Origin of the sequence: Mesorhizobium sp. CA13 (genome assembly GCF_020165235.1) — a bacterium.
GTDB lineage: Bacteria > Pseudomonadota > Alphaproteobacteria > Rhizobiales > Rhizobiaceae > Mesorhizobium.
This window is the reverse complement of the sequence record NZ_JAIUHS010000001.1, coordinates 727733-784367: the sequence shown is the minus strand read 5'-3', so window position 1 is coordinate 784367 and position 56635 is coordinate 727733. Positions and strand designations below refer to the sequence as shown.

Genomic DNA, 56635 nt, shown 5'->3' with positions numbered 1-56635 from the left:
CCAATATCGCCGGCGTGCCGTGGGATTTCCAGCCGGTCCAGCGCTCGATGACCATGAAGATCGGCGAGACGGTGCAGGCGCACTATCAGGCGACCAACAAGTTCGATCGCCCCATCACCGGCCGCGCCACCTTCAATGTCCAGCCTGAACTGGCGGGTCCCTACTTCAACAAGGTCGAATGCTTCTGCTTCACCGACACGACGCTGAAGCCTGGCGAAACGCTTGACATGCCGGTCCTGTTCTACGTGGACCCCGATATCGTCAACGTGCCGGAACTGAAGGACGTGAAGACGATCACCCTGTCCTACACGATGTTTCCGGTCGAGAAGAACAAGCCGGTCGCATCGTCGGAGCCGGTCCAGGGCAACAGCAAGACAATTTCGAATACCGAAGGAAATCTCGGGGGTTGATATGGCAGACGCGCACGCAAAACATCACGACTATCATCTCGTCGACCCGAGCCCGTGGCCTTTCCTGGGATCGATAGGGGCGCTCGTCACCGCCTTTGGCGGCGTTTGCCTCATGGAATACCTGAAGGGCGGCTCATTCCCGATCTTCGGCTTCAACATCGCCAATCCGTGGCTGTTCTTCATCGGCCTCGCGATCGTCCTCTACACCATGTTCGCCTGGTGGTCGGACACGATCAAGGAAGCGCATGAGGGCCATCACACGCGGGTCGTGTCGTTGCATCTGCGCTATGGCATGATCATGTTCATCGCCTCCGAGGTGATGTTCTTCGTCGCCTGGTTCTGGGCCTATTTCGACGCCAGCCTATTTCCTGGCGAAGCCCACCAATATGCCCGCACCGCGTTCACCGGCGGCGTCTGGCCGCCGAAGGGCATGGAGGTTCTCGATCCTTTCCATTTGCCGCTCTACAACACCGTGATCCTGCTGTTGTCGGGCACCACGGTCACCTGGGCGCACCACTCCCTTATCCACGGCGATCGCAAGGGGCTGATCAATGGCCTGGTGCTGACCGTCGGCCTCGGCATGCTGTTCACCATGGTGCAGGCCTACGAGTACATGCACGCTCCGTTCGCCTTCAAGGATTCCATCTACGGCGCCACCTTCTTCATGGCGACCGGATTCCACGGCTTCCATGTCATCATCGGCACCATCTTTTTGCTGGTTTGCCTGATCCGGGCCATGAAGGGCGACTTCACGCCCAAGCAGCATTTCGGTTTCGAGGCTGCCGCCTGGTACTGGCATTTCGTCGACGTGGTCTGGCTGTTCCTGTTCGCCTCGATCTACGTCTGGGGATCGGTCGGCGCGGTGATCGAAGCCCACTGATACCGGTCTGATGACTTTGAAGGGGCGGCTGCGGCAACGTGGCCGCCTTCTTCTTTTCGGCGCAATGCAATCCGGTCGGTTGCGAAGGCGCGCAGCGTCGACGCCGGCGGCATGATTATGATCCACGGCAGCCCAACGGATTCGGCGGCTGCTTCAATTGGTCGGCTGGACCGATGGCGGCATTGCCGTTACGGACTCCGGCATGGACGAAGCCTGCGCAGTGGTGGTCGATGGGAGACCCATCGGAATTGAGCGGTAAGCGATGAGCGACGACGCTTCGAGGAGTGAAGATAGGGCGATCTGGCCTCCGATCGACCCGATTTCGGCGGGCCTGCATGGACGCTGCCCGCGCTGCGGCGAGGGGCGGCTGTTTTCCGGCTTTCTCACCGTAGGCAAACGCTGCACCAGTTGCGGCCTCGATTATTCCTATGCCGATGCCGGCGACGGGCCCGCGGTTTTCGTCATCCTGATCATCGGCTTCATCATCGTCGGCCTGGCGCTCTGGGTCGAAGTGACGCTGAGCCCGCCGCTCTGGCTGCATCTGCTGGTCTGGATCCCGCTGGCGCTGGTGCTGTGCCTGACGGCGCTCCGGCTGATCAAGGGGGTGCTGCTCACGCTGCAGTACCGCAACAAGGCGGCCGAGGGCCGGCTGGATCGCGGCGAATGACCGACATGTCCACCAAAGACGGCGGTCGTTCGCGGCCAGGATCGGTATTGCTGCTCGGCATTGGCCTCGTCCTGCTCCTGATCCTGCTGGCGCTCGGCACCTGGCAGGTCCAGCGCCTGCACTGGAAGGAGGGTCTTCTCCAGACCATCGACCAGCGCACCCACTCGCCGCCGCTCCCGCTGGCCGAGGTGGAGAAACAATTCGCCTCGACTGGGGACGTCGACTACACTCCGGTGACGGTGACCGGCACGTTCCTGCATTCGGGCGAGCGGCATTTCTACGCGACATGGGAAGGCGAAGCCGGCTTCAACGTCTACACGCCGCTGGCCCTCGACGATGGCCGCTTCGTCCTGATCAATCGCGGTTTCGTGCCATACGATCTGAAGGATGCCGCCAAGCGCGCCAAGGGACAGGTCGCGGGCAAGGTGACGGTCACCGGTCTCGCTCGCAATCCGCTGCCGGCGAAGCCGTCGATGATGCTTCCCGACAACGATGTTCCGAAGAACATCTTCTACTGGAAGGACCGCGACGCAATGGCGGCGAGCGCTGGCCTGCCGGCGGGTGCCAAGCTGGTGCCAATCTTCATCGACGCCGACAAGACGCCCAATCCGGGCGGTTTGCCCATCGGTGGCGTCACCATCATCGACCTGCCGAACAGCCATCTGCAATATGCCGTGACCTGGTATGGGCTTGCCGCCGCACTTGCCGCCGTTCTCATCCTGCGGCTTTGCAGGCCAGCGAAAGAGGAATGAGCGCGACCGACCTGCTTGAAGGGCCATCGCCCTTGACAGGACAGGGGCAGGCACCTCATTTCGGCTCTGATCAAACGGCCCGGATTCATGCTTCAGACCACCACAAAGCCTCCTCTGACGATCCGCCTCTGCCAGCCGCGCGGTTTTTGCGCCGGCGTCGACCGTGCTATCCAGATCGTCGTGCTGGCGCTGAAGAAATATGGCGCGCCGGTGTATGTCCGCCACGAGATCGTGCACAACCGCTATGTCGTTGAAGGGCTGCAAAGCCTTGGCGCCGTGTTTATCGAGGAACTTTCCGAGATTCCGGCCGAACATCGGCAGTCGCCCGTCGTCTTTTCTGCGCATGGCGTGCCGAAGTCGGTACCGGCGGATGCCCAGGCGCGCAATTTGTTCTATCTCGACGCCACCTGCCCATTGGTCTCGAAGGTCCACAAGCAGGCGATGCGCCACCAGCGGCTCGGCCGCCACGTGCTCCTGATCGGCCATGCCGGGCATCCCGAGGTGATCGGCACCATGGGACAATTGCCGGAAGGCGCGGTAACGCTGATCGAGACCGAAGCCGATGCCGCAAGGCTTGCGCCGGCGGACCCGAAGGCGCTCGGCTTCGTCACCCAGACCACCCTTTCGGTCGAAGACACGGCCGGCATCATCCGGGCGCTGCAGGACCGCTTTCCCGACCTGCAGGCGCCGGCGGCGGAATCGATCTGCTATGCCACCACGAACCGCCAGGAAGCGGTCAAGGACACCGCCGCGGGCGCCGATCTCTACCTGATCGTCGGCGCGCCCAATTCGTCCAATTCGCGGCGTCTTGTCGAAGTGGCTGAGCGTGCGGGGGCTGCGATGTCGCTTCTGGTGCAGCGTGCCGCCGAGATTCCGTGGGACGACATCGGCGACATCTCGACGCTCGGTCTGTCGGCGGGGGCGTCGGCGCCGGAGATCATCGTCGACGAGATCATCGATGCGTTCCGCCAGCGCTTCGATGTCACGATCGACCTGGCCATCACGGCCACTGAAACGGAGGATTTTCCCGTCATGCGGGTACTGCGCGATGTCGAACTGACGGCGGCCGACATGGCTTTCGTCAACGGGGCGCCGTAAGGCACATGGCGGTCTACACCGACGTTGCGGAAGGCGAACTCGGCGCATTCCTGAAGCACTATCCGGTCGGCGATCTCCTGTCTTACAAGGGCATCGCGGAGGGCACCGAGAATTCGAATTTTTTGCTGCACACCTCCAGCGGCTCCTACATCCTGACGCTCTATGAAAGACGGGTGGAGAAGGCGGATCTGCCGTTTTTCCTGGGGTTAATGGGCCATCTCGCCAAAAAGGGCGTGTCCTGCCCGCTGCCGGTAACCGCGCATGACGGCAGCGTCATCGGCACGCTGGCGGGCCGGCCGGCCGTCATCATCACTTTCCTCGAGGGTCTCTCGCTCCGGCGACCGACATCCATCCACTGCGCCGAGGTCGGCAAGGCGTTGGCCGCCCTGCACCTGGCCGGAGCCGATTTTCCGATGGCCCGCCCCAATGCGCTCGCCATCGACGGCTGGCGCAAGCTCTGGTCGGCAGCTCGCGACCGTGCCGATGAAGTCGAGCCGGGCCTTGCGGCCGAAGTCGACGCCGACTTCGCCGACTTCGAGCGGAATTGGCCGAAGGGTCTCCCGGAAGGCATCATCCATGCCGATCTTTTCCCGGACAACGTGTTCTTTCTCGGCGAGAAGCTCTCCGGCCTGATTGATTTTTATTTCGCTTGCAACGACCTCTATGCCTATGACGTCGCCACCTGCCTGAACGCCTGGTGCTTCGAGAAGGATTTTTCCTTCAATCTCACCAAGGGCAAGGCATTGCTTGCCGGCTACCAGGGTGTGCGGCCTCTGAGTGATCAGGAAAAGGCAGCACTTCCGATGCTGGCACGGGGCTCGGCGCTGCGTTTCATGCTGACCCGGCTATATGACTGGCTGACCGTTCCCGATGGCGGGCTGGTGATGAAACGCGATCCAACCGAATACATCAGGAGAATGCGGTTTCATCGGACGATCAAATCTGCTTCGGAATACGGGCTGGCATGAGCAAACACGTTGAGATCTTCACCGATGGTGCCTGTTCGGGCAATCCCGGCCCGGGCGGCTGGGGCGCGATCCTGCGCTTCAATGGCGCCACCAAGGAACTATCGGGTGGCGAGGCCGAGACGACCAACAACCGCATGGAATTGCTTGCCGCCATCTCGGCGCTGAACGCGCTCAGGGAACCTTGCACGGTCGATCTTCACACCGACAGCAAATATGTCATGGACGGCATTTCAAAGTGGATCCATGGCTGGAAGAAGAACGGCTGGAAGACCGCCGACAAGAAGCCGGTCAAGAACGGCGAGCTCTGGCAGGCGCTCGATGAGGCAAATCGGCGTCACAAGGTCACCTGGATCTGGGTCAAGGGCCATGCCGGCCATATCGAGAACGAACGCGCGGACGAACTCGCTCGTGAGGGCATGGCGCCGTTCAAGAAGGGCCCGGTCAAGCTTGTTTCTACCCCACCCAAGCCGGTCGCGCAGTCCAAGCAGCCGGCGGTGGCAAAGGCGCGGCGTTCGACCCAAAGCTATTGAATTCCGGGTCGGCACCCTCCCCAGGCTGGGATCTCTATCATGCCGGTCCTGCACCATGTGACGCATCCCCAGGTTTGGACGCCAAGATTCCGGTACCGGGATGGGGCCTGTCCGATGTTGGACGCACGAGAGCGATTGCAATACTGGCTGCTTTAACCAACGCCAGCGGGCGTGCGCATAGAGCCCATAACGTTGCAGTTGCTCCGGGATGGGAGTAATATTTCCTACCAAAGAGCAATGGAGGAAACCGGCGTGGCGAATGTGGAAAAAATGAGCATTGCGGTGACGCCGCAGCAGGCAGCCGTCATGCGAGAGGCGGTGGAAGCGGGCGAGTATGCCACTGCAAGCGAGATTGTGCGGGAAGCAGTGCGAGATTGGCTGGCCAAACGCGAACTGCGGCATGAGGATATCCATCGGCTGAGGCAGCTGTGGGATGAAGGCAAGGCAAGCGGAAGACCCGAGCCTGTGGATTTCGACGAGCTGCGAAAGGAAGCTCGGCGAAAGCTGACGGACATTTCGCCGAATGGCCGTTAGGCTAGTCTGGTCACCCGCAGCTGAGCGGACCTCATCGACATCTACATGATGATCGGCAGCGAAAACATACGGGCAGCCGATCGTTATTATGATCGGCTGGAAGCGCGAGCCATGCAGCTGGCAGACCAGCCGCGCATGGGAATTAGACGACCGGACATTAGGTCGTCCGCACGAATGCTGGTGGAGACGCCGTTTTTACTGCTCTACGAAACAATTCCGGACACCGACGATGGCCCTGTTGAGCAAGTTGAAATCGTCCGGGTTGTGGATGGACGGCGAGATTTGAACCGCTTGTTCTAGCCATTCAGCGGATCAACAGTGCCGTGCCCCAAAGCCCGAGGGCGAACACGGTATGTGAAACCAGGTTGAGCGCCCGTACCTTCATCGGGTTGGGCCGCTTCGATGCTGCCCAGCCCGCGCCCATGCCAGGCGCCAGCAGGAACCAGCCGGCGCCGACGGTGACGATGCCGAGGATGAAAGCAGGCAGGAAGGTCGGCGCGACAAGCCAGCTCGCTCCGGCCACGACAACAAGGATGATGCCGTAGACGATGCCGACGAAGTAATGGAAAGCCCAGCCCAGCGCCTGCTCATGCGCGTACGGCGCAGCCTCGCCGATATCGTCGTGGAAAACCTTGTCGCGGAGGTGCCATACCCAGCGCCCGACCGGTCCCCAGTTCGGCCGCGGCTGGCCGAACGCCTTGTGCAGGAACAGGGCCCAGATATCCATCAGCAGCGTGGCGCCGATGCCAATCGCAACGGCGCGCCAGAAGATGTCAAACATCGTTGGAATCCCCCCACAAGTCCGGCAGTTCCGGGACGCGATCGCTTGTCGGCGAGGCCTGCGGCCGCAGCCCGCCTAACGGCCGCTGAAGCTTACAGCTGTCCCAGAATATGTGCCGCGCCGGATTCATCGACGCCGGGCTTGGTCTCGACATTGAGGGCGGTGACCTTGCCGTCATCGACGATCATCGAAAACCGCTTCGACCGAAGACCCATGCCGCCGCCGGAGAAGTCGGCGTCGAGGCCGATCGCCTTGGCGAAGTCGCCATTGCCGTCGGCGAGGAACAGGATCTTGCCTTCACCGCCGGTGAAGCGCGCCCAGGCGCCCATGACATGGACGTCGTTGACCGAAACAACGGCGATCGTATCGACGCCGCGCGCCAGGATGGCGTCGTGGTTCTCCAGATAGCCGGGCAAATGATTGTTGCTGCAGGTCGGCGTGAAGGCGCCTGGCACGGCAAACAGCACGACCTTCTTTCCTGCAAAAATCTCGGCCGTCGTGATCGGCTTGGGACCGTCGGCGGTCATCGTCTTGAACGTCGTATCGGGCAGTCTGTCGCCAGCGGAAATGGACATGGGTTCCTCGTTTGCGAGAATGGGGAAGGACGTGGCCTTGGGTAGCGAACTATGCGGTTTCCCGCAACCATCGCGGAGGGCTGGATCAAGGGAAAGGCAGAAGCCCTTCGACCGCGCCTGCCGAACTCGTCAGCGTATAGTGTAGTCCGCCATCCGTGGGTGTCGTCGAGGGCCGGTCGAGGATCGGCACGGTGAAGATCAGCTTGCCGTCCTTCTGGCTGCGGGCCGGCGAACCGAACATGTAGTCGCGGTCTCCTGCGACGAAGAAGTCCGCCGCTTCCGGATCGCCGGGAAAGCTCGCCTCCACAACCAGCGTTTCATGGTCGCCCGGCAGCACGTTGATGCCGAAGTCGGATCTTGCCGGCGCGGGCAAGGCGGCGAAGCTCGCCTTGACCAGCTCTGCGTCCTCGGCATTATCCGGGTCGGAGCCGGGGTCGACGGTCAGCCGCGTCTGCACAGGGATGCAGATCGTCTCGCAAATGCCGAGAAAAATGTCGGCGTCGATAACGGACGGATCCTTCGCGGTCGACAGCGTGAACGTCACCGGCAGCGAGACCGGATAGTCGTAGCCCGCCCATTTGCCGTAGCCGTCATCATGACGCTTCGGCGCCGGGAAGGAAAGGCTGGCATCGGAAATGTTGGTGCTGGCCGAGATATCGAGTTGCGGCGGCACGCCCGCGTCGCCCGGGTCGCGCCAATAGGTCTTCCAGCCAGGCTTGAGCGCGATGTCGAGAACGCCCCGAATGCGGCCGGCATCGTCGGGCTTGCCGCTCGTCACCAGCCGTACCTTGCCACCTTCGCTATTGTACCAGGCGGACGAAGAGGCGGCGGCCGGGAGTGTGATTGCCGATCCGATAACGGCGCCGAGCAACAGGATTTTCAAGCTTTGCATGGTGGTGATTTGATCGTCCGTTCATGGCCGTGCAATGATTTCATGGTCTTGCCGGTATCATATTTGCGTGACCTTTGCCGCAGGTAATGATCGGCCGGCGGCATGGGCTTGATCGAAAACCGGCGCGGTACATCTTTTCGGCGCCCGGGAAACGCGTTACGCTCTGATCATGGACTTGTTGCGCCACAAGAAGACGGCCGCCGGCAGCGGCTTTCTCGACGATCAGTTCCTCATTGCCATGCCCGGCATGAAGGACGACCGTTTCACGCGCTCGGTCATTTACATCTGCGCCCACAGCGATGAGGGCGCGATGGGCCTGATCATCAACCAGACGCAGCAGATGCTGTTTCCAGACCTTTTGGTGCAACTCGGCATCATGAACGAGCACGAGGCGATCCGGTTGCCCGCCCGTACCCGTGATTTCGTCGTTCGCAATGGCGGGCCCGTCGACCGCAGCCGCGGCTTCGTGCTGCATACGGGCGACTACCGGGTGGAGTCTTCGCTGACCGTTTCCGACGATGTCTGTCTGACCGCGACCGTCGACATATTGCGCGCTATATCGTCGGGCCGGGGACCCCGTCACGCGCTGATGGCGCTGGGTTATTCGGGCTGGGGCGCCGGCCAACTGGAAACCGAGATAGCCGAAAACGGCTGGCTGACCTGTCCGGCTACTCCGGAGCTTTTGTTCGATACCGACATCGAGCGCAAATATGACCGGATTCTTGCCTCGATCGGCATCGACCTCGCGCATTTGAGTGTGGCGGCCGGCCACGCCTGAGCTCCGGCGGCGTGAAAGCCAATTACGCCTGCGTCAGCGGATACTGTTCCTTCAGCGTCTTCAGCACCTGATCACCGGGCATCGGGGCGCCGAACATGAAGCTCTGCACATATTCGCAGCCCATCTGGCGAAGCTCCAGCGCGTCGCGCTCGTCCGAAATACCTTCGGCGACCACCGACAGGCCCAGCTCATGCGCCATGCTGACCATGGATTTGAGCAGCACGGCGCGTTTGGGCGTGTTGTCGTCGACGAAGCTCTTGTCGATCTTGATCGTGTCGAAGGGAAAGCGCGTCAGATAGGCGAGCGACGAATAGCCGGTGCCGAAATCGTCGAGCGACAGGCCGATGCCGAGCTGCTTCAGCTTGTTCAGCACATGGGCGGTCTGCTCGGGATTGTCCATGACCAGCGATTCCGTGAGCTCGAGCCGGAAGCAGCGCGGCTTCAGATTGGCCCGAGCAATAACGGAGCGAACATCGCTGACCAGGTCGCGGCGGATGAGCTGGCGGCTGGAGAGGTTGACCGACACCGACAGCGGCGCGTCGCCGATCTGCTTCTGCCATGCCGCCAGATCCTCGGCGGCCTGCTGCATGGCGAACAGCCCAAGCTGCACGATCAGCCCGCAGCTTTCGGCGACCGGGATGAAATCGGCAGGCGGGATCATGCCGCGGCGCGGATGGTCCCAGCGCAGCAACGCCTCGAAGCCGGCGACGCTGCCGTCTTCCAGCCGCACGATCGGCTGGTAGGCAAGCGTGAATTCGCGCCGTTCGATGGCGCGGCGCAGGTCGGATTCGAACTGCAGCCGGTCGGTGCCGACGGCGCGGAAGGCCGGACGGAACGGTTCGATCCGGTCGCCGCCGAAGCGCTTGGCCTGGTGCATGGCAAGCTCGGCGTCTTTGACCATGTCCTCGGCCGAGGTCTGCGCCGAGGTCCAGGTGATCAGCCCGATCGAGGCGGTCAGCACGATCTCGCGCTTGGCAAAGGTGATCGGAGCGTTGATGGCATGCTTGATGGCGTCCGCCACCGCGGCGATGCGGGCCGGGTCCTGTTCGGAAAGCAGCATCAGGGCGAACTGGTCGCCGGCGAAGCGTGACAGCGAGTCCTTTGGCTTCAACAGCCGGTGCAGGCGGCGCGCGATGGTGAGCAGGATGGTATCGCCGGCCGAGATGCCGAGCCCGTCATTGACCTGCTTGAAGCGGTCGATATCGATGACGAAGACGGTCGGACGCACTTTCTCTTCGGTCCGTGCGATCGAGATGATCGCCTCGAGCCGGTTCATGAACAATTCGCGATTGGGCAGGCCGGTGAGATTGTCGTGCACCGCGTCGTGCAGCAGCCTCTCCTCGGATTTCTTCTGCTCGGTGACGTCGACCATGGTGCCGACGCAGCGGATGACCTCGCCGTCCGATCCGATCACAGGGCGCGCGCGCAGAGCAAACCAGTGATAGTGGCCGTCGGCGCCGCGCAGCCGGAAGTTCTGCGCCACCTTGCCGCGCCGATGCTCGAGCACCACGTCGAGCGTGGTGCGGAACGTGTCGCGGTCATCGGCATGCAGCACCGGCAGCCAGTTGCGGGCAGCCCCCCCCAGACTGTTGGGGGCGAGGCCGAGCTGGATGCTGACGTCGGGCTTGGTGACGACGCGGTCGCGCAGCACGTCCCAGTCCCACACCGTGTCGCCCGAGCCGGCCACCGCCAGCGCCTGCCGCTCGAGGTCGGAAAACAGTCCCTGGTGCAGCGCGCCGCCGGCAAAGGCATGCTGCATGACGGTGAAGCCGATCAGCAGGATGATAAGGATCAGACCGCCGCCAAGCGCCGGCTGGGCGATGTCGTTGTCGAGCATGCCGGTTATCGCCATCCACGATCCGCATAGCCACAACAGCACCATCACCCAACTGGGCACAAGCATGATCGCGCGATCATAACCGCGTATGCCGAGGAAGATGATCAGGCCGAGCCCGGTCAGCGCGGTAGCGGCGAAGGACAGTCTGGCGATGCCCGCCGCGACCGCCGGGTCGACGATGGCGACGCCAGCGATCAAGAGCAGGCCGAGGATCCAGACCAGCGCCCCATAGCTGAAATGGCCGTGCCATCGGTTGAGATTGAGATAGGCGAACAGGAACACCACGAAGGTAGCCGCCAGCGCCACCTCCGTTCCCGCCCGCCACATCTGCTCGTTGCCGGGCGATATCTCGATGATTTTGTTGAGAAAGCCGAAATCGACGCAGATATAGGCAAGCACGGCCCAGGCGAGTGCCGCGGTCGCGGGGAACATGGAGGTTCCCTTGACCACGAACAGGATGGTCAGGAACAGCGCGAGAAGGCCGGCGATGCCGATCACGATGCCGCGGAACAGCGTGTAGGAATTGACCGAGTCCTTGTAGGATTCCGGATCCCAGAGATAGACCTGCGGCAGCTTGGGCGAGGCGAGTTCGGCGATGAAGGTGATCACCGTTCCCGGGTTCAGCGTCACCCGAAAGACATCGGCGTCGGGGCTGCTCTGGCGGTCGAGAGCGAAGCCTTCGCTGGGCGTGATGGCGGCGATGCGGGTCGAGCCGAGATCCGGCCAGAAGATGCCGGAATTGACCAATCGGAAATGCGGCGCCACGATCAGCCGATCGAGTTGCTGGTCGGTGGTGTTGGCAAGCGCGAACACGGCCCAGTCGCCGGTTGAGCGGGCGTCATTGGCCTCGACCTCGATACGCCGCACGATGCCGTCGGGTCCGGGTGCGGTCGAAACCTGGAAGTTTTCGCCCTGGTTGCGGTAGATTTCCACGGCGCCGGACAGATCGAGCGCGACATCGTCGCGGGCGATCTTGATCGGTTCGACGGCAAAGGCCGAGGACGCAGCGCACAGCGTCAGGATCGTCGCGAGGACAAAGGCGAACAGTGGCCCGTTGCGCAGGAATTTCGTCAAAAATCAGTCCTTCGTTCCAGCGCCTGGCGGATCGTCCGCGATCCGGGCGTAGAGGTAGTGGTCCTGCCAGATGCCATTGATCCTGAGGTAGGATCGCAGAAGTCCTTCGCGCCGGAATCCGGCTTTTTCAAGCACACGGATCGACCTGATATTGTCGGGAATACAGGCCGCTTCGATCCGGTGCAACCTCAGCGTATCGAAGGCGAAGCGGGTCACGACCTTGACGGCGTCGGTCATCAGGCCGCGGCCGCCGAAGCGCTCGCCGATCCAGTAGCCGACATGCCCGCTTTGCGAGACCCCGTGGCGTATGTTGCCGAGTGTAATTCCGCCCGCCAACCTGCCGCTCGACTTCTCGAAGATGAAGAAGGCGATCGCCGTTCCTTGCGCATAGTCCTCGCGGTAGCGGCTGATGCGCAGCCGCCATGCCGCCCGGTCAAGCTCGTCCGGCGCCCAGCGCGGCTCCCATGGTTCGAGGAAGGCCCGGCTTTCGCCGCGCACCGCCGACCACTCCCGGTAGTCATTGGTGAACGGCACGCGCAGCGTCACGCGGTCGCCCTTCAGTGCCGGCAGGTCGCGGCGAAAGAAAGGGAGCGCGAACACGGCGCTTGTGCAGGCTTAGACGGCGAGCTTGCGGGCCGTGGTGTGCGTGCCCGGAAGCGAATCGAGGATCGCTTCGTATGGCGCCAGCGTACCCACGGGCCCGACAGCGGTAAGCGTCGGTTTGGTCGAGAACAGCCGTGACGACAGGTCGGTCAAACGATCGACCGTCAGCGCCGAGAGCCGCTCCATCAGTTCCTCCTTGGCGATCGGCCGGCCGAACAAGAGCAGCTGTCGCGCGATCTGCGAGGCGCGGCTGGCCGGGCTTTCGGCCGACATGATCAGACCGGCGCGGTATTGCGCGCGTGCCCGGTCGAGCTCTTCCTGCAGGATGTTCTCGCCGGCCTTCTGCAACTCCTCGATGATGACAGGCACCAGTTCGGCGATGTCGCTCTGCCCGGTCGCTGCATGGACGCCGAATATGCCGGTATCGGAAAAGCCCCAGTGGAAGGCATAGACCGAATAGCACAGGCCACGCTTTTCGCGGACTTCCTGGAACAGCCTCGACGACATGCCGCCGCCGAGGATCATCGACAGCACCTGCGAGGCGTAGAAATCGCGCACATGGTAGGCACGGCCCTCGAATCCCAGCACGATCTGCGCATCCATCAGGTCGCGGTCCTCGCGGAAATCGCCGCCGACATATTGCGCATATTGCGGGATCGTGTTGTCGGCCTTGGTGCGGAAGCCGCCGAGCTGCTTTTCCACTTCGCGCACGAAATTGTCGTGCTTGATGTCGCCGGCGGCCACGATCACCATGCGCTCGGCGCCGTATTGGCGCTCGATGAAATCGTGCAATTGCTTCGAGGTGAAGGATTTGACGGTTTCCGGCGTGCCCAGAATCGAACGGCCGATGGTCTGGTGGCGAAAGGCAGTCTCGGTGAACCGGTCGAACACGATGTCATCGGGCGTGTCGTGCGCGGCGCCGATTTCCTGCAGGATCACGTGCTGCTCGCGTTCGAGCTCCTGCGGGTCGAATTCCGATTCCTGCAGGATGTCGGCAAGAATGTCGACGGCCAGCGGCACGTCGTCGGAAAGCACCCTGGCATAGTAGGATGTGGTCTCGACGCTGGTGGCGGCGTTGATCTCGCCGCCGACGTCCTCGATTTCCGAGGCGATCTCGAAGGCTGTTCGCCGCTTTGTGCCCTTGAACGCCATGTGCTCGAGCAGATGGGCCATGCCATGCTCTTCGTCACGCTCATTGCGGGCACCCGACTTGACCCAGGCACCCAGGGCAACCGATTCGATGCTTGGAAGGGTTTCGGTGGCGACTGTCAGGCCGTTCGACAGACGGCTTACCTCAACACCCATATGGTTCGTACTCCTTAACGCGCCGCTCGCGCACGGCGGCTGACGTAATCTTCCACCATTTTCAGGTCGGATGGAAGTACCGTGTATTTTTCCTCCGATGTCATCAACCCACCTAGCCATGCGGGCAGTGCGGGCGACACGCCGCTGGCGGCCTCGACGGCGGCCGGGAATTTTGCTGGGTGCGCAGTGCCCAGCACCACCATCGGCACTGCATTCGAAGCCTTGCCGGCCGCGACATGAACGGCGGCCGCGGTATGCGGATCTAGCAGGTAGTTGCTGGCCGCGAGCGTCGAGCGGATCGTGGCGGCGACCTCGTCCATATCGGCGCGGCCGGCATCGAATTCGGCCCGCATCCCTGCGATTTCCGCGGCTTCTATGGTGAAGGCGCCGGATTGTTTGAGCCCGGCCATGTAGCGCCGCACGGTCGCCGGGTCGCGGCCCGATGCCTCGAACAGAAGGCGCTCGAAATTCGACGACACCTGGATGTCCATGGACGGCGAGGTGGTCGCGAACACGCCCTTTGTGCGGTATTCGCCGGTCGCGAAAGTGCGTGCCAGTATGTCGTTGTCGTTGGTGGCGATGACCAGCCGCTCGATCGGCAGCCCCATTTTCTTGGCGGCGTAGCCGGCGAAGATATCGCCGAAATTGCCGGTCGGGACGGTGAAGGAGATCGGGCGATCGGGCCCGCCGAGCGACAGCGCCGAGGAGAAATAATAGACGATCTGGGCCATGATGCGGGCCCAGTTGATCGAATTCACCCCCGAAAGCGAGACCCGGTCGCGGAAGCCGTGGTCGTTGAACATGTCCTTGAGCAGGCCCTGGCAATCGTCGAAATTGCCTTCGATCGCCAGCGCATGCACGTTTTCAGCCTTCGATGTCGTCATTTGCCGTTGCTGCACCGGCGAGACGCGGCCATGCGGGAAAAGAATGAAGATGTCGGTGCGGCTGCGCCCGGCGAAGGCGTCTATCGCTGCTCCGCCGGTGTCGCCCGACGTGGCGCCGACGATGGTGGCATGCTGGCTGCGTTCGGCGAGCACATGGTCCATCAGCCGGGCAAGCAGCTGCATCGCCACGTCCTTGAAAGCCAGCGTAGGTCCATGGAAGAGTTCGAGGACAAAAGTGTTGGGGCCGGTCTGGACCAGCGGGCAGACGGCCTCGTGGCGGAAGGTGGCATAGGCCTCGCGCACCAGGCGCTCGAACACGGGCGCCGGGATTTCGTCGCCAAGGAACGGCGACAGCACACGGATGGCCAGGTCGGGATAAGCCAGGCCTCGCATGGCGCGGATCTCGGCCATCGAGAATTGCGGCCACTGGCGCGGCACATAGAGCCCTCCGTCGCGTGCCAGGCCTGTCAGCACGGCATCGCAAAACCCAAGCGCGGGCGCCTCGCCGCGGGTACTCACATATTGCATCGTCACAATTCCGTTACTGCCTTGGGTTTTCCGCCCACCGCAAGGTGGTTAATTTCTACGCTGGCTCAGTCGCATTTTTGCCGCGCGGTTGATATACGTCACCGGCTTTGCGAGAGGGAAGTGCAGTTTCATGGCGTTTCATACATTCAACGGTCGCTTTTTCGCGGGTCTTGCGCTCACCGGCTTTATGCTTGCCGCCGCCGGCTGCCAATCAGGCGACAACGGTATTCTGAACCTGGGTTTCGGCAAGAAGGACCCGACCGCGCCACCGCCGCCGCAGGACCCCAAGATTCTGGCCAGCCAGTTGAACGCTTATTGCCCGAGGGTGACGCTTCGCGACGGCACGGCATTCTTCAACACCTACGCCAACGAAGCCCGGAAGCCCAGGCCCAAGCTCAAGAAGACCGGCGACGCCGCGCAGGATGCCGCGGCCCAGGCTGAGGCCGACGCTGCCGCTGCTACTCCGCCGGACGATTCGGCGAGGATCATTTATCAGGCCTCGATCAGTGACGTGACCCGCGATTGCAGCCGCGCCGACGGACAGCTGACGATGAAGATCGCGGTCGCCGGCAAGATCGTGCCGGGGCCGAAATTCACGCCCGGAACCATCACCATGCCGATCCGCACCGCCGTGATGCATGGCACCGAGGTGCTTTATTCGCAGATCCACCAATATCAGGTCCAGGTTACCGATCCCTCGGTCGCCACCCAGTTCGTCTTCACCGATTCCAACATCGTCGTGCCGGCGCCGACGGCGCAGGATTATCAGGCCTATGCCGGCTATGACGAAAATGCGCCAAAGGCCGCGACCGACAAACCGAAGAAGGGCAGGAAGAAAGCCGCCGCGACCAACTAAGTCCGCGGCAGCGGTGCTCTTGAAGCCAAGCGGACGCTCACGCGTCCGCCGACCACTCGGATAAAGCGGCCAGCGTGCCGCTCAGTTCCGCCCAGCGGCGGATCACCGTCTCGGCGCCCGCCTCCGTCAGCGCATCGGCATGGCCGGGATAGCTATGGGCGGCGCCGGTGAAGCCGATGACACGCATTCCCGCCGACCTTGCGCCGGTGACGCCGTGCACGGAATCCTCGATGACGAAAGTGTTTGCCGGATTGGCGCGAAGCTTTTCGGCGGCCAACAGGAACACATCCGGAGCCGGTTTGGTTTTTCCGGTCGGCGTCTCCATTGCGGAGAAGATGCGCCCGGCGAAGAATGGCAGCAGATGCACCTTCTCCAGCATGAATTCTATCCGTTCCGAGCGTGAGTTGGAGCAGATGCAACGTTGCGCCGTCACCGAGGCGACCGCTTCGCGCACGCCCTCGATTGCACGAACGTCGCTGCGCAGTTTCCGGTCCACCAGCTCCTCGGCGCGATCGATCAGCGATACCTGGAACGGGATATTGGACTTCTCCTCGACCCGCATCAGGATGTCCTTGAACGTCAGCCCCGCATAGGTCTCGGCGATCTCCTCGGCCGAGATCTCGTATCCGGACAAGGTCAGGAGCTCGGCCTCGACCCGCGCGGCGATGATTTCGGAATCGACGAGCACGCCGTCGCAATCGAAGATGACAAGGTCTGGCTGGGGCATGGTGATCCGGGCAATGAGGGCGGACAGGCTTCAGGCGGCGCGGCATACACCAACGGGCACATCGGTGCAAACCGGCGGCGCCCGATCGTTGCCCTTCACCGAATATTTACGCTGATCGGTAACCATAACCGGGAGTAAACAGTAACGCGTGCCTTGGGTGTAAAAATGTCAGCCGTGCGTCTTGTCGACGAGCTTTCCCATGCTCCCCAGCAATCCGAATGGCTGGACACGATCCTGAAGGGCGACTGCGTCGCGGCGCTCGACCGGCTGCCCGAGAAATCCATCGACGTCATCTTCGCCGATCCGCCCTACAATCTGCAGCTCGACGGCGACCTGCACCGGCCCGACCAGTCCAAGGTCGACGCGGTCGACGACGACTGGGACCGGTTCGAGAGCTTCGAGGCCTACGATGCCTTCACGCGCGCCTGGCTGCTGGCGGCGCGCCGGGTGCTGAAGCCCAACGGCACCATCTGGGTCATCGGCTCCTACCACAACATCTTCCGGGTCGGGGCCAAGATGCAGGACCTCGGCTTCTGGATCCTCAACGACGTCGTCTGGCGCAAGACCAACCCGATGCCGAATTTTCGCGGCCGCCGCTTCCAGAACGCGCATGAGACGATGATCTGGGCGTCTCGCGACCAGAAGGGCAAGGGCTATACCTTCAACTACGAAGCGTTGAAGGCGTCGAACGACGACATACAGATGCGTTCCGACTGGCTGTTCCCGATCTGCACCGGCGCGGAGCGGCTGAAGAACGACAATGGCGACAAGCTGCATCCGACGCAGAAACCGGAAGCGCTGCTCGCCCGTATCATGATGGCCTCGACCAAGCCGGGAGACGTCGTGCTCGATCCTTTCTTCGGCTCCGGCACGACAGGCGCGGTGGCCAAGCGCCTCGGCAGGCATTTTGTCGGCATAGAGCGCGAGCAGGCCTATATCGACGCCGCCAATGAGCGCATCGATGCGGTGCGGCCGCTCGACGGCGCGGACCTGACCGTGCTCACCGGCAAGCGCGCCGAGCCGCGCGTCGCCTTCGTCAGCCTGATCGACACCGGGCTGATGACGCCCGGCGCCACGCTCTACGATGCCAAGAAGCGCTGGGCGGCCAAGGTGCGTGCCGACGGCACGGTGGCGATCGGCGACAGTGCCGGCTCGATCCACAAGATCGGCGCCGAAGTACAGGGTCTTGATGCCTGCAACGGCTGGACCTTCTGGCACTATGAACGCAGCGGCGGCCTGACTCCGATCGACGAACTGCGCCGCATCGCCCGGCTCGGCATGGAAAGGGCAGGGGGCTGACCCTTGTCCGATGCCGCGCCATGGCGTTGATTCAAAGGCTCAACGAAGCGCTGGAAGCGATTCAAATCACGCCTTGATTCCGAGCCGCTCAAGATCTGCCTTAAGCGTCTTGGCATCGGTGAACAGCACCGCCTGCCAGCCGGCCGCCTTCGCGCCGTCGACATTCTTCTGGCTGTCGTCGATGAACAGCGTCGCGGACGGTTCGAGCTCGAACGCGGCGACGTGATGGTCGTAAATGTCGCGATCCGGCTTGATCTTGCCGATCTCGCCCGAAATGGTGACACCGCGCGGACGATTGAGAAAGTCGAAGCGTTGGCGTGCTTCGGCCAGCGTATCGGCGGCGAAGTTGGTCAGCATGGTGACATCGTGCCCGCTGTCGATCAGGCCGACCATGATGGCGACGCTGTCGTCATAGGCATGCGGCACCATGTCGTGCCAATGGCGGCGAAAATTGCGGATGTTTTCCGCATGATCCGGGTAGTCGGCAATCAGCAGCGTTTCCGCCTCTTCCCATGTCCGGCCGCGGTCCTGCTCGATGTTCCAGTCATGCGTGCAGACATTGTCGAAGAACCATTTCCGTTCTGTCTCATCGGGAATAAGCCGGCTGAACGGGATGTTGGGATCGTAGTGTATCAGCACTTTGCCGATATCGAAAACGATGTGACGGATTTCAGTCATGCGGTCCTCGTTCAATGCGGGCGTTGCCTTTTCGTCGCGCCGGGTATTGCAGCCTCGATTGCCTTTTTCATGACAGTGGGCAGCGCTTCGCCCGAAATGTCCGCTGGCAGCGACCAGAAATGGCCGGCGGGCGTCTCACCATTGCTTCGGGCGAGGAACACTTCAAGCTCGAGCGCAAAATGGGTGAAGACATGCGCGATCCGGCCGGCTTGCCGCCAGTCGCCGGGAAAGGGTGCGGCGGCCGCTGTGGTTGCGCCGTCCAGCCGTGCCGTCCAGCCGGTCGTCGGCACCTCGGTCATGCCGCCGAGCAGCCCCTTGTCGGCCCGTTTGCGCAAAAGAATGGCGCCGTCGTTTCGCACGGCGACGAAAGCAGCGCCGCGCCGTAGCGGTTTGCCGGCCTTGGGCAGGCGCACCGGATATTGTTCGGGATCGCCTGAAACGACCGCGGTGCAGTCCTCCCGCAGCGGGCAGAGCATGCAGCGCGGCCGGCGCGGGGTGCAGATCGTGGCGCCCAGATCCATCATCGCCTGCGCGAAATCGCCGGGCCTCATGGCAGGAACCATGTGCTCGACACGGGCGCGGATGTCGGCCTTGGCTTCGCTCAGCGGCGTGGCAATGGAGAACAGGCGGGTTACGACACGCTCGACATTGCCATCGACGACGGCAGCCGGCCGGTCGAAAGCGATCGCCGCGATCGCTGCCGACGTATAGGCGCCGATGCCGGGCAATTCCTGCAAGCCGGCTTCAGTATCCGGAAACCGGCCGCCGCGCCCGGCCACCAGATCGGCGCAGGCCTTGAGATTGCGGGCACGGGAGTAGTAGCCGAGCCCTGCCCAGGCTTTCATCACGTCCTCGACGGGCGCCGCCGCCAGCGCCGCGATATCAGGCCATTTCTCGACAAAGGCGCGAAAATAGGCCTTCACGGCTTCAACCGTGGTCTGCTGCAGCATGACTTCCGATAGCCAGATCCGGTAAGGATCGGGCCGCACGCCACGGGCATGGTCGCGCGGGGTCACGCGCCACGGCAACTCGCGGTGATGCATGTCGTACCATGCGAGCAGGCGGGACGCGATAGACGCAGCGCTGCCGCTGTCGCCGGACGCAGCTTTGCTGCTGTCACTGGACGCAGCTTTCCTGCTGTCACTGGACGCAGCTCTGCTGCTGTCCTCTGATATGGCCTTGCGGGTCTGCTCGTGCGGTGCCATTGATCTCGTGTCGGCCTCGGCCGGGAAGAGTGGAGGTGGGTGGCTGGAGAACGCACATGGCAGGGAAAAAGCCCTTCGGCAATCCCGTTCCGGTGAGCGATCTCGCGACCGCGATCCTCGACCCGGTGCTGCGCAAGCGGGCGGGCATTTCGGTCAGCCTGGTCCAGTCGTGGGAAGAGATTGCCGGTTCGCGCCTGGCCGGCCATTCGCGCCCTGAAAAGATCCAGTGGCCACGGCGGCTGCACGAAGACGATCCGTTCGAACCTGCCGTACTGGTGATCGCCTGCGAAGGCATGGCGGCGCTCCATCTGCAGCACGAGGCCGGCGAGATCATCAATCGCGTCAACGCTTTTCTCGGCTTCACGGCCATAGGCCGTATCAGGATCGTGCAGAAGCCGGTTCTAAGTGAAAAAGCCCGGCCGAAACCGCCGGTCAGGCCTCTCAATGAAGCGGAAAAATCAAGACTGTCGCACATCGTCGGCAAGATAGAAGACGATGGCCTGCGTGCCTCGCTGGAGCGGCTCGGCGCCACTATTCTGGGACAAAGAAAGTCATAGCACCGTCGCCAATCTCGCGATTTCGTGATTATAAGCTTCAAGTTTCACGATTGGATTGGGGACGGCGATGCCTTAATTCGCGCCAACTCTCGCCTTTTCGTGCCTTTGCGTTGCAAAATCCAACCCTTGTCAGGTGATTCGTATGAACCGTCCTCCGTTCGGCAAAAGCTTGTCCCGCAGAAACCTGCTGTCTTCGCTGGCCGCCATTCCGGCGGTGGCCGTGCTCGCGGCATGCAGCGACTCTGGCGAGGAAGCCAAGGCGGCCGATGTGAAGCCTGCCGCTCCCGCCGCGCCAGCGACAGCGGCCACGCCAGCCGCCGTCAAGGCGCCGGAGGCCCAAGGCACGGTCGACATGGCCGAATTGCTTAAGCCCGGCGCATTGCCCGACAAGCAACTCGGCAAGGACGACGCCAAGGTCACGATCGTCGAATACGCCTCGATGACCTGCCCGCATTGCGCGCATTTCGCCGAAACCACCTTCCCGGAATTGAAGAAGAAATACATCGATACCGGCAAGGCACGCTACATTCTGCGCGAATTCCCGTTCGATCCGAGCGCCGAGGCCGGTTTCATGCTGGCGCGATGCGCCAAGGACAACTACTTCCCGATGGTGGATGTTCTGTTCAGGCAGCAGGCGAACTGGGTGGGTGTGTCCAACACCAAGGATGCGCTGCTGCAAATCTCCAAGCTCGCCGGTTTTACACAGGAGTCCTTCGAAGCCTGCTTGACGGACCAGAAACTTCTGGACGATGTGAGGGCGGTCCAGAAGCGCGGCGCCGACGAATTCAAGGTCGACTCGACGCCGACCTTCTTCATCAACGGAAAGACCTACAAAGGGGCGATGTCGATTGAGGAAATGTCGGCCATCATCGACCCTCAGCTCTGACGTCCTGGCAATGCCGAAGCGGCAGCGCTTCGGCATGCGCGGCCCTTTTGCCGTGCCGCGACCGTGCGCCCCGCCGCAAACCCGCGGCGCGGTTTCGCGTTCAGGGCGGCCTGAATGAAGTTTTCACGCCTTCGCCTCCTCGGTTTCAAATCCTTCGTCGAACCAGGCGAGTTCGTGATCGAACGCGGCCTGACGGGCATTGTCGGGCCGAACGGCTGCGGCAAGTCGAACCTCGTCGAGGCGCTGCGCTGGGTGATGGGCGAAAGCTCCTACAAGAACATGCGCGCGTCCGGCATGGACGACGTGATCTTTTCCGGCTCGGGCACGCGTCCGGCCCGCAACACCGCCGAGGTCACGTTGTTCCTCGACAACAGCGATCGCTCGGCGCCGGCAGCCTTCAACGACGCCGACGAATTGCAGGTGTCGCGCCGCATCGAGCGCGAGGCGGGCTCGCTCTACCGCATCAACGGCAAGGAAGCGCGCGCCAAGGACGTGCAGCTTCTGTTCGCCGACCAGTCGACCGGCGCGCGTTCGCCCTCGATGGTCGGCCAGGGCCGCATCGGCGAGCTGATCCAGGCCAAGCCCCAGGCGCGCCGCGCCCTGCTGGAAGAAGCGGCCGGCATTTCCGGCCTGCATACGCGCCGCCACGAGGCCGAACTCAGGCTCAAGGCAGCCGAGCAGAACCTCGAGCGCCTGGACGACGTCGTCGGCGAGCTGGAAAGCCAGATCGAAAGCCTGAAGCGCCAGGCACGCCAGGCCTCCCGCTTCAAGAACCTGTCGGCCGACATCCGCAAGGCCGAGGCGACGCTGCTCCATCTGCGCTGGACGCTGGCCAAGACCCAGGAAGGCGAGGCACGTTCGGCGCTGGCCGTCGCCACCGCCCTGGTCGGCGACCGCGCCGCCGCCCAGATGGCCGCCGCCAGGGAGCAAGGCATCGGCGCGCATCGGTTGCCCGATCTGCGCGATGCCGAAGCTGCGGCGGCCGCGGCCTTCCAGCGTCTGTCGATCGCCAGATCGCAGATCGAGGAAGAAGCCGGCCGCATCCGCGCTCGCCAGGCGGAACTCGAGCGCCGGCTCCAGCAGCTCGACGGTGATATCGCCCGCGAGGAGCGCATGGTGCGCGACAATGCGGATATCCTCGAACGCCTGCGCACCGAGGAAGCAGCGCTCAATTCCGAAAATGCCGGCGCGGCCGAGCGTGAAGCAACCACCCGAGCCGCCTTCGAACAGGTAGCCGCGACGCTCTCGCAGAGCGAAGCCAGGCTTGCAGCGCTAACCGCCGAGCGGGCCGAGGCCGCCGCTTCGCGCAATCAGGTCGAGCGGACGCTGCGCGAGACCGCCGAGCGTCGGGACCGTTTCGCCCGCCAACTCGCCGATGTCGACCGTGAATTGTCCGAAATCCTCTCCAAAGTCGCGGGCTTGCCCGACCCGGCAGAGAAGCGGCTTCTGGTCGAGGATGCACTGGCGCGGCTCGAAGAGAGCGAGGCTGGCGCGATTGCCGCCGAACAGGCGGTCGCAGAGGCGCGCGCGGCCGAAAATGCCGCCCGTCCGCCATTGCAGGACGCCAGGGCCGAACTGGCGCGTATCGAGACCGAGGCCCGCACGCTGGCCAAGATCCTGAACGCCGCCAGCGGCGATCTCTTCCCGTCCGTGCTGGAACAGATCAGCGTCGAGCGCGGCTATGAGACGGCCTTGGGCGCCGCCCTTGGCGAGGATCTCGACGTGCCGCTCGATCGCAGCGCGCCGGTGCATTGGGGCGAGGGCGCGGTCCAGGCCGGCGACGCCGCGCTTCCCGAAGGCATCAAGAACCTGGCCAGCGTGGTACGTGCCCCGCCGCAGCTTGCCCGCCGGCTGGCGCAGATCGGCATTGTCGAGAGCGCCGACGGCCGCCGCCTGCAAGGACTGCTCGCGCCCGGCCAGAGGCTGGTCAGCCGTGAGGGCGCGCTGTGGCGGTGGGACGGGCTGACCGCCAGCGCCGACGCGCCGACCGCAGCCGCGCAGCGCCTGGCGCAAAAAAACCGGCTGGCCGAGCTCGATGCCGAAGCGGTGCAGGCGACGCTTGTACTGCGCGAGGCCGAGGCGGCGCTCGCGCAGGCTGAACAGGCGCTTCGCGAGGCCAGCGAGGCCGAGCGCGCCGCGCGTCAGGCCGGACGCGACGCCCAGCACGGACTGGACGCCGCCCGCAACGCGCTGGCCGAAGCCGAAAAGGCCGGCGGCGAATTGTCGAGCCGGCGCGCCGCCCTGGACGAGGCCCGCGCCCGCATTGTCGACAGTCATGAAGAAACTTCGGCCGCCTTTGCCGAGGCGGAAATGCTGCTGCAGGACGCGCCCGATCTCGGCGACCTGCAGATACAGCTCGAACAGTCCTCGGCCAATGTCGCCCGCGACCGCGCCACGCTCGCCGATGCGCGTGCCGTCCATGAAGGATTGCGGCGGGAGGCCGAGGCGCGTTCGCGTCGGCTCGATGCGATCGGCATCGAGCGCAGCAACTGGCTGGAGCGCGCCGAGAACGCTTCGACGCAGATCGCCTCGCTGGGCGAACGCAAGGCAGAGGCCGAGGCCGAACGCGAGAGATTGGCCGACGCTCCCGACGAGATCGATGCCAAGCGGCGCGCCTTGCTGTCGCAGCTCACGGAGGCCGAGACCTTGCGCAAGACGGCAGCCGACCGTCTGCAGGAAGCGGAGAACAGGCAGGCGGAACTGGACAAGGCGGCCACCGGCGCGATCCAGTCGCTGGCCGAGGCGCGCGAGACCCGTGTCCGCGCCGAGGAGCGCTTGACCGCAGCCGACGAGCGCCGGCTGGAGGTCGAGGCGCGCATCCAGGAGACGCTGAACACTCCGCCGCATCTGGTCATCCGCCATACCGGGCTGGAAGCCGACGATCCGATGCCCGAAATGGCCGAGATCGAGCGCCAGCTCGACAGGCTGAAGATCGAGCGCGAGCGGCTCGGCGCCGTCAACCTGCGCGCCGAGGAAGAGCAGAAGGAGCTTTCGGACCGGCTGGAGACCATCGTCTCGGAGCGCGAGGACATCATCGAGGCGATCCGCAAGCTCCGGCAAGCGATCCAGAGCCTCAACCGCGAAGGCCGCGAGCGGCTTCTCGCCGCCTTCGACGTGGTCAACGGCCATTTCCAGCGGCTGTTCTCGCACCTCTTCGGCGGCGGCACGGCCGAATTGCAGCTCATCGAATCCGAGGATCCGCTCGAGGCAGGGCTTGAAATCCTTGCCCGTCCGCCCGGCAAGAAGCCGCAGACCATGACGCTGCTGTCCGGCGGCGAGCAGGCGCTGACGGCGATGTCGCTGATCTTCGCCGTGTTCCTCACCAACCCGGCGCCGATCTGCGTGCTCGACGAAGTCGATGCGCCGCTCGACGATCACAATGTCGAACGCTTCTGCAATCTGATGGACGAGATGGCCAAGACCACCGAGACGCGCTTCGTCATCATCACTCACAATCCGATCACCATGGCGCGCATGGACCGGCTGTTCGGGGTGACCATGGCCGAGCAGGGCGTCAGCCAGCTCGTTTCGGTGGATCTGCAGGCAGCCGAAGCCATGCGCGAGGCGAGCTGACGCGTCCTCAATGGGCGGATCATTTCAAGTCACTTGGTATTCGATGGATCGTGGAACGGCTCGAAGTCGACGTCACGCGATCCCGCACGGAAAGCCGCTACGCATGTCTCTTGGATGCTCTAACCAGTATGGCCGTGCTTGTGCGGATGATGCCTGGCCGACGACCAGACGAAATACAGCGACCCCAGCTTCAGCACAGGCACCCGACGATCCCGCTCGCGATCACGCAGTTCGCGATAGACCTTCACCTTCAGCGTGCCCCCCGGCAGTCTGATTCGCAGAGCCATGGCGGCCGCAGTATGCGCAGCTTTCCAGGCGGCTGAGAAGGGGCGGTCCAAGTCGGCCCTCTTGGCGCCGGGGCGTTCGGACGGCCGGTCGGGAATCATGTCTGCCCACCCGACGGCGACATATTTGCCATCTGCCAGGCCGGCAACTCGCGCCTGTGCTCGCGGCGCCGCAGCTCATTGACGTTGCTTCACCTTCAACGTGCCGTGCTGAAGCCTGATCTTAAGTGTCGTCGTGTCGTTCGCGCGGTAAGGCAGGCGATTCGACTACTTCTCACCTTGCGCGTTGCACGATCCAGGTCGCACAGATCGCGGCCAGCAGACCGCATGCCATGCCGACGCAATCGGCAACCCAGTCGAGCACGTCGAAATCGCGGCCTATCGCCGTGGTGCCCTGGAGAACTTCTATGGCAGCACCGACAAAAGCAAGGAAGACGATCAGCGCCGGCTTGTGCCGCGGCCAGCCGAGGCTGCCCAGGAAAGCCAGCACGGCGAATGCGCTGGCGTGATTGAGCTTGTCATAGTGGAAACCGATATCGATCCCGAATTGCTTGAGGCGATGTACCGGCAGCAGCGCGAGAACGAGGACGGCCGCGAGCGTGACGACAAAGGCAATCCGCTCGGCGACGGAATAGATTCTCATTCTGCTCCAACAACATGTCTCCGGTATAAACCGTAACCTATGTGTCCGGAACGGACCCTGTGCGCTTGGCTGGGGCGCCAGGATTCGAACCTGGGAATGTCGGTACCAAAAACCGATGCCTTACCACTTGGCGACGCCCCAGCAGCTGACATGCGTCGACTGCGCGCGGCCTTATAGGCTGTGCCGGTGGAAAGCTCAATGCTGGAGATTGCGACATTCCGGTTGATTCACGGTTCCGTTGGCGACGGCCGCACCGGTCGCGCCGCCTATTCTCCCCACACTGCCATCTCGTTTCCGGCCGGATCGGCAAAGTGGAACCGCCTGCCGCCCGGAAACGAAAAGATCGGTTTGACGATCGTGCCGCCGGCATTCTCGACGGCAGCCAGTGTCTCTTCCAGATCCTGGGAGTAAAGCACCGGCAAGGGCTTGGCGGTGGCGTCGCCGCTGTCGGCCTGGAAACCGCCGTCCAGTCCCTCGCTAAAGGCCGAATAGGTCGGGCCATAGTCGGTGAACGACCAGGCGAAGGCGGCGCTGTAGAAGGCCTTCACACTGTCCAGCGTCGCGCCGGTTGCCGGCAGTTCCAGATAGTCGAGTTTTCCGGTGAGCTTCATGAGGCACCTCTTTGTTCCCTGTATGTTCTAGCCTCGTGCCGTTGGAGTAGCAAGTCCTTTTGCCGTAGCTTTTGCTTAATCGATTGTAGCGGCCAAACGGCCTTTCCGACGCCTTGCCTTTCGCATTGCAGCATCATATCGCTCCAAAGTCGGGCATGGCGGGACTTTCCGTTTCGTCAATCTTTCCAATCTCCTGCAACCGGAGAGCAAAGCATGACCAAGTGGGTTTTCACCTTTGGCGATGGTGCGGCCGAAGGCCGGGCCGGTGACAAGAATCTGTTGGGCGGCAAGGGTGCCAATCTGGCCGAGATGTGCAGTCTTGGCCTGCCGGTACCGCCGGGCTTCACCATCACGTCGGAGGTCTGCAACGCCTACTATGCCAACGGCCGTGCCTATCCGGCAGGGCTTGAGGCTGACGTCGCCGTGGCGCTGGACCATATCGGCCGGCTCACCGGCCGCCGTTTTGGCGATCCGTCGAAACTCCTGCTTGTATCGGTCCGCTCCGGGGCCCGCGCCTCGATGCCCGGCATGATGGATACGGTGCTCAATCTCGGCCTCAACGACGAAACCGTCGAGGCGCTGGCCGTCGATTCCGGCGATGCGCGCTTTGCCTATGACAGCTACCGCCGCTTCATCCAGATGTATTCCGATGTCGTCATGGGACTCGACCACGAGGTGTTCGAGGAGATCCTCGAGGACCAGAAGGCCAGCCTCGGCCATGAGCTCGATACCGAACTGACGGCTATCGAGTGGCAGGGCGTCATCGCGCTATACAAGGCCAAGGTCGAAGAGGAACTCGGCAGGCCGTTCCCGCAGGATCCCCACGAACAGCTCTGGGGCGCCATCGGTGCGGTGTTCTCGAGTTGGATGAACAACCGCGCCATCACCTACAGGCGCCTGCACGATATTCCCGAAAGCTGGGGCACGGCGGTCAATGTCCAGGCCATGGTGTTCGGCAATATGGGCGAGACCTCGGCCACCGGCGTCGCCTTCACCCGCAACCCCTCGACCGGCGAAAAGCAGCTTTATGGCGAGTTCCTGGTGAATGCGCAGGGCGAGGACGTCGTCGCCGGCATCCGCACTCCGCAGAACATCACCGAGGCGGCCCGCATCGCCGCCGGCTCCGACAAGCCGTCATTGCAGAAACTGATGCCGGATGCCTTCCAGTCCTTCGTCACCATCTCCGACAGGCTGGAAAAACATTATCGCGACATGCAGGACCTCGAATTCACCATCGAGCGCGGCAAATTGTGGATGTTGCAGACGCGGTCCGGCAAGCGCACCGCCAAGGCGGCGCTGAAGATTGCCGTCGAGATGGCCAGGGACGGCCTGATCTCGAAAGAGGAGGCGGTCGCCCGCATCGATCCCGCATCGCTCGACCAGCTCCTGCACCCCACCATTGATCCGAAGGCCGCGCGCGACGTCATCGGCGTCGGCCTGCCGGCTTCGCCCGGCGCCGCCACCGGCGAAATCGTCTTTTCCTCCGCGGACGCCGAGGATCTCAAGGCGCAAGGGCGCAAGGCTATCCTGGTGCGTGTCGAGACCAGTCCCGAGGACATCCACGGCATGCATGCGGCGGAGGGCATCCTGACCACGCGCGGCGGCATGACCAGCCATGCCGCGGTCGTGGCGCGCGGCATGGGCAAGCCGTGCGTCTCGGGCGCCGGTTCGCTGCGCGTCGACTATAAGGCAGCTACGCTGATGTCGATGGGGCAGACCTTCCGCAAGGGCGACATCATCACCATCGACGGCGGCAACGGGCAGGTGCTCAAGGGCGCTGTGGCGATGCTGCAGCCCGAGCTTTCCGGCGATTTCGCGGCCATCATGGAATGGGCGGATGCGGTGCGGCGCATGAAGGTGCGCACCAATGCCGAAACCCCGCTCGACGCGCGCATGGCGCGCTCCTTCGGCGCCGAAGGCATAGGCTTGTGCCGCACCGAACACATGTTCTTCGATGGTGCCCGCATTGTCGCCATGCGCGAGATGATCCTGGCCGACACCGAAAAGGACCGGCGCGCCGCGCTTGCCAAGCTGCTGCCGATGCAGCGGGCGGATTTCCTGGAACTGTTCGAGATCATGGCCGGGCTGCCGGTGACCATCCGCCTGCTCGATCCGCCTTTGCACGAATTCCTGCCCAAGACCGAGGCTGAGATAGCCGAAGTCGCGGCGGCGATGAATGTTGCGCCGGACAAGCTCAGGCAGCGCACTGAGGCGCTGCACGAATTCAACCCGATGCTCGGCCATCGCGGCTGCCGGCTTGCGGTATCCTATCCCGAGATCGCCGAGATGCAGGCGCGTGCCATTTTCGAGGCCGCCGTCGAGGCCGGCCGCAAGGCCGGCGCGCTGGTGGTACCCGAGATCATGGTGCCGCTGGTCGGGCTTGTGAAGGAACTCGATTACGTCAAGGCGCGCATCGATGCGGTGGCCAAGAGCGTCATGGACGAAAGCGGCGTCAAGATCGATTACCTGACTGGAACCATGATCGAGCTCCCCCGCGCGGCGATCCGGGCCCATGTCATCGCTGAATCGGCCGAATTCTTCTCTTTTGGCACCAACGACCTGACCCAAACGACATTCGGTATCTCGCGTGACGACGCGGCCTCGTTCCTGGAGACCTATCGCCAGAAAGGCATCATCGAACAGGATCCGTTCGTCTCGCTGGACATCCATGGCGTCGGCGAACTAGTGCGCATGGCCGCGGAAAAGGGCAGGGCGACGCGGCCACGGATCAAGCTCGGCATTTGCGGCGAGCATGGCGGCGATCCGGCCTCGATCCGCTTCTGCGAGGAGGTCGGACTGGATTACGTGTCCTGTTCGCCCTACCGCGTGCCGATCGCCAGATTGGCGGCCGCGCAGGCGGCCGTTCAGGCGGCGAAGGCGGGCCGCGGCTGAGCGCTTGCCGCCGGTCGGAACGAGGAACTGCCGCAAGACGGTCAGATTGTCGCGTCTGGTGCTTTTCTGCTATCCAGCTCCCGATTTCCGCCTTCATGCGGGTCTTGGGATGGCCGCTTGAAACGCCGCTTGGAACTGTTTGATGCGCCTGCTGCAAAAAAATCTCTGTATCATGGCCATGTCATTGGCCATGGTATCCAGCGGCCATGCCGCATCGCTGGTCGAACCCATCCTGCACATCAAGCCGGATGCAGGCGGAGCCGGGCGCATTGCCTTGACCCTCGACGCCTGTGGCGGACGGACCGACAACCGCATCCTCTCGGCGCTGGTGGAAAACAGGATACCTGCGACCATCTTCGTCACCGGCATCTGGCTGAAGCGGAACGCTGCCGCCGTCGAGATCATGCGGGCGCATCCTCACCTGTTCGAACTGGAAAACCACGGCGGCCATCACATCCCGGCCGTCGACACGCCGCAGAAGATCTATGGCATACGCAGCGCCGGCAGTCCGGAAGCGGTTCTGGCCGAGGTCGAGTCGGGCGCCGTCGCCTTGGCCGGGACTGGCGAGCCGGCGCCGAAATGGTTTCGTGGTGCGACCGCCGAGTATAGTCCGTCGGCGATCGCCATGATCCGCAAGCTGGGCTTTAAGATCGCCGGCTTCTCGATCAATGGCGATGGCGGTTCGCTGCTCGGTGCCAGGGAAACCACAAGGCGCATAGAAGCGGCCAAGGACGGCGACGTCATCGTCGCCCATATCAACCAGCCGACCCATGCAGCCGGGGAAGGCGTCGTGCAGGGCCTGCTGGCGCTTAAGCAAAAGGGGCTGACCTTCGTGCGGCTCGACGATGCCGACGGCCTCGGCAACAACGGCACCACCGACTGATCCGCAGGACGGCACGCCCGGCCTCCTCGTTGGTCCGTTCAGCCTGGCTTGGCTTCGATGCTGACCTTGCTTGCGTAGAACGCCCCGTGGTTGCGAATTTCAGCCATTTCGTCGAAAGGTTGCTCATAGGCCCACATCGCATCCTTGCCTGCCTCGCCGGCAGGCAGCACGCTCCAGTAGCTTGCGTCGCCCTTGTAGGGACAATGGGTGGAGGATTGCGTGCCGCCCAGCTTGCTGAAATCGATGTCTGCGAACGGGATGTAGAAGGCGGCCGGGTAGGGCGCTTCCGTAAGCACCTTGGCGTTCGTCGATGAGGCGATAACCGTGTCGCCTGCACGCACGGTGACGGTGCCCTCATACGGTTCGACGGTGATGACCTTATCGGGATTGCGCCGGAAGCCGGGTGCCGGGTTGGCGGTCTTGTCCATGCTGTTTCTCCTCGTCTCAGCTTTAAGTGTGTCGACGAGGTTGTTTGCGCAAGGCCGACGGTCGCCGGCAATCCGCAATCGATCTCCAGCCGTGGGCGCTGCCGACGGTATTTTTAGCGATGACCTTGTCCGGCGAGGCTCAGGCCGCGGTTCTGAACGCGTCCATCAGGCCGGCATAGGCGGCAGCGATACCGGCCACCGGATTGCTGCTCCTGGACGCGGTCTCGACTTTCAAGTGACCGCCGCCGGTCGGCAGGGTGAGCAGCAGGAATTGACGATTGCCGCCGTCGCCTACCGATGCCGCGGCGACGTGCTCGCCTTCCCCTTCGCTCTGAACGCACATCTTGAACAGCAGCGTGCCGCCAACCGCTTCGAGCGCACCGCCGACAACTTCAACAAATTCGTCTTCGGAAACAGTCTTTGTGTCCGGCACCAGATCGCCCAGGCTTTCGGCAAGGGTACTTTCCAGTGCCTTATCGTCGAGCTGCGTGTCCATGCGAACCTCTTTCAGTCGCCAATCGCACCCCTTTGCCCATTAACGAAACTTAATGCCGACGATGGCCGGATTGTGGCGGATTCTCCTCTCGGTCGAGTAATTTAGTCTCCTCTGATATAATAGGTTTCAAGGCCGCCCGTCCTATTGCATGAGCACCAGGCATTCGGACTCCAAGAAATACGCGATGCGATCGCTTCCCTGCGACCGGCATCCGGATTTCCTTCGCCACCCGGCGGTGGCTGGACAATCCACCGGTTCGCTTCACAATGGGAACAAAAGCGAGAAGGTAAGGGAGGAACGAATGCTGGGGCTGATGCAGGAATGGCCGCTTCTTTGCCATAAGCTTATCGACAACGCCGAACGGCAGCATGGCGGGCGGGAGATCGTATCGCGCTCGATCGAAGGACCGATCGTACGCACCACCTACGCCGCCATCCATCGTCGCGCCCTGAAGGTCTCCCAGCGCCTGGAGCGTGACGGCTATCGCCTGGGCGACCGCATCGCGACGCTGGCCTGGAACACGGCGCGCCACATCGAGGCCTGGTATGGCATCATGGGCATCGGCGCGATCTATCACACGCTCAATCCGCGGCTGTTTCCCGAGCAGATCGTCTGGATCATGAACCATGCCGAAGACAAGGCGGTCTTTGTCGACCTGACCTTCCTCCCTTTGCTCGAGAAGATCGCCGGCGCGGTCAAGTCCCTGAAACAGGTGATCGTGCTGACCGACAGGGCGCATCTGCCGCAGACCATACTGCCCAGCGTCGTTGCCTACGAAGAATGGCTCGACGAGGCCGACGGCGACTTCGCCTGGAAGAGCTTCGACGAAGGCACCGCCGCCGGCATGTGCTATACGTCGGGAACCACGGGCGATCCAAAGGGCGTCGTCTACAGTCATCGCTCGAATGTGCTGCACGCCATGATCGCCGCCATGCCCGACGCGATGGGCCTGTCTTCGCGCGACACGATCCTGCCGGTGGTTCCGATGTTCCACGCCAATGCCTGGGGCCTCGGCCAGAGCGCGCCGATGGTCGGCGCCAAGCTGGTCATGCCCGGCTGCAAGATGGACGGCGCCTCGCTCTACGAATTGCTCGACACCGAGAAAGTGACCTTCAGTGCAGCCGTGCCGACGGTGTGGATGATGCTGCTGCAATATCTGGAGGAGACCGGCAGGAAGCTGCCCTACCTGAACAAGGTCGTCATCGGCGGCTCGTCCTGCCCGCGGATCATCACCAGGAAGTTCCAGGACAATTACGATGTCCAGGTCGTACACGCCTGGGGCATGACCGAAATGTCGCCGCTCGGCACACTGTGTACGCTGAAGCCGGACTATGCAGGCCTTCAGGGCGACGCCCGGCTCGATGTCCAGGGCAAGCAGGGTTACCCGCCCTTCGGCGTCGAGATGAAGGTGACGGACGACGACGGCAACGCGCTGCCTTGGGACGGCAAGACATTCGGGCGGCTGAAGGTGCGCGGCCCGGCGGTGGCCAGTGCCTATTATGGCGGCGCCGGCTCGGAGCAGTTCGACGACGACGGCTGGTTCGATACCGGGGATGTCGCCCACATCGACGCTGGCGGCTATGTGCAGATCACCGATCGCGCCAAGGACGTCATCAAGTCCGGCGGCGAATGGATTTCGACCATCGACCTGGAGAATCTGGCCGTCGGCCACCCAGATGTCGCCGAGGCAGCGGCAATCGGCGTTCCTCATTCGAAATGGGGCGAACGGCCTTTGCTGGTGGTTGTCCGCAAGCCGGGCAAGGAACCGACCAAATCCGATATCCTTGGTTTTCTCGACGGCAAGGTGGCCAAATGGTGGATGCCCGACGATGTCGCTTTCGTCGGCGAAATTCCGCACACCGCCACCGGCAAGATCCAGAAGATCACCTTGCGCCAGCAATTCAGGGATTACCGCTTGCCGACGGATTGACGCGATAGTGCGTGTCTCAGCCTGATGCCGTCGCAAAGGACAGCCCGGCGCCGCACGCCTTTCAGGCGCAAGGGGCACGATAGCATTTCCAACTGGCGCGTGATCCTTCTCGAAAATCGATTCCGATTTTGGTGACCATGCGCTAAGTCTTCGTTCGGCTTGGGATAACGCAGAGAAACATGGTCAGCATTTCCGAACGGCAAACATCGAAGGCTGCCGGATGGTCGCGGCGCACCGCTGCTTTTTCGGCGGTGCTTTTGCTGACCGTGTTCATCGGCCATTATTTCAACCTCGTTGAAACGCCGGTGTTCCTGTGGGTGCTGGCTATTGTCGCGCTGCTGGCGGCGCTGGCGCTGCTGTTCGCCGGATTTGCCTTCTCGAGGGTGTGGAATTTTGGCGACTACGGCGGCCGCGACATCACGGTCGGCGTCTTGCTGGCATTGCTGGTGCTGACCCCCTATGGCATCGCCGCCTATTGGGCGACAATCTTTCCGCCGCTCAGGGATATTTCGACCGATTTTGACGAGCCGCCGGCACTCGACGTCACCGCTCGCATAAAGGATATGAACGTGCTCTCGCCGCCGACGCCTGGCGAGCAGCGGTTGCAGACCGACAGCTACCCGCTTGTCACCGCGCGCAGCTACGACCTGCCGTTCGAGACCGTCGTCACTGCCGTTGAAACTGTGCTCGACCGCCGCGATTGGGATCTTACCGGACCCTATCCCGAGCTCGCCGGGCAGAGCGAAGTGACGATTACCGCCGTCGCCAGGAGCTTCGTGCTGGGCCTTCCCGCCGACGTGGCGATCCGCATTACGGACGACGGGGATACGGTCATAGTCGACATGCGGTCGGCTTCGCGCTACGGCCGCCACGACCTCGGCGACAACGCTGCGCGCATCACCGACTTCTTGGCGGAGTTGGACCAGGAAGTCGCCGGCCAGGTCGGCGCGGCTCCGGCCGAATAGCCTAGCTGCTGGACCTATGCGGGCGGCGTGAAAACGCCATCTATGGCCGGCGCGGCGTCTGTCGCTACCAGGCGGCGGGCCACCAGATCCTCCAGATGGGCAAGCACCGACAATCCGGCGGCGCCGTGCAGCCGCGGGTCGGTATCCCTGTAGATCGCCTTGACCATGTCTGCGATCGTGCGGTCGCCGACGCGGACCCGCTCCAATATGGCCCGCTCGCGCATTTTGCGATGGGTCTTCAACCCGCGCATGAAGCCGCGCGGTGCCGTCACCGGCCCGCCGTGGCCGGGCAGCAGCAAGCGGTCGCCGCGTTCGATAAGCCGGTCCAGCGAGGCCATGTAGTCTGCCATCGCCCCGTCCGGCGGCGCGACGATGGAGGTCGCCCACGCCATGACATGGTCGGCCGAGAATAGGATGCCGGTGCCCTCCAGTGCGAATGCCGCGTGATTGGCGGTATGGCCGGGGGTCAGGACCGTGCGGATCGCCCAGCCGTCGCCGGCGACCAGCGCGCCGTCCGGCAGCGCGACATCGGGCACGAATGACGTATCGGCGCTGGCATCGAGCGCGTTGATCTCGCCAATATGCAATGGCCTTGCCGGCCGGTGCGGCCCTTCCGCCAGCACCTGGGCTCCGGTTTCCTGCTTCAGCCGTGCCGCCAAAGGGGAATGGTCGCGATGGGTGTGGCTGACGAAGATGTGGCTGACTGGCCTGCCGGCGATGACGTCGAGCAAGGTGCGCAGGTGAGCTTCGTCATCCGGCCCCGGATCGATCACTGCGAGCGTATCGCGTCCGACGACGTAGCTGTTGGTGCCGTGGAAGGTGAAGGGACTGGGATTTCGGGCCGTGACGCGCTGCACGTCGCGCGCGACGCTGACGCCTCCGCCGTAGCAGGGATCGAAGCTGGTATCGAATTCGAGGGCCATGACGGTGTCGATGCCTGTTGCGGGAATGGCAAAACCGATTGCCGCATAGCACGCAAGCCAATATAGGAAAACGCAAGACCGCGATCATCGGATGGCGGCAATCGGATGGGGAAGACCATGGCAACTGCAACGACAATGCGCCCGCTTATTTCTCTGGCTCTGCCGCAAGATGGCGCGGCGCGGCTGGCAACGCAGCTTTTCCTGGCTATAGCCGGAACGCTGTTGCTGACGCTGTCGGCCAAGACCAAGGTGGTTCTGGGGCCCGTCGATATTTCGATGCAGACGCTCGCCGTCCTGCTGATCGCCGCCGCGTTCGGCCTGCGGCTCGGCGTCGCCACCGTGCTGCTCTATATGGCCGAGGGCGCGATGGGCTTCCCGGTCTTCCAGGGCACGCCGGAAAAGGGCATCGGCATTGCCTACATGCTCGGCTCGACCGGCGGCTATCTCGCCGGCTTCGTGGTCATGGCGGCGATTGTCGGCTGGGCCGCCGATCGCGGCTGGGATCGCCATCCCATCAAGCTTTTCAACGCGATGCTGGTTGCCGAGTTCGTCATGATGGCCATGGGTTTTGCCTGGCTGGCGACGCTCATCGGTCCGGAAAAATCCTGGCAGTTCGGCGTCGTGCCGTTCATCGTCGGTGATCTGATCAAGGTTGCTCTTGCCGCCAGCCTGGTGCCTGCCGTCTGGTCGCTGCTGAAGCGCTCCTGAATTTAGCGATCCACTGAGGCATTCCGGGGAAGAACCTGGTTCATCCAGGTCGGACGGATGTGACTGGCAGGTCTTGGCCAAGCAGCCAGCCAGTCACCACAGATACGAACATCCATTTACCTTCATGCGTCCAGACATTCTCGATGACCGGCAGTAAGTCAATCTATTAGCGATAGCTTTTGAATCGCATTCAGCGACGCGATTGATAAAAAATCCTGCCGATTGCTACAGTGTAAATAGATACTTGCTGGTATCGTTACAGTGTCGTAGTTGTTGATCTTCGACTGAGTCGAACAGCCAGTAGCGAGAGGCCCGATTCCGCTTTGCGAATGAACGGCCAAGCCAAGCGCATTATTGCAATGGTAATCGCCGACATGGCAGCTTCGAGGGGGGAAGAAGTTGAATGTCGCAACATCAACTCTTGTCGGAAGCCGGCACTTCCTGTTCAGAATTCGCTTTCAACTTATTGGCGGACTGACATTCGCGATCGTCGCGCCGGCCCTCATCCGGATTGCCTTCAAACCCGATGCGGTCTACGTCGCCAATCTTCAGGTAACCGTCGCCGCCGCGGTCATTGCGCATGTAGCAGGCTTCCTTGCCTATCGCCGCATTGGGAATTTCCCCGGCGTGGCCGCTGCCAGCTACATCCTACCGACATTTGTGCTGTCCTACGGGCTTGTTTTCCTGACCATTTTCTTTTTTCGCTTCGAATACAGCCGGTTTCAGGCGGCGGCCAGCTTCACCCAATCCACGCTCTGGTATTTTGGCCTGAGCCTCATAACGCGGCATCTCGACCCGTACCGGCTGGTCGTCATTCCCGGCGGGGATGTAGAGCGCCTAAGGACACTGCCGGGAGTGCACTGGTTCTGGATCACCTCGCCCGCCACCGTCATCGAACGGGCCAATGGCGTGGTCGTCGATCTGCGGGCCGACCTTGACGCCGAATGGGAAAGATACATCGCGGACCGGGCCCTTTCGGGCACGCCGGTCTACCACGTCAAGCAGGTCAGCGAATCGCTGACCGGCCGCGTCGCGATCGAACATCTGTCGGAGAACACGCTCGGCTCGCTCAATCCGAACCAGGCCTATCTCAAGATCAAGCAGGCAATCGACTGGATCTCCGCGCTTGTCATGGTCGTGGCCCTTTCGCCTTTCGTGGTGCTGATCGCGCTGCTGATCCGGCTGGACTCGGAGGGTCCGGTGCTGTTTCGCCAGCCCCGCATTGGCTACAGGGGCCGGATCTACACGGTCTACAAATTTCGCTCGATGAGGCAGCAAGCCGGCATTGGCAGCGACAAGGACAAGGCGATCACGAAACGTGACGACGATCGCATCACCCGGATAGGGCATTTTTTACGCAAGTTCAGGATCGACGAGCTGCCGCAGGCCATCAACATCCTGCGCGGCGAAATGAGCTGGATTGGACCACGGCCCGAGGCCGTCGTCCTGTCGCAGTGGTATGAGGCGGAATTGCCGTTCTATCGCTACCGGCACATCGTCAGGCCGGGTGTGAGCGGGTGGGCGCAAGTAAATCAGGGTCATGTCGCGGCGGTCGACGATGTGATGGAGAAATTACACTACGATTTTTACTACATAAAGAACTTCTCGCCTTGGCTTGATGTTCTCATCACCCTCAGAACCATAAAGACGATGATTACCGGCCATGGCGCGCGATAGCGGAGGCCGTGGCTGATTAAGGCTTGCCGGACAGGAAGCAAATGGACCTCGGCTCCAGGAAAATAGCTGTCATCGGGCTTGGCTATGTGGGTTTGCCACTGGCGGTGGCCCTCGGAGCGATCAGGGACGTCGTCGGCTTCGACATCAGCCAATCGCGTGTGGATGCGCTGAGGCGTGGCGAGGATCACACGCTTGAGGCCAGCAGAGATGAAATCGACGCCGCCACGCGGCTGCGGTTCACCAGCGACAAGGCCGATTTGCGGGATTGCGGAATTTTCATCGTCACTGTCCCCACTCCGATCGACAGGGCCAACCGGCCGGATCTGAAGCCCCTTGTCATGGCCTCCGCCACGGTCGGCGAGGTGATCTCCCAAGGTGCGGTGGTGATCTTCGAGTCGACTGTCTATCCCGGCTGTACGCAAGAGGTATGTGCGCCGCTGATCGAGAAACATTCGGGTCTGCGCTACAACGAAGACTTCTTCCTGGGCTACAGTCCTGAGCGCATCAACCCCGGCGACCGCGAGCACCGACTGCAGACGATCGTCAAGGTCACCAGCGGCTCCACGCCGGAGGTGGCGGACGCCATCGACGCCCTCTATGCCTCGATCATTCCCGCCGGCACGCATCGTGCATCGAGCATCGCGGTCGCCGAGGCAGCCAAGGTCATCGAGAACACGCAACGCGACCTCAACATCGCCCTGATGAACGAATTGTCGCTGATCTTCGGCAAACTGGGCATCGACACGTCGGAGGTGCTGGAAGCGGCCGGCACCAAATGGAATTTCCTGCGCTTCAGCCCTGGTCTCGTCGGCGGCCACTGCATAGGCGTCGATCCCTATTATCTCACCCACAAGGCTCAGGAACTCGGCTATCATCCCGAGGTGATTCTTGCCGGTCGCCGCATCAACGACGGCATGGGCCGGCATGCGGCGGACCAGACGGCCCGCCTTATGATGCGCAAGGGCATACCTGTCGTTGGCAGCCGGATTCTGGTCATGGGCGCAGCCTTCAAGGAAAACTGTCCGGACCTGCGAAATTCCAAGGTCGCCGACATTGTCGCGCAGCTGAGGCAGTACAATGCCGGCATCGATATCTGGGATCCTTGGGTCGATGCGCAGGAATGCGCGCACGCCTTTGGCGTAACGAGCGTTAAAGAGATGCCCGCCGCGCGTTATGATGGCGTTGTCGTCGCCGTGGGGCACGGGCAGTTTCGCACCCTGGGCGTTGCCGGCCTGCGAGCACTTTGCAAGGACCCAAGTGTCGTCTACGACATCAAGGGTCTGTTCCCCAGGGATGTTACGGACGGGCGGTTCTGATGAAGGTCCTGGTCACCGGCGCTGCCGGCTTCATAGGCTACCACGTCGCCAGGCGGCTGCTCGAACGCGGCGACGAGGTCGTCGGCATAGACAGCATCAACGACTACTATGATCCGCAGATCAAGCAGGCGCGCCTGCGGCTTTTGGCCGAAGCCAGCCGCAACACCAATGCGGGCTACCATTTCATCCACGGTAATCTCGCAGAGCGAAACGTGGTGGACGGCTGCTTTGCCGATCACGCCTTCGACCGCGTGATCCATCTCGCCGCCCAGGCCGGCGTCCGCTACAGCCTTGAAAACCCGCATGCCTATGTCGAGAGCAACATTGTCGCCTACGCCAACATGCTGGAGGCCTGCCGCAACAGCCGTGTCGGCCACCTGACCTATGCCAGCACGTCGAGCGTCTACGGCGCCAACACCGACATGCCGTTTTCCGAGCATCGCCCGGCCGACCACCCACTGCAGTTCTACGCCGCAACCAAGCGCGCCAACGAGTTGATGGCGCACAGCTACAGCCACCTGTTCGGGCTGCCGACCACCGGCTTGCGTTTCTTCACCGTGTACGGCCCTTGGGGTCGTCCCGACATGGCGCTGTTCCTGTTCACCAGGAACATCCTGGCCGGCGAGCCGATCAAGCTGTTCAACAACGGCAACCACACGCGCGACTTCACCTACGTCGAAGACATCGCCGAAGGCGTGATCCGCGCCAGCGACAGTCCCGCCGCGGTTAACCCCGCCTGGGATTCCGATCATCCGGATCCTGCGACGAGCAGCGCACCTTGGCGTATTTTCAATATCGGCAACAACAACCCGGTGAAGCTGACAGCCTATGTAGAGGCGCTTGAAAACGCGCTTGGCCGCAAGGCCATCGTGGAACTCTTGCCGCTGCAGGCCGGCGACGTGCCTGACACTTTTGCCGATACTTCGGCGCTGCAGGCGGCGGTCGGCTATCGCCCCGGCACGTCCGTGACGGAGGGCGTCGGGCGGTTCGTCGAATGGTACCAGGAGTATTTTGAGCGGAGGTAGGGGGAGGTCACGTCTTGTCCACAAAATCGATGACGGGATAGCGTCGTTGCTGCGGGGCTTTGTTCGCACGAACGTGGCCGTCTCAGAGTGTCTGGACCGAGCCTTGCCGCTACGGCTGCGCACGGACGGCAACCACGCCTTTGCTGCGGAAATCGCACCGGCGCTGCTTACACCTGACGCACTGGTCTATGATCTGGGCGGAGGAGCAAGGCCGCTTGTCGGCCTGGCCGAGAAGCGTCGTCTGCGGCTGGTCGTCGTCGGGGTGGACCGCGATGCCAAGGAATTGTCGAAGGCTCCAGACGATATCTATGACGAGCGGATCGAGGCGGACCTTACCTCGTTCAGGGGAAAGGGAGATGCCGATCTGGTCATATGCCAGGCCACCCTGGAGCACGTCCGCGACGGCGAAGGCGCATTTCGCGGTATTGCCAGTTGCGTAAGACCGGGCGGCACGGTCGCCATTTTCTCGCCTTCACGCAACGCCGTTTTCGCCAGGCTCAATCGGGTCTTGCCCGAGGCGATCAAGCGGCGCCTGCTGTTTGCGGTCTATCCCGAAAAGGGCAGGGGGCACGACGGCTTCCCGGCCTTCTATGACAGATGCCTGCCGAGCGAGGTGGAAAGGATCGCAGCGCAAAATGGCCTGGAGCTTGTCCAGCGTCATCTGTTCTGGAGGAGTTCATACTTCTACGCTTTCGTGCCGGCCTTCCTTGTCTGGCGCCTCTGGCTAGGTCTCTCGGCTCTTCTCATCGGGAAGGATGCGGCTGAAACCTACGCCTATGTCTTTCGGCGAAGACATTGATCACCCAAGCATATTCTCCGCTTTGGTGGACCCGAACGCGACGGGCGGTCTCCCCGTTATCCGGGTGGAGCACCGCTCGTCGCGCACGGTCAGGCGCAAGCAAAAAGCTTTCGCCGTGACCGGCCAGGAAAGGTGGTGAACCGAGTGACGCGCACGCGCCAAGACAAGAGATCGTCAGGCAGCCCAGACGCTCGGATTGCTATCTTCATTCCCTCTCTTCGTGCTGGTGGCACCGAGCGGGCAATGCTTACCCTGGCCAGCGAATTTGGCCGGCGCGGCTTGCCGATCGATCTGGTGCTTGGATGTGCGACGGGCGAGTATCTCGCTTTGGTTCCGAAGACGATAAGGATACAGGACCTCCGGGCCTCGCGGTTGCTGTTTTCCGTATTGGGCTTGATCCGGTATTTGAGACGGGAGCAGCCGCGGGTGATGCTGACGGCGTTACCCCATGCCAATATCGTTGGCATCATCTCGTCCATGCTGTCGCTGCGCCGGATACCGATCGTGATATCCGAAAGGAGCAATCTTTCCAGGACCGTCGCCGATACGAAGCTGGTTCGTGAGAAGTTCCTGCCATTCCTCATGCGGCTGACCTATGGTCGAGCCGACACGATCATCACTGTATCGCATGGCGTTGCGGAAGACCTGATCCGGAGCATCGGGATCCACCGGAGTTCCGTCAAAACGATCTACAATCCGCTGGACATCAAACATGTTGAAGAGCAGGCGGATGAACCGCTCGAACACCCTTTCGCGGTCGAGGATGGCAGGGTCTTGCTGGTGGCCGTTGGGCGGCTTGATTTTGCAAAAGACCATGCCACGCTCATAAGCAGCTTCGCACGGATTGCGACGAAGAGGCCCGTCAAATTGGCCATTGTCGGGGAAGGGCCGCTGCGGGGATCGCTTCAAACACTGATCGACGAACTCGAGCTGAATTCTTCGGTCGCTCTGGTCGGCTTTTCGAAGAATCCGTATCCGTGGATGCGGCGGGCAGCGTTGTTTCTTCAATCCTCCCGCAGGGAGGGATTTCCAAACACGATCATCGAAGCAATGGCTTGCGGGACCAATGTGGTGAGCACCAACTGCGAAAGCGGTCCGGCCGAGATTCTGGAGGACGGCAAGTGGGGACGTCTCGCCGCGGTCGGCGATGCCCAGGGTTTTGCGGCAGAAGTGATGGCCGCCCTTGATGAAACTGATCCTCCAGACGTCAGGCGTCGGGCGCGGGATTTCAGTGTCGAAAAGGTGGCCGACGCCTACCTGCTCGCGATGGGTGTCGATCCCACGAACGCCGTGGGGAAGGAGCGGTCGTATTAAGATCCTGCACGTCATCACCGGACTTGAGAACGGCGGTGCCGAGGCAGCGCTATACCGCCTGTGCACGGCCGAGCGCAGCCACTCCCATTTTGTCGTCTCGCTTTCGGGTGAGGGAAAATATGGCCCGTTGCTTCGCGCGGCCAAGATACCGCTCGCTTGTCTGGCGATGCCAAAGGGAAGGTTGAGTCTCAAGGGGCTCGCTTCGCTCAGGCGCGTGTTCTCGACCTATCGGCCGGACGTGGTTCAGTGCTGGATGTATCACGCCAACCTCGTCGGAGGCGTCCTGGCGCGGCTTGGCGGCATCAGGCCGGTTCTTTGGGGAATGCACAATTGCGGACTGGATCCGCGGGCGGCCTCCTTTACGACCAGAGCGGTGGACAGGATATGCGCTCTCATATCCGGTATCATCCCTGCTCGGATTGTCAGTTGCTCGCAAAACGCGTCGCAGCGCCACATTCATGCAGGATATTCGAGTTCGAACTGGACGATCATACCGAATGGCTACGATCTGGCCGTGTTCGAGCCGGACGACCGGGCGCGCGCACGGCTCCGTCAGGATTGGTCAATAGGCGACGGCCAGTTCGTTGTCGGAAATGTCGCTCGCTGGCATCCCGACAAGGACCACAAGAATCTCTTCGCTGCCTTGTCCAGGCTGTCGATGCACAAGGGCCTTCCCTTCAAATGTGTTCTTGCCGGCCCGGGTATGACGGCTGAAAACACTGCGCTTGCCGTGCTGTTGGAGCGCTATGATGTTCGCCACAAGGTGAAGCTTCTCGGGCCGAGCGACGACATTGCCGGTTTGATGAATGCATTCGACATTCATGTGCTGGCCTCCAGCAGCGAAGCGTTTCCGAACGTGGTTGCCGAGGCCATGGCATGCGGCACGCCATGCGTGGCAACGGATGTCGGAGACATCGCGATGCTTGTCGGCAACACGGGATCTATCGTTCCGCCGCGGAACCCTGACGCGCTATCGCGTTCCATCGAGATTATGGCTTCGGAAATCCAGGATACCCGGTCTTGGGCGAGCAGGCGGCAAGCATGTCGCGACCGCATCGCTGCGGATTTCTCGCTTGAGCGGATGGCGCACTCGTATGGCTTGCTGTGGGAGAAATCGTCCCTGGGCTGCTAAGGGGTGAGAACAATACGAATATTCAGATGGCGATGAACCGAAAGTGAAGCACCTAAAACGAGATTATTTTGTTTCGCCATTTGCGCTCACGCCGCAGATGTTGTTGCTTTTGTCGAGCTTGATCTACTTTGTGCCATTCGTTACCTGGGGATTTCAGTATGTGGATGTCGGCAGAAGGAAGTATGATTTCATATATCACGCGGGCACTGGATATGCCATTGCGCTTTCTCTTTCTTGCATTGCTGCCGCGATGCTGGTCTTCATGCCAAGGCGACAAGATTTCGAGGTCGAAGGCAACGTTCGGGGAGAGTCGATCGTAATAATTGCTATGCTGGTGGTGTTCGGAGGGATTTCGATGGCAAATCCGGCACTTTTTTCGGCCTCAAAGGCCGATGTTTTGTCATCTACCGGGCGGATCCAGTATGTATTTTACAACAGCTGCATCATCGGCGTTGTGTTCGGAGCCCTGTCGGGGTGGAAGAAATCCAGGCTGGTCATCATCTTGAGCTGCCTGGGGCTGATGCTTACGCTCTATATCGGGCATCGCTCTTCGGTTGCCATCGCGATTTTAGCTTGTTTGTACGTAAGGTACAGGAACATTTCCCTTCTTTTGATCAGGAAAAGATACATAATTGGAGGAATTGGCGCGTTCTTTTTTCTTGCAGTGTACAAAGCAGTATATGCAGCAATAAAAGCAGGAAATTTTGAACTTGTAGGTCAGAAAATACAGTTTGACCAGTTGTCCGATTCCGCTCTCGTGGGGTTGGAGCAGTTCGTGACATTGGCTCACCTGGATCTGGTCGTGAAATATGACTACACCTTGCCGTGCTCGAATCTTTGGCTGGTGCCTCTTTCCCTGTTTCCGTTCTCGGATACGGTCTTTGGCAAGGACGGATGCACCTACAACGAGCAGGTTCAGCCGTTTCTATTTCCGGGTTATAGTGGTGGCGTCGCTGCAAACATCTGGGCGGAGTTCTATGCCAATTTCGGGTATGCCGGATTTCCGCTGCTCGTTGTCATTCTGTCGCTCGTGTGTGTTGCCGTCGAGGCGATAATCCGCAATGTGCGCAGCGCGGCGCTCAAGGCCGGGCTGATCGTGGCTATCGTCCATCTCACATTCTACATCCAGCGCAAGGAGCTGCTTGGTGCGTTCATCTCCGCCAAGCGAGCCGTTCTCGTTGCGCTTTTCATATTTGGCTTGGTTTATGTGCACCGGAAGTGTTTTCCGCCGGTCCCCGCCGAGGTGATGCGGCAGGCGGCGCGGGCCTTGCGCCGAGACAATGGCTGAGGACGTGACGGCGGTCGCCAAGCCTTCCGGGTGGATACGCGCGCGGCGGGTCGCCCGCGACGTTACGTTTACGACGTCCGCAAGCGGAGTGGCCGCGTTGTGCTCCATCCTTGCACTGGCGCTCAACGCACGGTCGCTGGGACCGGGGAATTTTGGCACACTCGCCGTAATTCAGGCCTATGTAGCGTTCGTTTCCGGCCTCTGCACGTTCGAGAGCTGGCAGCCTGTGATCAGGCTGTGCGCGAGGTCGCCTTTGCGTCTGGGGCCGGCGTCATCTTGCGGGATCGCCCTCGACGTTTCGGCCGCCCTTTTCGCCACGGTCCTGGCGATAGGCGGGATCTTGCTGTTTGGAGAAGCTGTTGGCGTGTCGCGGGATAATCGCCTTCTGGCGATTATCTACAGCCTCACCCTGTTGGCGAGTCTTTCGGGTACGCCGAAAGGTGTGCTTCGGCTGAACGGCCGGTACGACGTCATTGCCGGCAATCAACTCATGCAAGGGATTGCCGTGGTGATTGCCTCTCTCCTCCTTTGGATCCTGGATGCCTCATTGCCGGCTTATGTAATCGTGCTGGCAGCGGTCGGCGCATTCTACAACCTGACGCTGTTCGTTCGCATGCTGCTCTATGCCAGGCAGGCGGACATCGAACTGTTCAACCCGCTTCGCTCCCGGTCCAAACGCCGTTTCTTCTGGGCGTTCCTTGCCATGGCCACGGGGACCAGTCTGCTCTCGACGCTTGTGAGTGCCAGGCGGCATCTCGCATTGTTCGTTGTCGCGGGCCTGCTGGGAGAGGTCGCCGCGGGCTCTTATTCGCTCGCATCGCGCCTGGCGGCGATGGTTTCCCGGCTGACTGGTCCCCTGAACCAGGTGATCTTTCCCGAAATCGCGAAACTGTCGAAGCAAGAGCCTCCTTCTCGTCTATACCGCTTGAACGCCCGCATCACCGTCGTTTCGGCGAGCGCTGCCGCCGGCATGGCGGTCGGGGGGGTGCTGCTGCAAAACCCCATCGTCCTTCTGGCTGGCGGTTCGGCCTACGCCGAAGCTTCGCTGCTCTTTGCCATTTTGTTCGCGGCCGAATGCTTCGGCCTCGCTGGAATACATCTCAATCCGTTGATCCAGGTCGTGGCCGGGACGAAGCCGCTTTTGAAAATCACGGTGCTGGCGATCGCGGTCTATGTTCCGCTTTGCCTGGTTTTGTCCGGATGGATCGGGGTCTCAGGCATCGCCTGGGCCGGCTTGCTCGTATCGGCGGCGGTCTATGCGGCGATGATAGTGGTTTCGCACCTATTGTTGAAAAGGCGAATCCGCATGGCGGAAGATATCTGAAGGCTGATGTTTTGAGATACCTGTTTTGCCTGCCAAGATACCACACCAATGCGGTACCCTGGGTTCGCATTCTGACTTCGGCGGGGCACCATGTTGCGGTCGACGTGGTCGGAACGAGCGTCACCGAGAATCACGCGCTTGTTTCTCCCAATTTGATGGCTCCATCCGCGCTGTCCCGTATGATCATGCGTCGGCGCTCGAGCAACATTCCGAATTCGCCTTTTTCCTCTCCCGGCGTCTTTTCCTACTGGAAGCGCTTGCGGGCCGAAGACCCCGACATCGTGATCGTTCGCGGTGTGACGCGAAGATTTTCCAGGGTCGCGGCACTCTGTTCAATCCTGCAAGGGCGCAGACTGGTCATCTACGACCAGGAGGACGCCACGCCTCGGGCATGGAGTGGCACTTGGGTTCGAAGAGCCGTCTTTCAGGGGCTGGGCATTCCGCATTTCACCTCGCGGCTATCACCGAACCCTGGCTCGCTCAGGGTCGGCGATGCCATGTCCCTGCCATTCGGGAGCCCTTTCGAGCCGGCCCGGACTGAAGGCCTGGAAAGCAGGCCATTGCAGTGGCCGCCTCGAATTTTGATGGTGGCAAAATACCGGGAGCGCAAGGGGCATAGTTTGCTTCTGAGGGCGTTGTCGGCGATTTCATCCATGCCCTTCTCCCTGACATTCTGCGGCGAGGAGGCAACGCATGCCGACACGGCTTTTTGTCAGGCCTTGCGGCGCGAGGCTCAGGCGCTTGGCGTGGCCGACCGGCTTCGGTTTCAGAACAACATTGCCCATGACGACATGATCTCGGTCTTTTCCGGTCATGATCTCTTGATATTGCCATCGCGGGCTGAACCCGCGGCGGTGTCTCCCATCGAGGCGGCCTGGGCGGGATGTGCCGTGCTGATGTCGCGAGACAGCGGCACGAGGCACTACATGCCCGAGGGAGCCGCTTTCGATTTCAACCCCGACGATCCGCAAGACATCGCACGCGCGGTCGCAGGGCTGATCGCTCGGCCGCAGGATCTGGGGCCTGCAAGGGACGCTTGCTTCGCGCGCATATCATCGCTCGCCAATGACGACGAAATCTTGCGGCTGTTCGAGACCTTTGGGCCGGACAGGGCACGATTGCATACGCGACGGTGAGCGAAACGGCATGGGGGAGGCGGGGACGATGCTTGGGATCGGAAGAAAGATAGTCATCTCCATCAACACGTCCTGGAATGTCGTCAATTTCCGCAAAGGTCTCATCGAGGCGCTGCAAGGGCAGGGCTATGAGATAGTGGTTGCGGCGCCCAGGGACGAGTATTCGCGCCTGATCCCGCCGATGGGCTGCCGGTATGTCGAAATCGAGATGGATAATTCCGGCACCTCGCCGTTTCGCGACATGGTGCTTCTGTGGCGCTACTGGCGCCTGCTGCGCCGCGAGAGGCCGCTGGCGTTTGTCGGCTTCACCATCAAGCCCAACGTGTTCGGATCGCTGGCGGCAAATCTCAATGGCATCCCGGTCATAAACAATGTTTCAGGGCTCGGCACGGTTTTCGTCCGTGGCGGCCTTCTCCAGAAAATTGCCAAGGTCCTGTACCGGCTGGCGCTGGCCCGTTCGAAAATGGTCTTTTTCCAAAATGACGACGACAGGATGCTCTTCCTCGACGAGCGCCTGGTTCGGAAGGAACAGACCGCGCTGCTGCCGGGCTCCGGGGTCGACCTTGTTCGCTTCTCTCCGGCGCCCCGCCAAAGCCAATCGTCCGGCGCGATCGTCTTTCTGCTCGTGGCCAGGCTGCTCTGGGACAAGGGCGTGGGCGAGTTCGTCGAGGCAGCTCGCCAGATGCGCCGCAACATGCCCGGCGCGCGCTTCCAGCTTCTTGGATTCCTCGATGTCGAGAACCGCACCGCAGTCAGCCGTGTCCAGGTCGAGCGATGGGCAGGCGAGGGCCTGGTCGAGTATCTCGGAACCACCGACGACGTCCGTCCCTTCCTCGGTGCCGCCGATTGCGTCGTCTTGCCCTCCTACAGGGAAGGAACGCCGCGCTCGCTGCTGGAAGCAGCCGCGATGGGCAAGCCGCTGATCGCGTCAGATGTGCCCGGCTGCAGGGAGGTGGTGGACCACGGCGTCAACGGCCTGCTGTGCAAGGTGAAAGACGCAGGCGACCTGGCGAGCAAGATGCTCGAATTCGCAATGATGGACGCCGCATCCAGGGATAAGATGGGCACAGAGAGCCGAAAGAAAGTCGAGCGGCAGTTTTCAGAACGGATCGTCATCGAGCGCTACATGGCGCAGATAGGGAAGCTCAATGCTCGCCAGGCGATGAACGGGCCGGCGTATAGTTGAACGCGGTTGAAGTGCGAGCCGAGAAGGTCAGGCATTCAACCAGGTGCCAAGCTTGTCTTGCTGCATTGCAGATCGGGACTCGGCTTTCGAGGTGCTCGGCTTTGATCAAGTTGGCTCGGTGTAATCAGGATGAAAAGGAAATCGTAATTTCTCTTTGGAGGGCAGACATCCATCGCCGACAGCTCGGGATTATTTATGCATAATTGCTAAAATGGCGTGTTGTTCAGGTCAAATTTCTCCGCATCGTGCGACACGGGTTGGAATTGTGGCAAAAAAATGTTAGGCGCTGATGTCACCACCTTTTGATCTGGCATATCCGGGATGATTTGAAGGAAAGGCGAAACGGATGAATGTCATCATTAGAACCGCAGTGAGCGCGTTGGTTGCCTCGAGTGGTTTCACTTCGGTTTCATCTTTCGCCCAGGATGTATCTTGCAGCTGCGCTGCCGCCTATCGCGGCCCGGCGAGTGCCATTGGATCCATTCGTTCCGCAGATGGCGACGTGATGGTCTCGCAGTCGGTCGGCTATAGTCGTGCAAAGGCGGGGAGCACTCTCGGTCTCGGCAGTCGGGTGGTAGTTGGTGCCAACGGTTCGGCATCCGTGCTTGTTGGCGGTTGCCACATGAATGTACCGGCGAATTCCAGTCTGGATGTTTCACGCGGCAACATCTGTCTGAAACTCGTGGATTCGGAGCGGACGGCGGCCATCCAGCCGTCCGGCGGCACAAGTGGGTTTGGGCTGCCCGAAGGGATTTTCGTCGGTGCGCTTGTCACCAGCGGTGTGTTGGCGGCGACGCAGGATGACGACAAAGCGGTCAGTCGTTGAGGTGCGGATCACCGTGAATGCTGGTGAGTTCTTTGAGCGTTGTTGATCGAAGGGGTGCGTAAGCGATTCGTTCCGGGGGGCGGATCGTTGGTTCGAAGGGGGGTAGAAATGACCGGGCGTCATCGGGTTGGGGTTGCTTTAGCTTTTGTCATGGTCGCCGGGGGAGGTGCCTTGTTTGCAGCGTCCGATGCTGTTGCCCAGTCGGCTCAGACATGTTCGTGCCTGGCCGCTGCGCCCGTGTCGGGCATTGTCGGCCAGTTCACCCAAGTCCAGGGGGAGGTGCAGATGGCGCAGGCCGGCGGTTACGCCGAGGTGGACGCGGGAGCGCCGATCTATCCAGGCGCGCGCATCATGACCGGGCCGCAAGCATCGGCTTCCTTGGCTGTCGGCGCCAATTGCGCGCTTGATGTTCCGGCCAACGCGACCGTCAGCATCGATCCGGTGCAAGGCGGTATGTGCGTCTCGCTTGATGCGCAGCAGGCTGCTACCGGACCTGCCAATTCCGGACCTGGCATTTTGCCGGTGCTGTTGGGCGCCGGCGCGGTTGGTGGCGGCGCCGCACTGGCTATTGGACTACAGGATGACGACGACGCAGTCAGCCGCTAGCCAAGGTCTGGTCTCGCCGGTTCGCGCAAGCTCGGGCACGATAGTGCAGAACCAGTTGCTCACACCATCGAAAAACGAGCGAAGAAGCCGGGAGCCAGCTGTGCGGGCCATTTCGATGGACTGCCCAAGCTGTTCAAAAGTGGGGCTCTGTGATGGGCATTCTCGATCTTGAGGGAAGTGGCGCGAGGATGCCGGCACTGCTTGCATTGCTCGCCCTCTCTGCTTGCGCGAGCAGTTCATCATCTTCCACGAGTTCTGTCGATGCGCTGCAGCCGACATCGTCCTCAACGGCGCTTGCCGGTGGCGGCGCGCTACAGATGGTGAAGGATCTGCCGGCACCGCAGAATACACAAAACGGCAGCGAGCAGCCGCTTTCTGCCAACGATGTACTCGAAGTCAGCGTATTCCAGGTCGACAACCTGAACAGGACGGTTCAGGTGGATGCCGGCGGCCAGATTTCCCTTCCGCTTATCGGGACGATGACCGCGGCCGGCAAGACGGTCCGCCAGCTCGAAAAGGACATCGAGACCGCCTATGGCGCAAAATATCTGCAGTCGCCGGATGTGACGATTTTCGTCAAGGAATCGATAGGCCAGCGCATCACGGTCGACGGCGAGGTCAACAGAGCCGGCATCTACCCGGTGTCCAGCAGCGCCTCCTTGCTGGATGCGATCGCCCTTGCGGGAGGCTTCAACGCCATCGGCGATGCCGGCAAGGTCTTCGTCTACCGCAATGTCGGTCAAAACAAGCTGGTCGCAAATTACAATGTCGAGGAAATCCGCGCCGGCAAGAATCGCAACCCGCGTATCTATGGCGGCGACGTGGTCGTGGTTTTCGCTTCGAAGTCGAAAATCGCAATGAACAATTTGAAGGATGCCTTGGGCCTCGCATCGAGCGCGGCCCGAATTGCGGTCATTCCGTAAGAGGGCCTGGCCGGCCAGGATACGGACAACCAGGATCACCTCGCGCATGCTCGATCGCAACAGGCAGTCCCAAATCGCCGGTCCTCGACATGGCCAGGCTTTGTCCGCGGACCTCTATTATGACGGGGCGCAGAATTATAGTCCTTACGGTCGAGACTATGCCGCTCACGACGAGAGATTCAATCCGCTCAAGCTGCTTTTCTATGTCGTGCAATATCGCTGGTTGATCGTCATGATGGCGGCGGCTGGCCTGGTTGCCGGTATCATAGTGACAATGATGCAGACGCCGAAATATCAGGCAACCACGCAGCTGGAAGTCCTGGTCCCTTCGGCAAAGGTTTTTCAGGACATCGAAGTGGTTTCCGAAAACAGCGACTTACGCGCATTTCTGACCGCTCGCGAGAAACTGAAGAGCCGGGCGCTGGCCCAGCGCGTCGTGTTTCAGCTGGGGCTCTCCGAAAAACCGGATTTCCTGTTCCCGACCCCGAGCTTCTCGCTCAGCAACATCTTCTACCGTGCATTCGGAATTTCCAAATCGCCTTCGATCCAGGAAAAGACCCCCGAAGAGCGAGAGGCGATGGCGATCAAGCGCGTTCTGAAGGATCTAACGGTCAACCTTGTGACCAACACCAGCTTGCTGTCGATCACCTTCATCGACCAGAAGCCAAGATATGCAAGTGACGTCGCCAACCAGGTCGCGCAGAGTTTTATCGATCAACGTCTCGACCAGACCAGCGAGACGTCCGATCTGGCGAGACAGTTCATCCAGGAACAGGTCCTGCAGGTCAAGCAGAAGCTGCAGAAGTCCGAGGAGGAACTGGTCACCTATGCGAAGGATGCCGGCATCACCGTCACCGGCGACGATAAATCGCTGATCGGATCGAACATCGAGGCGCTGAACACAGCGCTCGCGACCGCTATCCAGGATCGTCTTGATGCCGGTCGCGTCGTGGACCAGATAGACAAGGGCCGGGGCTCCAGCCTGTCACCGGTTCTGGAGAGTGATGGCTTACAAAAACTCAGCGAAAAACTCGCGGACCTCAAGAGCCAATATCAGCAGAAACTGAGCATTCTGAAGCCTGGCTTTCCGGAGATGCAGCAACTCCAGTCGCAGATCAAGGAGCTGACGCGGCTCTATAACAACGGCGTCCTGGCGATAACCGATTCGCTGCGCCTGAAGTACCAGGAAGCGCAGAACAAGGAAGCCGACCTCAAATCCAAGCTCGCCGAGATGGAAAAGCAGCAGGTCGTCTTCAATGACAAGAATATAAAATACACCATCCTCAAGCGCGAGGTCGATTCCAACCGGTCGCAATATGACAGCCTCATCACCAAGTTGAATGAAGTAGGTGTCAGCTCCGAGCTCAAGACGCAAAGCGCAGCCATCGTCGATTACGCGACCCTGCCCGTAAGTCCCTATTCTCCGCGCCTGATCATCAATCTGGCGATCGCGCTAGCGCTGTTCATGGCTCTCACTGCATCGATCATCTACATCATCGAGTTGCTGAACAACACCTTCACCAACCCCGAGCAGGTCGAAAGGGAGCTGGGGCTGGCCATGCTCGGCATCCTGCCGCTCGTCGATGACCGCGAACTGATGGCCAGCATCGCCGATCAGAAGTCCGGGCTATCGGAAGCTTATCGTTCGCTGCGAACGTCGCTGCAATTCTCCGGCGCGGAGGGCGCGCCGCGTTCTCTCCTGGTGACCAGCTCCGAGCCTTCCGAAGGCAAGTCGACGACCTCGTTCAAGCTCGGTCAGGATTTCGCCGCCCTCGGTGCGAAGGTCTTGCTTATCGACGGCGATCTGCGCAAACCGAATCTTCATCGGCTGTTCGGTCTCGACAACGCGATCGGGTTGAGCAATCTCCTGACGAATACCGTGCGCAAGGAAGATGTGGCGGGCATATTCAGGACGACCAAATATCCCAACGTGACCGTGCTGACGTCCGGAACGATCCCGCCCAACCCTGCGGATCTGCTTTCGTCGCCGAAGATGGCGCTGATCGTCACCAATCTCGGCAAGCGCTTCGACCTCGTCATCATCGACGCTCCGCCGATCGTCGGCCTGTCCGATGCGCCCATTCTCAGCCGGCTTGCCGAGGGCACGCTGGTGGTCATTTCCACCAACCAGGTGACGCGCAAGGCGGCCAAGACGGCGCTGAAACGCCTGCGCGCAGCCGGAGCGAATGTGATCGGGGCGGCAATGTCGAAATTCGCGGTGAACAAGTTCGACTACAACTACGCCTATAAGTACATGAACTATCAATATTACGAACATGGCGCGGGCACGCCGAAGATTGAGGGCAAAGTCGATGACGGAGCAGGCCAGCCCGCTCATGCAAAATCTCCGGCGTTCAAGCGTTTGGTTCGTCGCCTCCGTTCTGGTGTTGATGGCTTCGTCGATCGGGCTAAGTCGGCTCCTTGAGGAGGGAACGCCGAGCGTGTCTCTGGCATTGGACCCGCTGAACGCAGATGCCTTGATAAACGAAATTGCCGGCGAACTGAACGAAACGAGCGCCGATATCGGCGCCTTGGCGGCCAAGGCCAAGAATGCGCTTCGCTTCAATGTCGCGGACGCCCGTCTCTACAGCCTGATCGGCGAGATCAAATATCGGCAAGGCGAACAGACCCAGGCTTTCGAATTTTTCGACCAGGCGCGAAAGCTGTCCAAGACTGAAATCCATGCGCTGCAGAGGTCCATCGATCGCTCGATCGCGGCAGGCGATCTGGCGAGGGCCGTGGGCGAGATCGACACCTTGCTGCGCCGGTGGCCAGACCAGTTTTCGGCCATCACCCCAGGCTGGCCTGCCATCCTTTCCAGTTCCGACGGTTATCAGGCCGTGCTGGCAGCCCTGGAGGCAGAGGCGCCGTGGCGTGGTAAGCTTTTTCTCGCCCTTGGCCAGAACCCGCAAAGCTTGGGACCTGCAAACCAGCTGCTGCTCGATCTCGGGCGCACGGGTGCGCCGCCGACATCCAGCGAATTGTCCTCCGTTATCACCGGTTACATCAAGCAGAAGGACTATGGCCCGGCCTATCGGCTGTTTCTTTTCAGCCTTTCCGATCGGGAGCGGAAGCTGGGCGGCTATATCTTCAATGGCGGCTTCGAGCCGCTCTTCAGCGGCAAGCCGTTCGACTGGGTGATACACGACCGATCTGGGCTGGAGATCACCTTTGCCGGATCGCAGGGCGCGGGCGAAACCGACAGCGGGGCGACGGTTCGATTTCTAAACACGCCGGTCAAGAACGCCGCGCTTCAGCAATATGTCGAATTGCCGCCCGGTTCTTACCGGATGTCCATGACCGCGTCCGCGACAAATCTCAAACTGCCAAAGCAGCTGTTCTGGTCTGTCAGATGCGCGGACCCGTCAAGCGAGATAGCGCGCTTCAACATACCGGAAGGCACATTCAACCGGCGAAGCCTGAGCCTGGATTTCACCGTCGGACCGGCTGCGTGTCCGATACAGTTGCTGAGGCTGGAAACGGCCGCAATTGCCGAGAGCTGGCGGTTTCGATACGTCGGCACGCTGGTCATGCACAGATTGAGCATCGAAAGGGTCTCGTCGTGAGAGCACGGTCACGGCAGCCCGGGCAGTGGGACAAATACCTGCTTGGGTCGGTGCTTTTCCTGTCCCTGCTGATTGGCGGCGGCACCGCGAGCGGTCTCTATACCGAAACGCTGATCGAGATCGCGGCGATTGTCTCGGCCGCGGTCATCCTGTCACGGCCCAGCGGACAAACAATTCCCCGGGCGATCTTGTGGCTGATTGCTCTCGGCCTGGCCGTGTTCTGCTTCCAGATCGTTCCGCTGCCCGGGGCCTTGCTGGATGGGTTGCGGCCCGAGGTGCTGCTTGCCAAAACCTGGATGGATGGTGAAACGCAATCGCGCTTCGTCAGCGTCGGCGTAGGGCGCACGATCGAGTGCATGTTGTATTTCGCCGCCGCCGCGGCATTCTTCCTCAGCGTCACCCGCCTGCGCACCGAGCAGGTCTACGGCCTTGTTCCCTTCTTTTTCATGGGAGTCATCTGCAATGGCCTGGCCGCGGCGATCCAGTATTCGCTCTCCGATACAGTCGCCATAGAAGGATTGCTGCCGTTTACGATCAATGCGGGCCTGTTTGCCAATCAAAATCACTTTTCGGCCTTGCTCTTCGTCTCCATCCCATTTGTGGTCTATTACGGCCTGTTCCGTGGACATTTTCTGTCCGGATCGCTTGGGCTGACGATGCTGTTGCTGCTTCTTCTGGCAGCCGGCTCGCGCGCCGGCATTTTGATCGGACTGGTGACCACCGCGATTTCCGTTGTCTTCCTGTCCGCTCGCTCGAGGGCGGGCGGATATGGCATTCTTGCGGTTTTCATCGGGCTTTCCGTCTACACGATCGGCGCATGGGCGAAGATCGATGCGACAGCGGTCGATCCGGCTTTCGGCAGGGCGGAGTTTGCTCGCACCACGATCGAAGGAATGAAAGAGAACTGGGTGACTGGCGTTGGTTTTGGCAGCTTTCCGAAGGTCTATCAGATATACGAAAAAGCCGGAATGATTTTCAAAACTTATGTAAATCATGCCCACAATGACTACCTCGAATTGGCACTTGAGGGCGGCATACCGGTCGTTTTGTTAATGATTGTGTATGCCATATTGCTTTTCGCCTCGTCGGTCCGGATTCGCCGGGAGCCGTTACAGAAGGCTGCGTTTCTCTCGGTGTCGTTTTTGCTCGTTCACTCTCTTGTCGACTATCCCTTGCGAACCGCAGCACTCGCGATGACGTTTGCCTATTTGAATGCGATCGTCTTTCACAAGGGTTTTGCCGAGCGGCTGAACCAAAGGCGCGAGATGGGCGAGATAGGCCATCACGATGAAGACAATCTGCTTGTCCCGGCCAGGACCTCGGGCCCGGCAAGGCAAGGGCGGTTGGCCGGGGCCGGGGACACTCGCTCGGCTCCTTCGTCGGGCACCAGATTGACAAGCCACGGCAGGAAACCTAAGCACGGGCGGCTTGTGTCAGGGGAGGGGACTTAGGCATGTCAAGGAGAGTTTCTTGAAAGGAATTATCCTTGCTGGAGGCAGTGGAACGCGCCTTTATCCGCTAACGTTAGCGGTCTCCAAGCAAATACTCCCTGTATACGACAAGCCGATGATCTATTACCCGCTGAGCGTTTTGATGCTTGCGGGGATTCGAGAGATTCTGGTCATTTCCACGCCGCGAGACCTGCCGGTTTTCCGCGAGCTGTTGGGCGATGGATCGGAATTCGGGCTTGAATTGTCCTACGCCGAGCAGCCGCAGCCCAACGGACTTGCGGAAGCCTTCATTATCGGCCGTGACTTCATCGGCGCGGACAGCGTGTCGATGATACTGGGCGACAACATTTATTTTGGCGATGGATTGTCCAAGCTTTGCCGCACAGCGGCATCGCGCGAAAGCGGCGCTTCGGTGTTCGCCTACCATGTCGAGGATCCGGAGCGCTATGGCGTGGTGTCCTTCGACAAGACCACTGGAACCGCGCTCACGATTGAGGAAAAACCACAGAAGCCGAAATCCAACTGGGCCGTCACCGGCCTTTATTTCTACGACAACGAGGTTGTCGACATCGCCTCAAGGATTCGGCCCTCGGCTCGAGGCGAGCTCGAAATCACGGCGGTCAACAATGCCTATCTCGAGCGTGGCCAGTTGCAGGTGCATAGGTTGGGGCGCGGCTACGCCTGGCTCGATACCGGCACTCACGACAGCCTGGACGATGCTTCTTCGTTCGTGCGTACAATCGAACGTCGCCAAGGCATCAAGGTCGCCTGTCCGGAGGAAATCGCCTTCGAACAGGGCTGGCTGAGGGCTGAGGAGGTGTTGCAGCGCGCAACCCGCCTGGGAAAAAATGAATATGCCGCCTATCTGCGCCGCCGCGTGGTCGAGTTGTCGGAGGACTAGATGCTGGAGGTGAGACCCCTTGGCATCGAAGGTCTGCTCGAAATCATTCCGAAGCGGCACGGCGATGCCCGTGGCTACTTCACCGAAACCTGGAACGCCGCACGCTTCGCCGAGGCCGGCCTCGAACTCGCCTTCGTCCAGGACAATCACTCCTATTCCGCAGCGGCCGGTGTCGTCAGGGGGCTGCACTATCAGTTGCCGCCACGTGCCCAGGACAAGCTGCTGCGCGTTGTCAGAGGCAGCGTCCTGGATGTCGCGGTCGATATCCGCCGCTCCTCGCCGACATTCGGAAAATGGGTTGCCCTCGAGGTCTCGGCCGAGAAGGGCAACCAGATTCTGGTGCCCAAGGGCTTCGCCCACGGCTTCATGACGCTCGTGCCCGATACCGAGGTACTGTACAAGGTGACCGACACCTATTCGCCCGAACACGACCGCTCGATCCGTTTCGACGACCCCGCCATCGGCATTGAATGGCCGCCGCCGGCTGGCGGCTTCCAGCTTTCCGACAAGGACCTCAAGGCGCCG

Annotated in this window: 55 protein-coding genes, 1 tRNA gene and 1 pseudogene (2 of these 57 cut by a window edge); 38 read left to right on the top strand and 19 right to left on the bottom strand. The window is 61.7% G+C overall.

Annotation, left to right across the window (positions count from 1 at the left end; translation table 11 throughout):
* The 9 genes and pseudogenes from LB566_RS03985 to LB566_RS03945 all read left to right on the top strand — a co-directional run.
* Positions 1-410, top strand: the 3' portion of a protein-coding gene (locus LB566_RS03985) for a cytochrome c oxidase assembly protein (protein WP_224623292.1). It extends 223 nt beyond the left edge of the window; the window shows 410 of its 633 coding nt (coding positions 224-633); the start codon falls outside the window, past its left edge; its stop codon occupies positions 408-410.
* Between the two features lies 1 nt (position 411).
* The gene (locus tag LB566_RS03980; RefSeq protein ID WP_140551039.1) at positions 412-1290 is read left to right on the top strand and encodes a cytochrome c oxidase subunit 3; all 879 of its coding nucleotides are present in this window, start codon (positions 412-414) and stop codon (positions 1288-1290) included.
* Positions 1291-1552: 262 nt separating this feature from the next.
* The gene (locus LB566_RS03975; RefSeq protein WP_224623290.1) at positions 1553-1957 is read left to right on the top strand and encodes a DUF983 domain-containing protein; all 405 of its coding nucleotides are present in this window, start codon (positions 1553-1555) and stop codon (positions 1955-1957) included.
* A 5-nt stretch (positions 1958-1962) separates the two neighbouring features.
* Positions 1963-2709 carry an SURF1 family protein gene (locus LB566_RS03970; protein ID WP_411910457.1) on the top strand — a complete coding sequence of 249 codons (747 nt, stop codon included), beginning with the start codon at positions 1963-1965 and terminating at the stop codon, positions 2707-2709.
* Positions 2710-2796: 87 nt separating this feature from the next.
* Positions 2797-3807, top strand: a complete 1011-nt coding sequence (ispH, locus tag LB566_RS03965; RefSeq protein ID WP_224623286.1) for a 4-hydroxy-3-methylbut-2-enyl diphosphate reductase — start codon at positions 2797-2799, stop codon at positions 3805-3807.
* 5 nt (positions 3808-3812) lie between these two features.
* The gene (locus LB566_RS03960; protein ID WP_224623284.1) at positions 3813-4775 is read left to right on the top strand and encodes a homoserine kinase; all 963 of its coding nucleotides are present in this window, start codon (positions 3813-3815) and stop codon (positions 4773-4775) included.
* The gene (gene rnhA / locus LB566_RS03955) at positions 4772-5305 is read left to right on the top strand and encodes a ribonuclease HI (protein ID WP_224623282.1); all 534 of its coding nucleotides are present in this window, start codon (positions 4772-4774) and stop codon (positions 5303-5305) included. Before LB566_RS03960 ends, rnhA begins: the two co-directional genes overlap by 4 nt.
* 252 nt (positions 5306-5557) lie before the next feature.
* Positions 5558-5839, top strand: a complete 282-nt coding sequence (locus tag LB566_RS03950) for a type II toxin-antitoxin system ParD family antitoxin (RefSeq protein ID WP_224623280.1) — start codon at positions 5558-5560, stop codon at positions 5837-5839.
* Positions 5829-6139: pseudogene (locus LB566_RS03945) on the top strand (type II toxin-antitoxin system RelE/ParE family toxin). Before LB566_RS03950 ends, LB566_RS03945 begins: the two are co-directional and overlap by 11 nt.
* A 4-nt stretch (positions 6140-6143) precedes the next feature.
* On the opposite strand, the gene LB566_RS03940 reads toward LB566_RS03945, so the two are convergent.
* The 3 genes from LB566_RS03940 to LB566_RS03930 form a co-directional block, all read right to left on the bottom strand.
* The gene (locus tag LB566_RS03940; RefSeq protein ID WP_224623278.1) at positions 6144-6620 is read right to left on the bottom strand and encodes a DUF2938 domain-containing protein; all 477 of its coding nucleotides are present in this window, start codon (positions 6618-6620) and stop codon (positions 6144-6146) included.
* A 92-nt stretch (positions 6621-6712) separates the two neighbouring features.
* Positions 6713-7195 carry a peroxiredoxin gene (locus LB566_RS03935; RefSeq protein WP_224623277.1) on the bottom strand — a complete coding sequence of 161 codons (483 nt, stop codon included), beginning with the start codon at positions 7193-7195 and terminating at the stop codon, positions 6713-6715.
* Positions 7196-7280: 85 nt separating this feature from the next.
* Positions 7281-8087 carry a protein-disulfide reductase DsbD domain-containing protein gene (locus tag LB566_RS03930; protein ID WP_224623275.1) on the bottom strand — a complete coding sequence of 269 codons (807 nt, stop codon included), beginning with the start codon at positions 8085-8087 and terminating at the stop codon, positions 7281-7283.
* A 169-nt stretch (positions 8088-8256) separates the two neighbouring features.
* Between LB566_RS03930 and LB566_RS03925 the strand changes: the two genes are divergently transcribed.
* The gene (locus tag LB566_RS03925; protein WP_140494949.1) at positions 8257-8865 is read left to right on the top strand and encodes a YqgE/AlgH family protein; all 609 of its coding nucleotides are present in this window, start codon (positions 8257-8259) and stop codon (positions 8863-8865) included.
* Between the two features lie 22 nt (positions 8866-8887).
* Here LB566_RS03925 and LB566_RS03920 read toward each other — a convergent pair whose 3' ends face one another.
* Genes LB566_RS03920 through thrC form a run of 4 tightly spaced genes read right to left on the bottom strand, consistent with a single transcriptional unit; the run spans position 8888 to position 15096 of the window.
* Positions 8888-11776, bottom strand: a complete 2889-nt coding sequence (locus LB566_RS03920) for an EAL domain-containing protein (protein WP_140551029.1) — start codon at positions 11774-11776, stop codon at positions 8888-8890.
* A 3-nt stretch (positions 11777-11779) separates the two neighbouring features.
* The gene (locus LB566_RS03915; protein ID WP_140520802.1) at positions 11780-12376 is read right to left on the bottom strand and encodes a GNAT family N-acetyltransferase; all 597 of its coding nucleotides are present in this window, start codon (positions 12374-12376) and stop codon (positions 11780-11782) included.
* Positions 12377-12391: 15 nt separating this feature from the next.
* Positions 12392-13684, bottom strand: a complete 1293-nt coding sequence (locus LB566_RS03910; RefSeq protein WP_140551028.1) for a M16 family metallopeptidase — start codon at positions 13682-13684, stop codon at positions 12392-12394.
* A 14-nt stretch (positions 13685-13698) separates the two neighbouring features.
* Positions 13699-15096 carry a threonine synthase gene (thrC, locus tag LB566_RS03905; RefSeq protein ID WP_224623273.1) on the bottom strand — a complete coding sequence of 466 codons (1398 nt, stop codon included), beginning with the start codon at positions 15094-15096 and terminating at the stop codon, positions 13699-13701.
* A gap of 130 nt (positions 15097-15226) precedes the next feature.
* Between thrC and LB566_RS03900 the strand changes: the two genes are divergently transcribed.
* On the top strand, positions 15227-15952 hold the full coding sequence (locus LB566_RS03900) for a hypothetical protein (RefSeq protein ID WP_140551026.1): 726 nt from the start codon (positions 15227-15229) through the stop codon (positions 15950-15952).
* 37 nt (positions 15953-15989) lie between these two features.
* Here LB566_RS03900 and LB566_RS03895 read toward each other — a convergent pair whose 3' ends face one another.
* The gene (locus tag LB566_RS03895; protein ID WP_224623271.1) at positions 15990-16679 is read right to left on the bottom strand and encodes an HAD family hydrolase; all 690 of its coding nucleotides are present in this window, start codon (positions 16677-16679) and stop codon (positions 15990-15992) included.
* A gap of 165 nt (positions 16680-16844) precedes the next feature.
* On the opposite strand from LB566_RS03895, the gene LB566_RS03890 reads away from it, so the two are divergent.
* Positions 16845-17978 carry a site-specific DNA-methyltransferase gene (locus LB566_RS03890; protein ID WP_224623269.1) on the top strand — a complete coding sequence of 378 codons (1134 nt, stop codon included), beginning with the start codon at positions 16845-16847 and terminating at the stop codon, positions 17976-17978.
* Positions 17979-18044: 66 nt separating this feature from the next.
* Here LB566_RS03890 and LB566_RS03885 read toward each other — a convergent pair whose 3' ends face one another.
* Both LB566_RS03885 and mutY read right to left on the bottom strand, forming a co-directional pair.
* Positions 18045-18656, bottom strand: coding sequence for an HAD family hydrolase (locus LB566_RS03885; protein WP_140551023.1), 612 nt, complete (start codon positions 18654-18656; stop codon positions 18045-18047).
* 11 nt (positions 18657-18667) lie between these two features.
* Positions 18668-19861: an A/G-specific adenine glycosylase gene (mutY, locus tag LB566_RS03880; RefSeq protein ID WP_224623267.1), complete on the bottom strand. Its 1194-nt coding sequence runs from the start codon at positions 19859-19861 to the stop codon at positions 18668-18670.
* Between the two features lie 56 nt (positions 19862-19917).
* On the opposite strand from mutY, the gene LB566_RS03875 reads away from it, so the two are divergent.
* The 3 genes from LB566_RS03875 to smc all read left to right on the top strand — a co-directional run bounded on the left by LB566_RS03875 (position 19918) and on the right by smc (position 24877).
* Positions 19918-20418 (top strand): DUF721 domain-containing protein, encoded by a 501-nt coding sequence (locus tag LB566_RS03875; RefSeq protein WP_140494930.1) that lies wholly within the window; start codon positions 19918-19920, stop codon positions 20416-20418.
* A 142-nt stretch (positions 20419-20560) separates the two neighbouring features.
* Positions 20561-21304 (top strand): DsbA family protein, encoded by a 744-nt coding sequence (locus LB566_RS03870; RefSeq protein WP_224623265.1) that lies wholly within the window; start codon positions 20561-20563, stop codon positions 21302-21304.
* A gap of 114 nt (positions 21305-21418) precedes the next feature.
* On the top strand, positions 21419-24877 hold the full coding sequence (gene smc / locus LB566_RS03865; protein ID WP_224623263.1) for a chromosome segregation protein SMC: 3459 nt from the start codon (positions 21419-21421) through the stop codon (positions 24875-24877).
* Between the two features lie 119 nt (positions 24878-24996).
* Here smc and LB566_RS03860 read toward each other — a convergent pair whose 3' ends face one another.
* The 4 genes from LB566_RS03860 to LB566_RS03845 all read right to left on the bottom strand — a co-directional run bounded on the left by LB566_RS03860 (position 24997) and on the right by LB566_RS03845 (position 26415).
* Complete coding sequence (locus LB566_RS03860) at positions 24997-25164, bottom strand: hypothetical protein (protein ID WP_181172475.1); 168 nt, start codon at positions 25162-25164, stop codon at positions 24997-24999.
* 271 nt (positions 25165-25435) lie between these two features.
* Entirely contained in the window at positions 25436-25804 is a 369-nt protein-coding gene (locus tag LB566_RS03855) for a VanZ family protein (protein ID WP_224623261.1), read from the bottom strand.
* Between the two features lie 66 nt (positions 25805-25870).
* Positions 25871-25945: transfer RNA gene (locus tag LB566_RS03850), tRNA-Gln, on the bottom strand.
* Positions 25946-26070: 125 nt separating this feature from the next.
* A complete protein-coding gene (locus tag LB566_RS03845; protein ID WP_140551017.1) occupies positions 26071-26415 on the bottom strand; it encodes a VOC family protein in 345 nt (114 codons plus the stop codon).
* 213 nt (positions 26416-26628) lie between these two features.
* Here LB566_RS03845 and ppdK point away from each other — a divergent pair, with 213 nt between their 5' ends.
* Positions 26629-29307 (top strand): pyruvate, phosphate dikinase, encoded by a 2679-nt coding sequence (gene ppdK / locus LB566_RS03840; RefSeq protein ID WP_224623260.1) that lies wholly within the window; start codon positions 26629-26631, stop codon positions 29305-29307.
* Between the two features lie 142 nt (positions 29308-29449).
* The gene (locus tag LB566_RS03835) at positions 29450-30190 is read left to right on the top strand and encodes a polysaccharide deacetylase family protein (protein ID WP_224623258.1); all 741 of its coding nucleotides are present in this window, start codon (positions 29450-29452) and stop codon (positions 30188-30190) included.
* Positions 30191-30228: 38 nt separating this feature from the next.
* Here LB566_RS03835 and LB566_RS03830 read toward each other — a convergent pair whose 3' ends face one another.
* Together LB566_RS03830 and LB566_RS03825 are read right to left on the bottom strand one after the other, a co-directional pair.
* Positions 30229-30618: a DUF427 domain-containing protein gene (locus tag LB566_RS03830; RefSeq protein ID WP_224623256.1), complete on the bottom strand. Its 390-nt coding sequence runs from the start codon at positions 30616-30618 to the stop codon at positions 30229-30231.
* A 139-nt stretch (positions 30619-30757) separates the two neighbouring features.
* On the bottom strand, positions 30758-31114 hold the full coding sequence (locus LB566_RS03825) for a hypothetical protein (protein ID WP_140551013.1): 357 nt from the start codon (positions 31112-31114) through the stop codon (positions 30758-30760).
* A 301-nt stretch (positions 31115-31415) separates the two neighbouring features.
* Between LB566_RS03825 and LB566_RS03820 the strand changes: the two genes are divergently transcribed.
* Together LB566_RS03820 and LB566_RS03815 are read left to right on the top strand one after the other, a co-directional pair.
* Positions 31416-33044, top strand: a complete 1629-nt coding sequence (locus LB566_RS03820; RefSeq protein WP_224623255.1) for a fatty-acid--CoA ligase — start codon at positions 31416-31418, stop codon at positions 33042-33044.
* Positions 33045-33223: 179 nt separating this feature from the next.
* Positions 33224-34009, top strand: a complete 786-nt coding sequence (locus LB566_RS03815; protein ID WP_224623253.1) for a DUF1499 domain-containing protein — start codon at positions 33224-33226, stop codon at positions 34007-34009.
* 14 nt (positions 34010-34023) lie between these two features.
* Here the strand turns inward: LB566_RS03815 and LB566_RS03810 are convergent, their stop codons facing one another.
* Positions 34024-34932, bottom strand: coding sequence for an MBL fold metallo-hydrolase (locus tag LB566_RS03810; protein ID WP_224623252.1), 909 nt, complete (start codon positions 34930-34932; stop codon positions 34024-34026).
* 117 nt (positions 34933-35049) lie between these two features.
* Between LB566_RS03810 and LB566_RS03805 the strand changes: the two genes are divergently transcribed.
* Positions 35050-35640 carry a biotin transporter BioY gene (locus LB566_RS03805; protein WP_224623250.1) on the top strand — a complete coding sequence of 197 codons (591 nt, stop codon included), beginning with the start codon at positions 35050-35052 and terminating at the stop codon, positions 35638-35640.
* Between the two features lie 414 nt (positions 35641-36054).
* Here LB566_RS03805 and LB566_RS03800 read toward each other — a convergent pair whose 3' ends face one another.
* Positions 36055-36222, bottom strand: a complete 168-nt coding sequence (locus LB566_RS03800; protein ID WP_224623247.1) for a hypothetical protein — start codon at positions 36220-36222, stop codon at positions 36055-36057.
* A 45-nt stretch (positions 36223-36267) separates the two neighbouring features.
* Here LB566_RS03800 and LB566_RS03795 point away from each other — a divergent pair, with 45 nt between their 5' ends.
* The 14 genes from LB566_RS03795 to LB566_RS03730 all read left to right on the top strand — a co-directional run bounded on the left by LB566_RS03795 (position 36268) and on the right by LB566_RS03730 (position 52617).
* The gene (locus tag LB566_RS03795; RefSeq protein ID WP_224623245.1) at positions 36268-37317 is read left to right on the top strand and encodes a sugar transferase; all 1050 of its coding nucleotides are present in this window, start codon (positions 36268-36270) and stop codon (positions 37315-37317) included.
* A gap of 41 nt (positions 37318-37358) precedes the next feature.
* Positions 37359-38633, top strand: coding sequence for a nucleotide sugar dehydrogenase (locus LB566_RS03790; protein ID WP_224623243.1), 1275 nt, complete (start codon positions 37359-37361; stop codon positions 38631-38633).
* Entirely contained in the window at positions 38633-39658 is a 1026-nt protein-coding gene (locus LB566_RS03785; RefSeq protein WP_224623241.1) for an NAD-dependent epimerase, read from the top strand. Before LB566_RS03790 ends, LB566_RS03785 begins: the two co-directional genes overlap by 1 nt.
* A 103-nt stretch (positions 39659-39761) precedes the next feature.
* Positions 39762-40457, top strand: coding sequence for a class I SAM-dependent methyltransferase (locus LB566_RS03780; RefSeq protein WP_181172474.1), 696 nt, complete (start codon positions 39762-39764; stop codon positions 40455-40457).
* A 144-nt stretch (positions 40458-40601) separates the two neighbouring features.
* The gene (locus LB566_RS03775; protein ID WP_224623239.1) at positions 40602-41771 is read left to right on the top strand and encodes a glycosyltransferase; all 1170 of its coding nucleotides are present in this window, start codon (positions 40602-40604) and stop codon (positions 41769-41771) included.
* On the top strand, positions 41653-42903 hold the full coding sequence (locus LB566_RS03770) for a glycosyltransferase family 4 protein (RefSeq protein WP_224623629.1): 1251 nt from the start codon (positions 41653-41655) through the stop codon (positions 42901-42903). The genes LB566_RS03775 and LB566_RS03770 overlap by 119 nt, the downstream gene beginning before the upstream one ends.
* Before the next feature lie 43 nt (positions 42904-42946).
* Positions 42947-44191: a hypothetical protein gene (locus LB566_RS03765; RefSeq protein ID WP_224623238.1), complete on the top strand. Its 1245-nt coding sequence runs from the start codon at positions 42947-42949 to the stop codon at positions 44189-44191.
* A complete protein-coding gene (locus LB566_RS03760; protein WP_224623235.1) occupies positions 44184-45515 on the top strand; it encodes a lipopolysaccharide biosynthesis protein in 1332 nt (443 codons plus the stop codon). The genes LB566_RS03765 and LB566_RS03760 overlap by 8 nt, the downstream gene beginning before the upstream one ends.
* 155 nt (positions 45516-45670) lie before the next feature.
* Positions 45671-46651, top strand: coding sequence for a glycosyltransferase family 4 protein (locus LB566_RS03755; RefSeq protein WP_318012823.1), 981 nt, complete (start codon positions 45671-45673; stop codon positions 46649-46651).
* A gap of 28 nt (positions 46652-46679) precedes the next feature.
* Entirely contained in the window at positions 46680-47837 is a 1158-nt protein-coding gene (locus tag LB566_RS03750) for a glycosyltransferase family 4 protein (protein WP_224623233.1), read from the top strand.
* 346 nt (positions 47838-48183) lie between these two features.
* Entirely contained in the window at positions 48184-48663 is a 480-nt protein-coding gene (locus LB566_RS03745; RefSeq protein WP_224623231.1) for a hypothetical protein, read from the top strand.
* Positions 48664-48948: 285 nt separating this feature from the next.
* Positions 48949-49269, top strand: coding sequence for a hypothetical protein (locus LB566_RS03740; protein ID WP_224623229.1), 321 nt, complete (start codon positions 48949-48951; stop codon positions 49267-49269).
* Between the two features lie 188 nt (positions 49270-49457).
* The gene (locus LB566_RS03735) at positions 49458-50192 is read left to right on the top strand and encodes a polysaccharide biosynthesis/export family protein (RefSeq protein ID WP_224623227.1); all 735 of its coding nucleotides are present in this window, start codon (positions 49458-49460) and stop codon (positions 50190-50192) included.
* Between the two features lie 46 nt (positions 50193-50238).
* Positions 50239-52617: a GumC family protein gene (locus LB566_RS03730; protein WP_224623226.1), complete on the top strand. Its 2379-nt coding sequence runs from the start codon at positions 50239-50241 to the stop codon at positions 52615-52617.
* On the opposite strand, the gene LB566_RS03725 is transcribed toward LB566_RS03730, so the two are convergent.
* On the bottom strand, positions 52601-52876 hold the full coding sequence (locus LB566_RS03725; RefSeq protein WP_224623224.1) for a hypothetical protein: 276 nt from the start codon (positions 52874-52876) through the stop codon (positions 52601-52603). The genes LB566_RS03730 and LB566_RS03725 overlap by 17 nt on opposite strands.
* A 54-nt stretch (positions 52877-52930) precedes the next feature.
* On the opposite strand from LB566_RS03725, the gene LB566_RS03720 reads away from it, so the two are divergent.
* The 4 genes in view from LB566_RS03720 to rfbC are tightly spaced (at most 19 nt apart) and all read left to right on the top strand, a layout consistent with a single transcriptional unit that may run on beyond the window.
* Positions 52931-53758 (top strand): hypothetical protein, encoded by an 828-nt coding sequence (locus LB566_RS03720; protein WP_224623222.1) that lies wholly within the window; start codon positions 52931-52933, stop codon positions 53756-53758.
* The gene (locus LB566_RS03715) at positions 53755-55209 is read left to right on the top strand and encodes an O-antigen ligase family protein (RefSeq protein WP_224623220.1); all 1455 of its coding nucleotides are present in this window, start codon (positions 53755-53757) and stop codon (positions 55207-55209) included. Before LB566_RS03720 ends, LB566_RS03715 begins: the two co-directional genes overlap by 4 nt.
* Before the next feature lie 19 nt (positions 55210-55228).
* Positions 55229-56110 (top strand): glucose-1-phosphate thymidylyltransferase RfbA, encoded by an 882-nt coding sequence (rfbA, locus tag LB566_RS03710; protein WP_140638700.1) that lies wholly within the window; start codon positions 55229-55231, stop codon positions 56108-56110.
* Positions 56111-56635, top strand: partial view of a dTDP-4-dehydrorhamnose 3,5-epimerase gene (gene rfbC, locus LB566_RS03705; protein ID WP_140550994.1) — the 5' portion only. The gene runs 30 nt beyond the window's last position; the window shows 525 of its 555 coding nt (coding positions 1-525); the start codon lies at positions 56111-56113; its stop codon lies beyond the right edge, outside the window.

What these genes read in the sequence shown, in the direction of transcription:
- LB566_RS03980 (WP_140551039.1), top strand. Translation starts at nt 412, where the DNA reads ATGGCAGACGCGCACGCAAAACATCACGACTATCATCTCGTCGACCCG.
- LB566_RS03975 (WP_224623290.1), top strand. Translation starts at nt 1,553, where the DNA reads ATGAGCGACGACGCTTCGAGGAGTGAAGATAGGGCGATCTGGCCTCCG.
- LB566_RS03970 (WP_411910457.1), top strand. Translation starts at nt 1,963, where the DNA reads ATGTCCACCAAAGACGGCGGTCGTTCGCGGCCAGGATCGGTATTGCTG.
- ispH (WP_224623286.1), top strand. Translation starts at nt 2,797, where the DNA reads ATGCTTCAGACCACCACAAAGCCTCCTCTGACGATCCGCCTCTGCCAG.
- LB566_RS03960 (WP_224623284.1), top strand. Translation starts at nt 3,813, where the DNA reads ATGGCGGTCTACACCGACGTTGCGGAAGGCGAACTCGGCGCATTCCTG.
- rnhA (WP_224623282.1), top strand. Translation starts at nt 4,772, where the DNA reads ATGAGCAAACACGTTGAGATCTTCACCGATGGTGCCTGTTCGGGCAAT.
- LB566_RS03940 (WP_224623278.1), bottom strand. Translation starts at nt 6,620, where the DNA reads ATGTTTGACATCTTCTGGCGCGCCGTTGCGATTGGCATCGGCGCCACG.
- LB566_RS03935 (WP_224623277.1), bottom strand. Translation starts at nt 7,195, where the DNA reads ATGTCCATTTCCGCTGGCGACAGACTGCCCGATACGACGTTCAAGACG.
- LB566_RS03930 (WP_224623275.1), bottom strand. Translation starts at nt 8,087, where the DNA reads ATGCAAAGCTTGAAAATCCTGTTGCTCGGCGCCGTTATCGGATCGGCA.
- LB566_RS03925 (WP_140494949.1), top strand. Translation starts at nt 8,257, where the DNA reads ATGGACTTGTTGCGCCACAAGAAGACGGCCGCCGGCAGCGGCTTTCTC.
- LB566_RS03910 (WP_140551028.1), bottom strand. Translation starts at nt 13,684, where the DNA reads ATGGGTGTTGAGGTAAGCCGTCTGTCGAACGGCCTGACAGTCGCCACC.
- thrC (WP_224623273.1), bottom strand. Translation starts at nt 15,096, where the DNA reads ATGCAATATGTGAGTACCCGCGGCGAGGCGCCCGCGCTTGGGTTTTGC.
- LB566_RS03900 (WP_140551026.1), top strand. Translation starts at nt 15,227, where the DNA reads ATGGCGTTTCATACATTCAACGGTCGCTTTTTCGCGGGTCTTGCGCTC.
- LB566_RS03895 (WP_224623271.1), bottom strand. Translation starts at nt 16,679, where the DNA reads ATGCCCCAGCCAGACCTTGTCATCTTCGATTGCGACGGCGTGCTCGTC.
- LB566_RS03890 (WP_224623269.1), top strand. Translation starts at nt 16,845, where the DNA reads ATGTCAGCCGTGCGTCTTGTCGACGAGCTTTCCCATGCTCCCCAGCAA.
- LB566_RS03885 (WP_140551023.1), bottom strand. Translation starts at nt 18,656, where the DNA reads ATGACTGAAATCCGTCACATCGTTTTCGATATCGGCAAAGTGCTGATA.
- mutY (WP_224623267.1), bottom strand. Translation starts at nt 19,861, where the DNA reads ATGGCACCGCACGAGCAGACCCGCAAGGCCATATCAGAGGACAGCAGC.
- LB566_RS03875 (WP_140494930.1), top strand. Translation starts at nt 19,918, where the DNA reads ATGGCAGGGAAAAAGCCCTTCGGCAATCCCGTTCCGGTGAGCGATCTC.
- LB566_RS03870 (WP_224623265.1), top strand. Translation starts at nt 20,561, where the DNA reads ATGAACCGTCCTCCGTTCGGCAAAAGCTTGTCCCGCAGAAACCTGCTG.
- smc (WP_224623263.1), top strand. Translation starts at nt 21,419, where the DNA reads ATGAAGTTTTCACGCCTTCGCCTCCTCGGTTTCAAATCCTTCGTCGAA.
- LB566_RS03860 (WP_181172475.1), bottom strand. Translation starts at nt 25,164, where the DNA reads ATGGCTCTGCGAATCAGACTGCCGGGGGGCACGCTGAAGGTGAAGGTC.
- LB566_RS03855 (WP_224623261.1), bottom strand. Translation starts at nt 25,804, where the DNA reads ATGAGAATCTATTCCGTCGCCGAGCGGATTGCCTTTGTCGTCACGCTC.
- LB566_RS03845 (WP_140551017.1), bottom strand. Translation starts at nt 26,415, where the DNA reads ATGAAGCTCACCGGAAAACTCGACTATCTGGAACTGCCGGCAACCGGC.
- ppdK (WP_224623260.1), top strand. Translation starts at nt 26,629, where the DNA reads ATGACCAAGTGGGTTTTCACCTTTGGCGATGGTGCGGCCGAAGGCCGG.
- LB566_RS03835 (WP_224623258.1), top strand. Translation starts at nt 29,450, where the DNA reads ATGCGCCTGCTGCAAAAAAATCTCTGTATCATGGCCATGTCATTGGCC.
- LB566_RS03830 (WP_224623256.1), bottom strand. Translation starts at nt 30,618, where the DNA reads ATGGACAAGACCGCCAACCCGGCACCCGGCTTCCGGCGCAATCCCGAT.
- LB566_RS03825 (WP_140551013.1), bottom strand. Translation starts at nt 31,114, where the DNA reads ATGGACACGCAGCTCGACGATAAGGCACTGGAAAGTACCCTTGCCGAA.
- LB566_RS03820 (WP_224623255.1), top strand. Translation starts at nt 31,416, where the DNA reads ATGCTGGGGCTGATGCAGGAATGGCCGCTTCTTTGCCATAAGCTTATC.
- LB566_RS03815 (WP_224623253.1), top strand. Translation starts at nt 33,224, where the DNA reads ATGGTCAGCATTTCCGAACGGCAAACATCGAAGGCTGCCGGATGGTCG.
- LB566_RS03810 (WP_224623252.1), bottom strand. Translation starts at nt 34,932, where the DNA reads ATGGCCCTCGAATTCGATACCAGCTTCGATCCCTGCTACGGCGGAGGC.
- LB566_RS03805 (WP_224623250.1), top strand. Translation starts at nt 35,050, where the DNA reads ATGGCAACTGCAACGACAATGCGCCCGCTTATTTCTCTGGCTCTGCCG.
- LB566_RS03800 (WP_224623247.1), bottom strand. Translation starts at nt 36,222, where the DNA reads ATGCGCAATGACCGCGGCGGCGACGGTTACCTGAAGATTGGCGACGTA.
- LB566_RS03790 (WP_224623243.1), top strand. Translation starts at nt 37,359, where the DNA reads ATGGACCTCGGCTCCAGGAAAATAGCTGTCATCGGGCTTGGCTATGTG.
- LB566_RS03785 (WP_224623241.1), top strand. Translation starts at nt 38,633, where the DNA reads ATGAAGGTCCTGGTCACCGGCGCTGCCGGCTTCATAGGCTACCACGTC.
- LB566_RS03760 (WP_224623235.1), top strand. Translation starts at nt 44,184, where the DNA reads ATGGCTGAGGACGTGACGGCGGTCGCCAAGCCTTCCGGGTGGATACGC.
- LB566_RS03755 (WP_318012823.1), top strand. Translation starts at nt 45,671, where the DNA reads ATGGCTCCATCCGCGCTGTCCCGTATGATCATGCGTCGGCGCTCGAGC.
- LB566_RS03750 (WP_224623233.1), top strand. Translation starts at nt 46,680, where the DNA reads ATGCTTGGGATCGGAAGAAAGATAGTCATCTCCATCAACACGTCCTGG.
- LB566_RS03745 (WP_224623231.1), top strand. Translation starts at nt 48,184, where the DNA reads ATGAATGTCATCATTAGAACCGCAGTGAGCGCGTTGGTTGCCTCGAGT.
- LB566_RS03740 (WP_224623229.1), top strand. Translation starts at nt 48,949, where the DNA reads ATGGCGCAGGCCGGCGGTTACGCCGAGGTGGACGCGGGAGCGCCGATC.
- LB566_RS03735 (WP_224623227.1), top strand. Translation starts at nt 49,458, where the DNA reads ATGCCGGCACTGCTTGCATTGCTCGCCCTCTCTGCTTGCGCGAGCAGT.
- LB566_RS03730 (WP_224623226.1), top strand. Translation starts at nt 50,239, where the DNA reads ATGCTCGATCGCAACAGGCAGTCCCAAATCGCCGGTCCTCGACATGGC.
- LB566_RS03725 (WP_224623224.1), bottom strand. Translation starts at nt 52,876, where the DNA reads ATGGATTTCAGTCTTGGACAGCTTTCGCGCCTGGTCGAAAAATTCGAA.